Genomic DNA, 55041 nt, shown 5'->3' on the forward strand with positions numbered 1-55041 from the left:
GTACCGATGTAGATCCAGGAACCGGCGGTCATCTGCCCGTACATGGTCAGGCCCAGGGCCTCCAGACGGCGGAACTCCTCCCAGTTCGCCCAGTCTCCGACCAGGTTGGAGTTGGCGATCAGCACACGCGGCGCCCACTCGTGGGTCTGCATGACACCGACGGGGCGGCCCGACTGCACCAGCATCGTCTCGTCCTGCTTCAGCGTCCGCAGGGTGCGGACCATGGCGTCGAAGGAGCGCCAGTCACGGGCGGCCTTGCCGGTGCCGCCGTAGACGACGAGCTTGTCGGGGTGCTCGGCGACTTCCGGATCCAGGTTGTTCTGCAGCATCCGCAGGGCGGCTTCCTGCTGCCATCCCAGGGCACTCAGTTCCGTACCGCGCGGCGCTCGTACGGGGCGGGGTCCAGAAATTCCAGTCATCGTTCGTTGCTCCGGCGCTTGTCGAGGAAGGCCCGCAGGCCCTGGGTGTGGTCGTCGGTGGAGGAGTTGAGGGCGGCCAGGCGGCGTTCGGTGCGGATGCCGACGGAGAGGGGCGTCTCGAAGGCCGTCAGCACCGCCTCCTTCGCCAGCCGGACCGCGGTCGCGGGGTGGGCGGCGATGGTGCGGGCCGTGTCGTGGGCTGTGCGGTCGAGCTGGTCGGGGGGTACGACGCGGCTGACGAGGCCGGCGGCGAGGGCTTCGGGGGCGGTGATGGTGCGGCCGGTGAGGATCATGTCCATCGCGAGGGCCTTGCCGACCGCGCGGACGAGGCGTTGGGTGCCGCCCGCACCGGGGATCGCACCGAGACGCAGCTCGGGCTGGCCGAAGCGGGCGGTGTCCGAGGCGATGACGAGGTCGCAGATCATGGCGAGTTCGCAGCCGCCGCCCAGGACATGGCCGTTGACCGCCGCGACGAGAGGGATGCGGGTGGCGTACAGGGCCTCCCACAGGTCGCTGAAGTCGTCGAGGTACGTTCCGACCGGGCCGGACTCCGAGAGTTCCGCCAGGTCGGCGATGTCGGCGCCGGCCGCGAAGAGGCGTTCCGTGCCGCTGATGACGACGCAGCGGACGTCGGGGTCGGCGTCCCAGGCGCGTACGGCGTCCAGCAGAGCCGTCATCATGGCGCGGCTCAACGCGTTGGCCGCTTCGGGGCGGTGGAGGCGGACGTGGCCGACCGCGTCCTCGGTACGGGTCAGAATGGTGCCGGTGCCGTCAGCCATCGTGGGTCAACTGCCTGACGACGGCGTCCCGGTGGGCCTTGACCCGGTCGGCCCGTTCGCCGGGCCACTCGTAGAAGCCGTGTCCCGACTTGGCGCCCAGAGCGCCTTCGGCCACCAGTTTCCTCACGGACTCCGGCACTTCGGCCGAGCGGCTCAGCTCGGGCATCAGGATCGCCGACACCTGCTCGACCACGTCCAGCCCGGCCAGGTCCATCAGCTCCAGTGGGCCGCAGGCCGCCCAGCGTGGGGCGAGCGTCGTACGGACCGCCAGGTCGGCGTCCGCCACGGAGGTCACGCCCGACTCCACCAGGTGCAGCACCTCCCGCAGCACCGCGTACTGGATACGGTTGACGACGAAGCCGGGGACATCCGCCCGTACGACGACGGGCAGCTTGCCGAGCCGCCGGGTCAGCGACTCGGCGCGCTCCATCGCCGTCGCGGTGGTGGCCTCGCCGGCGACGAGTTCGACGAGCGGCATGACCGGCGCGGGATTGAACCAGTGCATGCCGAGGAACCGGCCGGGATCGTCAAGGGCCTTGCCCAGCAGGGTGATCGGCACGCTGGAGGTGTTGGTGGTGAGCAGGCAGTCCGGTGTCACCGCGGCCTCGATCGAGGCGAGGACGTCCTGCTTGAGGGCGACCACTTCGGCGACGTTCTCGCTCACCACGTCCGCGCCGTCCAGCGCCTCCGGCAGCGAACGCGTGCGGAGGACCTCGTCCGGGACGAGAGCGCGCGCGGCGTCCAGGGTGGCTTGGCTGCGGGACCACAAGGCGACCCGGCAGCCCGCTCGGGCGAAGACCTGGGCGATGCCCGCGCCCATGGTCCCGGCGCCGATCACCGCCACGGTGGGCAGTTTCTTCTCCGGCATCTCTTTCTCCATTCAGGGGCTCAGATCGCGCCACGGGCGCGCAGGCCCGCGATCTCGTCGGGGCTCAGCCCGAGCGCGGCGGCCAGCACCTCGTCCGTGTGCTGCCCGAGGACCGGCGCGGGTGCGGGGGCGGCGGGCTGCGCTCCGGAGAAGCGGACGGGCTGTCGCATCACGGCGACCTCGCCGGCCACCGGGTGCCGTGCGGTGCCCAGCAGCTGTCGCTGCCGCGCGTGGTCGCTGTCCAGGGCCTCCTTGAGGCTCCAGATGGGACCTGCCGGTACGCCCGCCGCCTCCAGTCGGTTCACGGCCTGGTCGACCGTCAGGTCACGCGTCCAGTTCTCGATCAGTACCCGGAGTTCGGCGTGGTGGCGGGCGCGCTGGGCGTCCGTGGCGAAGCGGGGGTCGTCGAGGAGTTCGGGCATGCCGGTCTCCTTGCACAGACGGGCGAAGAGGGCGTCGTTGGCGACCGCGAGGACGACCTGTCCGTCGCGGGCGGGAAAGCTGTCCATGGGGGCGGAGACCGGATGACGGTTGCCGATCCGCTCGGGTTCGGTGCCGTCGGCGGTGAACTGGGACAGCGACACGACCAGCAGGGACAGCACGGAGTCGAGCATGGCGACATCCACGTGCTGCCCGTGCCCGGTGACGTCGCGTTGCCGGAGCGCGGCCAGGGCACCGTACGAGCCGTACATCCCGGCGACGACGTCGCCGATGGACTCGCCGACGCGGGTCGGGCCGGTGCCGGGCCAGCCGGTGAGGCTCATGATGCCGCCCATGGCCTGGATGATGTGGTCGTAGGCGGGGCGGTGGGCGAGTGGTCCGGTCTGGCCGAAGCCGGAGATGCTGACGTACACCAGACGCGGGTTGACGGCGGCCAGGGTGTCGTAGTCGATGCCGAGGCGGGCGGTGACGCCGGGCCGGTAGTTCTCGATCAGGATGTCCGTGTCGCGCACCAGGCGGTGCAGCAGGTCGCGGCCCTCGTCGGACTTCAGGTTGAGGGTGATGCCGCGTTTGCCCCGGTTGAGCATCATGAAGTACGAGCTCTCGCCGTTGATGTGCGGGGCGAAGTGCCGGGAGTCGTCGCCGGCGCCGGGCATCTCGACCTTGGTGACCTCGGCTCCGAGGTCACCGAGCAGCGCTCCGCAGAGCGGACCGGCCAGGACCCGGGAGAGGTCGAGGACCTTGACGCCGGACAGCGGGCCTTTCTGATCTGTGTTGTTCTCGCTCGTCACCGTGCTCTTCATCGGGCCAGTCCTCCCACTACTGCTTCCACGGCCGCCACGAGGCTGCCGTCCGCGACCAGCTCCCGGGCCGCCGCGAGGTCGGGGTACATCTCGCGGTCCTCCTCCAGGGCGGCCACCCGCTCCCGGACCGCTCGGTACGCGGCCCCCGTCCCGGCTCCCGGGCGCAGGGTGCCGTGGTGCTCCAGCCCCTGCGCCGCCGCCAGGATCTCGATGCCGAGGCCCTGCTGTGCGTACTCGACCGCCTGCCGGGCCTGCCAGCCGGCGGGGACGCCCATGCTGACGTGGTCCTCCTGCATCGCCGAGGTCGGGATGTTGTGCACGGAGGCGGGCTGGGCGAGTGCGCGGGCCTCGGCGGCCAGCGCGGCGGCGACGTACTGCGGGATCATGAAGCCGGAGTCCTCGCCGCCGGGGGCCGCGAGGAAGGCCGGCAGTTCGCTGAAGTGGGCGTTGGTGAGGCGGTCGGTGCGGCGCTCGGAGATGTTGAGCAGGTGGGTGACGGCGATGGCGAGGACATCCAGCGCCATGGCGACCGGGGCGCCGTGGCCGTTGCCGCCGGTGTGGGCGGTGAGCTCGTCGCCGGCGACGGAGAACAGCGGGTTGTCGGTGACCGAGTTGGCCTCGATGGTGACCGTGCGCTCGGCGTAGTCCAGCGCGTCGCGCACGCTGCCGTGGACCTGGGGCGCGCAGCGCAGGCTCAGCGGGTCCTGGAGGCGGTGGTGACGGTGCGCCGCCACGATCGCGCTGCCGTCGAGCAGGGCGCGCAGGTTCGCGGCGGTGGCCGCCTGGCCGGGGTGCGGGCGGGCCTGCTGGACGCGGGGGTCGAAGGCGCGGTCGTTGCCGCGCAGGGCCTCCAGGCTCATCGCCGCCGCTATGTCGGCGGCGGCCGTCAGCAGCCGGGCGTCGTGGACGGCGAGCGCCGCCATCGCGGTCACCTCGTACGTGCCGCTGATCAGGGCGTGGCCCTCGCGGGGGCCTAGTTCGAGAACGGGCAGACCGGCGCGGCGCATCGCCTCGGCGCCGGGCAGCAGCTCGCCCTCGAAGTACGCCCGGCCGAGACCGGCCGTGACCAGGCCGATGTGTGCGGTGCCGATCAGATAGCCGACCGAGCCGCGGCCGGGGGACCAGGGGGTGACGCCTCGGTTGAGCATCGCGACGAGGGTCTCGACCAGACCGAGGCCCACTCCGCTGCGGCCCTGGGCCATCGCCCGCACGATCAGGAGGATCATGGCGCGCATGACTTCGGGCGGGTAGGGCTCGCCCACCCCGCAGGCATGGCTCTTGAGCATCTTCAGCTGGGCCGACGACACGTGCTCCGGGGCGACCGACACGTCGTAGAGGTCGCCGACGCCCGTGGTGAGCCCGTAGACGGGCGGTCCGTCCGCGTCGAGGCCCGCGAGCATCCGGACGCGCATGCCCTTGACCGCCAGGGCGGCTTCCTCGGTGAGCAGCACCGGGGCGCCGTGCCGTGCCACCGCCACGATGTCGTCAATGGACAGCGGCGTGGATCCGATGGCCACCGGCTCCCGAGAATCACTCACGGCATTCCTTCCCAGCGGTGCGTGTGTATGGAAACGGACGCTAAGGACGCCCGGTTTCGCGTCTCACTCGCCGAGGTTTCTGCCCGATGAAACCCGATTGCCACCAGGCGGCAGAGCGGCCTGCTCAGGATGTTCTTTCGGGCTCCGCGCATATCTGTGGCAGTGCAATCCTGCCCTTCCGGGAGCATTTCCCCTGCCGAGTGGTGACTCTTCGTGTGCAAATAGCCACCATGCGTTTCGCGTATTCCGTCTGGTGGCAATCGGGATTCACTCAACAGAAACCGAACTGAATACATCCGAAAAGAACCGTCCCTAGTGTTGCCACCTATTCAGGAGGTGGGGCATGGGCGAAACGTCGACACGGACGGCGGAGCGGGCGATGGCTCTGCTCGGCGTGGTCTGCGAGCACGGGGCCATCACCCTGGCGGAGAGCGCCCGGGAGACCGGGCTGGCGGCCAGCACCGCGCTGCGCCTCTTGCGCGCGCTGGAGAACGGCGGCTTCGTACGACGCGAGGCCGACGGATCGTTCCGCCCCGGCACCCGGATCGTGCAGTTCGGGGCACGGGCCCTGAGTCACGAGTCCCTGGTGCCCTACTGCCGCGAGGCGATGGAACGGATCGTCGCAGTGACCCGGGAGTCGGTGTACCTGAGCATCCCCTCGCACGAGGACACCGCCCTGTACATCGCGATCACCGAGGGCACTCACTCGGTCCGGCACACCAGTTGGGTGGGCCGGACGATCCCCCGGCGCGCCAGCGCGGTCGGGGCGGTGTTCGCGGGGGAGACGCCGGCCCGGGGTTACGTCGTCGTGGAGGACGGCGTCGAGAACGACGTCACCGCGATCGCGGCACCACTGCTCACCGGATCCAGGGTGATCGCCGCCCTGAGCGTGGTGGTCCCCGACTACCGGCTGCGCGGCGACAAGGTCGTACGGATCGGAGCCCGGCTCGCCGGTGAGGCCCACGACCTGTCGCGTTCGCTCGGCGGACAGCTACCGCCGCCGGCACAGCCGGCACAGCCGACATACGGCACCGTAACGGAGAGAATGTCATGATCCGATTCGACAACGTCACCAAGGCATATCCGGACGGTACGGTCGCCGTCGACCGGCTCAGTCTGGAGGCACCGACCGGGAAGATCACCGTTCTGGTGGGGCCGTCCGGCTGCGGCAAGACCACCTCCATGCGCATGGTCAACCGCCTGATCGAGCCCACCTCCGGCACCATCACACTGGGCGGACAGCCGGTCTCCGGGACCGACGCCACCGAGCTGCGACGGAAAATCGGTTACGTCATCCAGCACGCCGGCCTCTTCCCGCACAAGAACGTCGCCGACAACGTCATGGCGCTCCCCCGGCTCCTCGGGCTCGGCCGCCGCGAGGCCCGGACCCGGGCCCTGGAACTGCTGGAACGGGTCGGCCTCGGCCCGCAGTTCGCCGACCGCTACCCCTGGCAGTTGTCCGGCGGCCAGCAGCAGCGCGTCGGTGTCGCCCGCGCACTGGCCGCCGACCCGCCCTACCTGCTGATGGACGAGCCGTTCAGCGCCGTCGACCCGGTCGTACGCGCCCAGTTGCAGGAGGAGTTCCTCCGCCTCCAGCGCGAGATCGGCAAGACGATCGTGCTGGTCACCCATGACATCGACGAGGCGCTCAAGCTCGGCGACCAGGTCGCGGTGCTCCGCGAGGGCGGGCGGCTCGCACAGGCCGCGGCCCCGGCCGAGCTGCTGGCCCGGCCCGCCGACGCCTTCGTCGCGGGCTTCGTCGGCCGTGACCGGGGCTACCGGGCGCTGGGCTTCGCCGGTACGGGAGACGGCGTCATTCCCGCCGCCGAGCCTGCCGTCGTGCTCGGCGCGACGCGCGCCGAGGCCGAGGCGGCGGCGCTGGACGGCTGGATCCTGGTCACCGCCCCCGGCGGTGAGCCGGTCGGCTGGGCCGCGCTCAACCGGCTCGACGGCGACCGGGTCACCGAGCAGGACCTCAACCTCAGCGCCACCACGGCCCGCACGGACGGCACCCTCCGCGAACTGCTGGACGCGGCACTGTCCTCTCCCAGCGGTCGCGGTGTCCTGGTCGACGCCGAAGGACACCTGGCCGGGACCGTGTCGCCGACAGCCGTGGCCCGCGCGATCGAAGAGGCCGCAGCCGCCTCGGCGACCGCCCCTGCGGGGGCCATCGCTGGGTCCGTCGAGTCCGCCGCCGAGGCCCCCGCCGGGAGCCACCTGTGACCGCCGCGGAATGGCTCCGCCACAACGCCGGAGAGATCGCCGACCTCACCGCATGGCACCTCTGGCTGTCCATACTGCCGCTGCTCATCGGCCTGCTGGTCGCGCTGCCGCTGGGCCGGCTGGCCCACCGCAGCCGCCGGCTCTACCCGCTGCTGGTGGCGCTGGCCGGGCTGGTCTACACCGTGCCCTCCCTCGCTCTGTTCATCCTGCTGCCGAAGTTGCTCGGCACCCGGATCCTCGACCCGGTCAACGTGGTCATCGCGCTGAGCGTCTACACAACGGCGCTCCTGGTGCGGGTCGTGGCCGACGGACTCGCTGCCGTACCCGCCGACGTCATCCAGTCCGCCCACGCCATGGGCTACCGGTCGCACCAGCGGCTGATACGGATCGAACTGCCCATCGCCGTACCGGTCATCGCCGCCGGGCTGCGGGTCGCGGCGGTCTCCAACGTCAGCATCGTGTCCATGGCTGCGCTGCTCGGTGTGCCGCAGCTCGGCTCGCTGTTCACGCAGGGCTTCCAGCTGCACTTCTTCACCCCGATCGTCACCGGCGTCGTACTGAGCCTGGTCATCGCGCTGGTGCTGGACGGGCTGATCCTGCTCGCCGGCCACTCGCTCACCCCTTGGCAGCCCAGGAGGTCCGCCCGATGAGCACGAGCATCACCGGCTGGCTCACCGATCCCGTCAACTGGAGCGGTCCCGACGGCATCCCCGCCCAGACCCTGGTCCACCTCGAACTGTCCGGCATGGCGCTGGGCATCGCCCTCGTCATCGGCGTACCCGTCGGCCTCCTGATCGGTCACACCGGGCGCGGCGCCTTCCTGGTGGGCGGCCTCGCCAACGCGCTGCGTGCCCTGCCGACGCTGGGTGTGCTGATGATCGCGGTGCTGCTGATCACCCCGCACATCGCCTCCGACCTGGCGTTCACCATTCCGAGCCTGATCGTGCTCGTCCTGCTCGCGGTGCCGCCGATCCTGACCAACACCTACGCGGGTGTCTTCGCGGTGGACGCCGCCGCCGTCGACGCCGCGCGCGGCATGGGCTGGCGTCGCCGGGACATCCTGCTGCGCGTTCAACTGCCGTGCGCGCTGCCGCTGATCCTGTCCGGGATCCGGGCCGCGGCGCTGCAGATCATCGCGACCGCGACCGTGGCCGCTTACGTCTCGCTCGGCGGTCTCGGCCGGTTCCTCATCGACGGCCTCGCCCAGAGCGACTACGCGCAGATGGCGGGCGGAGCGATCCTCGTCGCCGCGCTCGCCCTGGCCGTCGAACTCCTCCTGCTCGGGCTGGCCAGGCTCCTCGTCTCGCCCGGCCTCACCCGCAGGGTCTCCCGCCGCACTTCCCCTCCCCCAGTACCGGCATCCGCCACCGCCACCGCACAGTGAAGAGAGTCCCATGAACAGCACGTCCACAAGAAGCAAGAAGCTCCTCGGCCTCGCGGCCTTGACCGCCACCGGCGCCCTCGTCCTCACCGCGTGCGGCAGCGGCGGTGACCCGATGAGCACCAGCGCCACGGCCGGCGCCTCGTCCGCCGCCGACACCATCACCGTCGGGTCGGCGAACTTCACGGAGAGCCAACTCCTCGCCACCATCTACGCGGAGGCGCTGAAGGCCAAGGGCGTCAAGGTCAAGACCCGGCTGAACATCGGCAGCCGGGAGACGTACATCCCCGCGCTCAAGGACGGCTCGATCGATCTCCTCCCGGAGTACACGGGCGCGCTGCTCCAGTACTTCGACCCGAAGACGAAGGCCAGCAGCCCGGCCGAGGTCTCCGCCGCGCTGACCAAGGCGCTGCCCTCCGGCATCTCCGCGCTCAAGCAGTCCACGGCGGAGGACAAGGACGTGCTGGCCGTCACCCAGAAGACGGCGACCGCCCACGACCTCACCACCATCTCCGACCTCGCCCCGGTGGCCGGCACGATGGCACTGGGCGCACCGCCGGAGTGGAAGACCCGGGTCAACGGCGTAGTCGGGCTGAAGAACGTCTACGGGTTGTCCTTCAAGAAGTTCGTCTCGCTGGACGCCGGAGGCCCGCTGACCCTCGCCGCCATCACCAACAACCAGGTGCAGGTCGGTGACCTGACCAGCACGGACCCCGCCATCGCCAAGAACAAGCTCGTCACCCTCAAGGACGACAAGAACCTCTTCCTGGCCGAGAACATCCTGCCCGTCATCAACAAGGACAAGGTCACCCCCACCGTCACCAGCACCCTCAACGCCGTGTCCGCGGCGCTGACCACCGAGGGACTCATGGAGCTGAACAGCAAGGTCGCCAAGCTCGACGACATGAGCGACGTCGCCAAGGCCTGGCTCACGTCCGCCGGTCTGAGCTGATCTCCATCGCCTTCTCAGCCTCGTCTCACGTTCTCTCGCTGATCTGGGTCTTCGAACTTGAGCGGTGTGCCCTTCGTGTGCGCTGACTGACAGTCACTGCACGGTGGTGGGTGGGCTGTTGGTGGCCCTGGACGCAGGACGCCCGTGGTCCTGGGTGATCATTTCTGTTGTCTAGGCAGAATGATCGTCTGGGAGCCACGGGCTTGGTCAACGATACGACGTTGCTGCTGGACCTCGACGGGGTGTCCGTCATGCGGGTCGAGCGGCTTCAGTGCGGTGGGCGCCGGGTCCATCTGGCCGCGGCGGATGCCTCGGCCAGGGCCCGCCCGGCCTGCGGGGTCTTCGCCTCCCGCGTGAAGGGCTGGCCGGCCCCCGGCCACGTGATCTGCCCTACGGGGAGGGCAGGCTGGAGTTCGTCTGGCACAAGCGGCGCTGGTGGTGCCGTGAGACGGCCTGTCCACGGCGGTCGTTCACCGAGCGGATCGAGCAGATACCGGCCGGGGCCCGGATCACCGGGCGGCTGCGGGCCGCGTCCGGGCGGCGCGTGCGGGATGCCGGCTCCACGGTCATCCAGGCGGCCCGTGATCTCCACCTGTCCTGGCCGACCCTGATGGGCTCCTTCCGCGCCGCCGCCCGCGAGGACGTCGAGGCTCCGCCGCCCGAGGTCGAGGTGCTGGGCATGGATGAGACCAGGCGCGGCAAGCCCCGCTGGGAAGAGGCCTGAAGGCCGATGCACTACGAATGAATTCCGGTAGCGGCCCGCCTCGCGCCTTTGCTCCTGTTGGTGCCCGCACTGCCGCGGCGCGTTGGCTTGGCGGGCACGCTCTTCTGCGTTGTGGCCTTCTTTGTGCCGGCCACCGCCCGCGATGGCGCTGTCCGGGGCGATGCGATCGGCCACTTGAACTCGATCTCCAGCTCAATCTCCCCATCATCGATCTCGACCTCTAGCTCGCTGTCGAGGTCGTCGGGGATCCGCAGGCTCAGCGTTCCGGAGCTGAGTTCCAGTTCGGCATCCGTACCTTCCCTCAGCGCGGTTGCGAGTGCCGTGAGCTGGTCGGCTGCCTCAAGACGGGACAGCGAGCGCTTCTGTTCAAACTTGAGGTCTTTCATGGGTGTCTCCGATCCGGGACGGCCTGGGCCCGGGGTCGCAAACCCGAGGCCTCCCCTGTTTCAGTGTTCTGACGGCTGGGAGCGGTGCACGGTGCCCAGATCACGAAGCCGTTGATCGCGATCAGGACGATGGCCCAGAACGGGGCGTAGGGGATCCAGAGGAAGTTCGCGAGCATGGCCAGGCCGACCAGCCCCACGCCGACGCGCCCCTCGCCCAGGTGGCACCCTGGAACAGGGCAGCTCCAGCGAGAGTAATGACCACGCCCATGAGCAGATGGACGCAGCCCCATCCGGTGATATCGAACTCGTACACGTAGTTGCGGGCGGCGACGAACACGTCGTCGTTGGCAATGGCGGCGATGCCCGCGAAAAGCGTCATCAGACCACCGAAGATCATCATGACGCCCGCGAAGACCACCCACCCGCTGCCGATACTGGACCTCCCCGGACTTCGCACGGCCGCACCCGAGCGGCTCCCACTCACATGACTGGTCATCGCAGAATCCTTCGTGTCGTACGGCCTCGCAACGGCGCGTCGCGCTCTGCCCGTCGGCCTGGTTCCCTTCGCAGGGATCGCGGGGAATTACGCACCCGGTCGTTTCGCATGTCGATCCCGGCGCCGACGCACGGTAAAGGCACTGGCGAGCATGCCGAGGCCCCAGGCGATGAGAAGGGCACCCCCATGGCGGCATGGTCGCCTCTGGGATGAGAAGGCAGATCTCGACATCCCCGCGGTTCTCGAAAATGAGGTCCAGATCGATCGTGGTGATCAGAACGAACGGTGCGGTGCGCCGGACACCGGGGCGGGACAGGAATGGTGTCTGCGGCTGCTGCTGTCGGCGTGTGGTGGTTCGAGCCATGAGATGTCTCCATCACATTGCCCCTCCATCCAGCCTCCTCCCCCAGCACACGGCTCGCTACCGGAATTCATTCGCAGTGCATCGGCCTTCAGGCCGGTGGTGAAGCGAATGTGACGGTGGCGGCGCGGAGCGTCGCAGACTCAGGTCCGTCGGCGCCGACCACTGCGTTCCTTGCCGACGGCGCGGAGCGTCGTGAGGGCTTCGCCAGGCGGAGCCCGGGCGGGAGCCGGGCGGTTCTCGCACCGGCCGGATCTGCTGCTCAGCAGCACGTTGCCCACCGGCGCCTGCTGACGCCCGGCCAAGGCGCCGTCCACCAGCAACTCCAGCATCCCGGTCGGGCGAGGGTGGAGGTCGGAGTCGAGCTGGCCGGTGGAGGTGAGTACCTCGACCTCCCATGTGTGTGCATCGGTGCGGAACACCAGCCGCGCCCCCGAAGGCATCACGGTCACCCCGTAGACCGACGGATCCTGGTACTGCTCCTTGGTCCACGCGGGCAACCGGCGCTGTATCACCCCTGCCTGTGTGGTCTCCAGGTCCAGGGCGCCCCGTAGCTCCACCGGCCCGCCCACCAGCGGAACCGCCCGCATCGCCACCGTCACCGCTCCTGCCCCAGGTCAATGGGGTCCGAAGACGACATCGACCCGGCGCCTTCGTGGCTCATCGGCGCCCGCCGAACTCCCAGTCGTGGACCTCGATGTCCGCGTACCGCTCCGCGGTCAGGACGGCTCGTGCCGTCTCCGGATCCGGTGCCCTGAGCAGCACCGCCGTACCCAGCCAGGTGTCGCCGTCGTCGGACAGGAGCGGCCCGTACGCGACCAGATCATCCCGGTCCGACGGCAGGGCAGAATCGGCGGCCGGGCCCTCGCCGAGACCGAGCACCAGGTACCGGTTGCCACCGCTCCGGCCACCGGGGAAATCCCACATGGTGCGCCCCAGCATGTTGCGCCAGCGGCGCAGCAGCACGTCCCGGTACGCGCCGGCCTGGTAGTTGGGCTCGTCGAAGGCGAACGCGCGGGCAGCGGCGGGATCGGGCAGGTCGACGATGTGCACGCTGCCGGTGAGTGTCTCACCGTCATCAGCGAAGGTCGGGCCGCGAGCGATCAGCTCCTTCGCGTACCGGTCCATGTAGGACCAGTGCTCCTCCCCCAACTCCTCGCGCAACGCGAGGGAGCCGGGCCGGTCACGGTGGTAGCAGAAGAACTCCATGACCACAGACCCTTCCCCGTCAAAGGCACCATCTCAACTGGCTTTTGGCGACGATGACCCCGCGCTCCGGACGAGGCAGCATGGGCGGGCAAGACAAGTCCGGGCACATCCCGTGCATACAGCTGGACTACCGGGACCATCGCGACCGGCTCCGGCCCTACAGAGCGTCGAGCGGCTTGTAGTGGTCCGGTTCGGCGCACATCGGCCAGGGCTCGTCGGACGGCCACAGCAACGGGCCCGCCGATGGAACTGTCCCCCGGGCCCGGCTGCCCGGCCCGGGAGTAGCGGAATGGTGACCTCGCGCGCCGTACCGATCAGCTCTGGAAAGACGGCCTCAACATCGAAGGAAAGCGGAGCCAGCGGCCGGGTCCCGGGCGGTGTCCTGCTGCGCGTGCTCTGACGGCATGGCGTCTCTGCTGCTTGTGGTCGTAACGCCGCCGGCGCCAGCCCCCGCCCCGCCTCCCGTTGCTCCCCGTTCAGCCCGTCGGCGACAGGCCCGCCACATGCCGACGCTATCCGGGAGTTCGTACCCGTGCTCTGCGGGGCGGGGACCCTGGATTCGTCCTGCTGCTGAAGCACTTCGTCACGGCAGCCGATGGACCCGCCCTGATAGCCCTGCACAACGACCTGATGGATGCCGCCCGGGACGTGCTACCGGAGCTCAACTGAGCGACTCCAAGGTCGGCCCGGTCAGCTCGTTGATACAAGGTCCAGCGCAGGTGGCTGCGATCCGCCGCCTGGCGGCCGATGGCCAGGTGGGGGTCCGACGGCACCTTCAAGGCGATGTTCTGAAGTTCTCCGGTGGCGGCCTGCAGACCTGAGTGAGATGCAGTGATCACAAAGGGTGCGATCGGTTCCGTGTGCCGGTAGACGCCGGGCAGGCGTCCACCAGGCGATGGACAGCCGGCCCCGGATGGGCATGGCCCGCGGGGTCCTGATCGCTCAACTCGGCTGCTCGGCCGAGGAGTCGTGGGAAATCCTGGTCGAGGTGTCCCAGCACAGCAACACCCGGATACGTGTCCTGGCCGAGTAGATGATCGCGGCCGTGACGGGCAAGGAACCCTTTCCCGACAGCCTGCGGGATCACCTGGTCACCGCGATGGCACGAAGGTCAGTGCCTGAGCATGAGCCCGGCTTGACGGGGTAGACGCGCAGCGCCGGCCGGGGAAGGACCGTGTCCTGGGGAGGTCAAACGGTCCTTCCCCGTTCTCGAGACCGTCAGGACGACGTCCCGGCCCGGGCCAGCCGGCATCGTGCCCGCGGGACACCCCTTCCCGACGAACGAGCCCGTGCCGGTCAGCTGACCCCCGGCAGCACTTCCAAGGCGACATCCGCCAGTTCGTCTCGCAGAGCTATCAGAGCCGGGGCGTCCGCAGCCGCGACGAAGTGAGTCAGCAGCGGGACGAACACAGCGCCTCCCCTCAACACCGCTCACAGGGACTCCCCCAGCCTGTCCGGAACGAGCCCCCGGCAACACAGGAAGGCCAGCCGCCAGCGCGCGCCGTCCCGCAGCGCGGAACGCGCCGAGACCATCCGCCGGGCATTCCCCGCTCCTCGCCGGCCAGCCCCCGGCGCCGCCTGGAGTCGTAAATCGTTGCGGCGTGAAGCAGAAGCGGGGCGGGCGGCCGCCCTGACAGGTGGCCGCCCACGCGCGCTGTCACAAGCTGAGGTAGAAGCGCACGGTCGTGCCGTCGTCGCCGGTGTGCATGCGCACCAGGTCGGCCACGTAGTGGACCAGCATCAGGCCCCGGCCGCCCAGTTGGCCTTGCTCCGGCGGGCGGCGGCCGGCCAGCGGATCGGTCAGCCGGCCCGCATCGCGGACCTCGCACACCAGCTGTCCCTGCTCGGCCCAGACGGCGAGTGTGCCGCGGCCTCCGCCGTGGACCACGCTGTTGGTCGTCAGCTCCGCGACCGCCAGCTCCACGTCCATGAGCCGCTTCCCGGCCAGGCCCAACCGCATCGCCTGAGCGAGAGCGAACTGGCGGATCGCCGGAAGGTCCTCAGCACCGTAGGAGAAGGCTGCGGCGTCCGGTGCAGGCGCAAGCGTCTGGTTGTACCGGTCTACGACTGCCTGCCAGTCGTAGACGTCGCTGACCGACTCATGGCCTTCCCCGCTGATGAGGGTCGGGTGGGTAACCCGCGCATCGGCGATCACCTGCGGATCCAGCCGCACCTCGTCGTAGGGGCACAGGATCGTCACCGCCCGGCCCTCGAACGCGGCGTTGATCAGCGCTTCGTGCTGGGCGCACGCCGGGTACTCCACCGCGCTGCGCCCGGCCCAGATCGGCTCGCCGATGATCCGCACCCGCCCGTTCGGGTGGGCGTCGGCGAATCCGCGCAGCACCTTGGGAATGATGCGCCCCGGGTTGCGGCCGGCCTCGGTCATGTCCAGGAACAGGATGCCCTCGGCGTCCCCGCCCAGACCTGCCTGGATCAGCTCCAGGTTGGGGCCGGGCACCGCCACGGCCATCGGCTCGCCGTTGGTCAGGCCCTCGCGCAGGAAGGCCACCGTCTGCTGCGTGTACTCCTGCTCGGTGCGGTAGAAGAGGGCAGGGTGCACGAACGCCTCGTGGGTGGTCACCGTGCTCATCACAGAGCCACCTCGATCCGGTCCAGGCCCGGCCAGAACATCTCCAGGACCCGCGGCAGCTGCGGTGGGGGATTCTCGACCACGACCCTCCCGTCGGGCAGGTTCATGGCGGTGACCGCCAGCGCGGTTACCCCGGCCACGTCGACGAACGCCACATCCGACAGCTCCAGGTACGACACATCCGCGTGCCGCCGGGCCAGCTCGGACAGTGCCTGCTCCCACGACGGGCGAGTGAGGGCGCTGATCTCACCGCGGGCGCGTATCCCGGAACGACCGGGCAACGGGCTCACCTCCAACGCGGCCCTCCCGGGCAGTGCCGGGGCGGTCCTGCCCGCCACATGTGGGGCATCCACGCTCGGACTCCTTCGCATCAAGCCGCCTGCCGGCCCTCCCGGCACGGGAGAGGAAGAGTTCCTCCCGACGGGGCAGTGTATCCAGGCGGCAGAACGCCGGGTTCTGTGAGCGGGAGCGAGCGACGTCCATCGACGGTTTGGGACAGCGCTCGGGGATCGCGGAGCCCGAAAATGTCGATGGGGGCCGGACGTTGACGTCAGCCGCAACGGCCCCGGGTGCGAGCGTCATGGGTGCGGGGACGCGCGGTCGATCACTTCTTCAGGCACGTGCCGGTTGATGCTTCGCTGGTGGGGTGCTGGCAGGCCGGCACGGTTCGTGGTGGCCCGCGGGGGTGACAGGTTCTCGAACACGGTCAGGGCGCGGCGCTGCCCGATGTCCTTCTCAGGGAATTGCACGCAGCGCTGGCCCGTCACGCCGCCTCACGCCCCGTCAGACGGGGGCTGCGGTGTCGTCCACAGTGGCCGGGGCGGTTTCCGCTGGAAGCCGACCTGGCCATCTACAGGGAGCTGCGGCCGGTGATGGCGCTGCCGGGGTCGTCCAGGAGGGCGATGCGGGCGGTGATGCGCTTGCCGACCGGCTCCCGCTGCGCTTCCAAGCCCTGAACGACAGCCAAGACGACCTCCAGACCGTGTTGACCCACCCGGCCCGCGTCGGTGACCCGGGCCACCGGCAGCACCGGATCGCAGTCCCACACCACCACCTCGACCACGTCGCCGACGACGCGCAAGTCCAGCAGCACCGGGCCCGGCGCGTACTTGCGGGCATTGGTGACCAGCTCGCTGACCACCAACTGGGTCAGGTCCACGGCACGCTGCGAGACCGGCAGGCCATGCTCGGCCTGAACGCGCATGAGGAAGCCGGCGGCGATGTGGCGGGCCCGTGCGATGCACGCGCCGTCGCCCTCCAAGGCCACCGTCGTCTGTATCGCCTGCTCATCCGGTACCGCGCTGTCCTCACCCACCGGGGCTGGTTCCATCGCGGCTCGCTTCTCCTACCCCGTTCACACCCCGCGCGTACCCACGCCTGCTTGGTACACGCTTTACGCCCTGGTCGCGATGGCATTACCCGATCGGTGCAGGGCACCGCTGCAGGTGAAGGTCTTGGTGTGCCAGTATCACCGACATGGCCGATGGAGAGATGGCGGACACCGGACAAGCCGCGCAGCCGGGCCGGCTGACGGTGGTCTCCACCGCCACCGACGGCATCCGTGTGCTGACCCTGGCCGGAGAGATCGATTACGACACCGGCCAGTCGCTCCGCCAGGCCCTGGACGCCGCCGAAACCCCTCGCCCCCGCATCGTGGTCGATCTGAGCCGTGTCACCTTCATGGATTCCACCGGCATCAACCTCTTCATCGCCGCCCACCGCGACCTCATCGAGGCCGGCGGCTGGATGCGTCTGGCGGCACCGACCCAGGCGGTGATGCGCACCCTGCAGATCGTCGGCGTCGACGCCGTCATCGACTGCCGCGAAACCCTCCGACAAGCCCTCAGCAACTGACCTCTCCCCCGTACCGCCGTGGGCTGCCCCGACCAGCTCGGTGTGGTCCAAGCCGAGCAAATACCTGCCGAGGGACGCGCGATTCGCTCAGCGGGTAGGACTCGCGCACTTCGGTCGCGGGAGGGCGGTACCCGCGCACGGGGTACCGCCCTGCTGCGTACTGACCAATGCTGCGTACTCCCCCAACGCCGCGTACCCTCTCCGCCTCGCGGCCCGCGACGACCGTATGCTGACCTGGATTTACGGGGCCGGGGCCGGGTGGGGGTTGGCGTGATGGGACGTCCTTGGGCGAGGGTCGCTGCGGCGGCTGTCGCCGTGATCGCTTCAGCCGCGCTCGCTTCGTGTGCGGGAGGTGCGCGCTCCGCCGAGCCTCGCGACAGCATGTCCGCATCGCCGCAGCGGCAGGCTCCCGCCTCGCCGTCGCAGAAGTCGTGGCAGGCGCAAGTCGAGCGGCACCGTCAGAGTGTGCTCAGCGAGATCGCCAAGGGTGACGCCCCCGACCGTGCGGGCTTGAGTCTGGTGAGCGTGGGGGCCAAGGGCACGGTGTTTTTCTGGATGACGACCGACGCGCGCCACTGCTCCGTGTTCTACTCCGGAACGGCCAGCGCGTCATCGTGTTCGACGAAGCCCGACGACGTCATCAGCCCCGCGCCGGCGCTGAACCGTCTCCGCGAAGGGGATGTGTACAGCGCCCGGAGTGCGTACGGGCTCATCATCGCGGCCGACAGAGAGACCGTTCGGTCCCTCTCCTGTGGTGACGAGCGCCTCGTCGTGAGAAGGGTTCGGGTCCTCAAGACCGGTGACGCGACCCGCACGATCTATGGGGTGGAGCTCGACGGACGCACTGCCGGCACTTTGCGGGCCGAGGTCGTGCGAGCCGACGGCCGACACAAGGAGACGCTGCCTCTCGGAAACACGGCCGACGAGGTCACGGCCGGGCACGGCTGGAAGGTCTGCGCCTAGAGCGCATCTCTTTGATCGATTGGTCCGTTGACCGGGTGTGTCCGTCCGGTTAGTGATCACTGATGCGATGTGGGACCGTATCGAGCCGTTGATGCCGGCCGATCCGGTCCGCGGTCGGCGGTGGGCCGATCACCGCCGAACCCTGGAGGCCATCGCGTGGAAGTACCGCACCTGCTCGCCGTGGCGGGACCTGCCCGACGAGCTCGGCTCGTTCCAGACCGCCCACAAACGGCTGATCAGGTGGGCCATGGACGGCACCTCAGGTAGGCCATGGACGGCACCTGGGAACGCATCCTTACCGCGGTCCTGGCAACGGCCGACGACACTGACGACATCGGCTGGACCGTGTCGGTGGACTCCACCGTCTGCCGGGCTCACCAGCATGCCGCCGGAGCCAGGAAAAAGGGGCGCCAGTCCGGGCCGAACCTGGCGACCACGCGCTCGGACGCTCCCGCGGCGGCCTGAGCACGAAGGCCCATCTCGCCAGTGACGCCCGTGCACGGCCCCTGGCCCTTCGTGTCACCGCAGGCCAGGCAGGCGACGCACCAGCCTTCGAGACCGTCATGGCCGCCAACCGCGTCCCGCGAAGCGGCCCCGGACGACCAAGGACCCGCCCCGATGCCGTCCTCGCGGACCGCGCGTACTCATCCCGCGCGATCCGAAGTCACCTCCGCCGACGCGGAATCCGCACTGTCATCCCCAGCCCTCCGACCAGATCGGCCACCGGCTGCGGCGAGGCAGTGCCGGAGGTCGATCGCCCGCCTTCGACGCCGAGGCATACAAGCAGCGCAACTCAGTCGGACGCTGCATCAACCGGCTCAAGCAATGGCGCGGCCTGGCCATGCGGACCGACAAACTCGCCATCGCCTACCAGGCCGCACTCCACCTCGCCGCGATCCTCATCTGGGCACGGCGATAGCCCGTTCAGCGATCGACCACCCAACGCGCGTCCGCAGGCCAAGAGCCCGTGCCAACGATGTGCTCCACGAGCCTGAATGCCTCACGGATGGGGACGGTGTCCTCATCCGGATACTCGTCGCCCTGCCCGTTGGAGAGGACGAACCCGTCGCTCGACCCCCCAGTTCCGGGGTCCACGGCATGCTCGCCGGGATCACCCTCGCCTTCGAGCAGCACCACCATCGCTCGCTCGGCATTCGTCACAAAGGCCAGCAACCGTCCAGACGAACTGGTCAGCCACGTCTCAAGCTGCCCGCTGTCGATACCTCGACCGAAGAGCCTCCACCACCCCCGCCGACGACACAGGGACAGGGCTGTTGTCATTGATCACCCAAGACTCGATCACGAGCACGACGATCTCACGGACGGATCCAAGAGACAGGCCCTAGCTCGGTGCGACTGGGCCAGCCGGAAGGCGACGTGGGGAGTGCCTGCGAGGTGACAGTGGACATGTCCGGCAGGCCGTTTAGTCACGTCTCGGCAAACCTGGCAAAAGGAAGTGATGACGGTGTCGGGCACCTCTTGCTCCGTGCCGCGTCCGCCGAGCACGCACCTGGTCACCGGGAATGCCTCGACGCGCGGTGAACTCCAGCCTCTGGCGGGCCGCGGACCGGGTCCGCTCCGCTCGGGGCGTGCGCCGCTGCTACGGGGCGGTGGGACGCGGGGCGGGTGAGGGCGAAGAAGTAGCCGCGTTCGTCGTCGAGACGCGGGGCGTGGGGGACGGAGGCCAGGACGGCTTCGGAGAGGTGCGGGTGGTGGCTCTGCTCCAGGCGGGTGTAGTCGGCGGTGACACCCGCCAGGGGCACGACCTCCTCACCGCTTGGGCACCCGGCGCGCCCCGCGCCCGGAGGCAGTCCGGCCGTGTCTGGGGTGAGGAAGGCGCGACGGGAGCGGAGAAAGTCGCCGAGTTCGCCGTTGTGCCCCAATCCTCAGGTATTGGAGGCGCGTGGGACTGTGTGGGGTGCGAGGTTGGCCCAGACGACGCTCAGGTGGCCGGTGCGGTGGAGGGCGGGGCCGTCGTCCCCCGGACCACGAGGTGTGGAGCGACCACCTGTTCCCCGGCACCGGTGTCGCGACCGTCCAGGCGCGCGATGGCCCGGTCCACGGCGAGGTGGGCGAGGCGGGGGATGTCCTGCCCGACGGTGGTGAGATTGATATGGGCCAGGCGGGCCAGATGGCTGTCGTCGAAGCCGACGACGGAGATGGCGCCGGGGACGGGAATGCCGCTGCGGAGGAAGACATCGAGGACACCGGTCGCGCAGCGGTCGTTGAAGGCGAGCACCGCAGTGGGGCGCGGGTGGGAAGCGGCGAGAACCTGGGCGGCCTCGGCGCCCTCTGCCTCGGTGAGGCCCCCGGGCACGACGCGGATGTGCTCGGTGAGACCGTGGCGGCTCATGGCGGTGCGGTAGCCGCGTCGCCGGTCGGCTGCGCCGGGTGCCTTGCCGCCGTCGATGTGGGCGATGGCGCGGTGGCCCAGCGCCACGAGGTGGTCGACCGCCTGGCGGGCGCCCTTGTCGTCGGCGGTCCGTACGACCTCCAGGCCGGGGACGGATGGCCGCAGGTGGCGGGCCACGGAGACGACCGGCAATTGCCCGGCGAGCTCCGTCAGCCGTGAGGCGGGGGCCTGTGGGCCTAGCAGGATCAGCGCCTCGCAGCGGTCGTCGAGCAGGGTGTCGACGGCACGCTGCTCACCCCGTCCGGCGCTCACGGCGCTCAGCGCGATCTGGTATCCGGCTGGTTCGGCGGTGGCGTAGATGCCCTCCACCAGGTCGGCGTGGAAGGGATGCTGGAGGCCGAACTGCACGCCGAGCAGGTGGGAGCGGTGGCTGCGCAGCAGTCTCGCCCGGGCGTCCGGGCGGTAGCCGATCTCCCGCGCGGCCTCCAGGACACGCTCGCGGGTGGCGGCGCTGGCCCCCTTCGCCCCGCGCATCACGATGGAGGCCAGCGCGGTGGACACACCTGCCCGCGTCGCCAGGTCGGCGAGCGTCGGCCGCCTGCCGTCCGGGACCGCCGGGGTCGCAGGCATCCTGTCCTCTCCTGGTCGGTCTCGTCTGCTGGGGACCGATTGTAGAACGTTCCATGTGGGCGTTGCTTCAGGAGGGGGCTCGGCAACGGCATGGTGACGTGAGAGGTACGACCCTGGCGGCGGCCGCTTGGGCCGGAGAAGGCGCCGCCGAGGCGGCGTGCGTGTGCTCGGTGCTACGGCCGCACTGTCACCGGGCTCTCCCTGACGTCACCCACGCTGACCGCACCGCCCGTGGCGATCGAACCGATCGCGGCGAGGGCGATGCCCAGCGCGGCCCGAGCGTCCTCGCCGGTCACCGACGGAGCACGCTTGTCCCGGACGCTGTCAGTGAACTCGGCCAGTTCGGCCACGTAGGCCGCGTGGAAGAGATCCTGGTCGTAGCTGACGCACTCGGCGGCAGCGCCGGCCGCACCGTAGGACGTGAGGTGGCTGCTGCGCAGGTCACCCAGGGTGAGCATGCCGGTCGAGCCCTTGACCTCACCGCGGACGTCATAGCCGTACACCGCCTGGAAGTTGGCCTCCGCCGTGGCGATGGCGCCGTTGTCGAAGCGGATCGTCACCACGGCCGTGTCGAGCAGTCCGTGGTCCTTGAAGTCGGGCCGGACCAGGGCGTCGGCCATGGCGAAGACCTCGACGGGCTCTGAGCCGGGGTTGAGGTAGCGCAGGACGTCGAAGTCGTGGATGAGCGTCTCCAGGAAGATCGTCCATGGCGGGATGCGCGACGGGTCGTGCAGTTCGGGGTCCCGGGTGAGGGAACGCAGCAGCTGCGGGGTACCGATGTCACCAGCGGTGATCTTCTCGTGGGCGGCGCGGAAGCCGACGTCGAAGCGGCGGTTGAAGCCCACCTGGAGCGCAACGCCCGCCTCATGTGCGGCGGTGATGGCGCGGTCGGCTTCGTCGAGGGTGACGGCCATCGGCTTCTCGCAGAAGACCGACTTGCCGGCGCGTGCTGCGGCCTCGATGAGTCCGGCGTGGGTGCGGGCGGGCGTGACGATCACGACCGCCTCGATCTCGGGGTCGTCGAGCAGGTCACCGATCTCCGTGTACGTCTTGGGGCAGCCGAGACGATCGGCCAGAGCCTTCGCGGCCCCGGGTGCGGGATCGGCCATGGCGGCCAGCCGTACACCGGGGAGGCGGCGGGCCAGGGTCTCGGCGTGAAAGGAGCCCATGCGTCCGGCGCCGATGAGGCCGACCGCGAGGGACTGGGGGGAGGTCATGGCACATACTCCGTGATCTACGTCGTGGCTTCGGTGGTGGCGGCTGCCGTGGTGCGCGGAGGCGAGGGCGGGGCAGATGTCCCGCGGCCGCTCCTGTCAGACGGTGAAGGCGGCCCGGAAGCGTTCCAGGGCGGCCTCGCTGTCGCTGGAGGCCCATGCCTCCATGGCGACGGTGCCGTCGTAGCCGATGTCTGCGAGGGTGCGGGCGATGGCCGGGTAGTTGATCTCTCCCGTGCCGGGTTCGCAGCGGCCCGGCACGTCCGCCACCTGGATCTCACCGATGAGTCCCGCGCCGTGGGCGCGGCGCACCAGCTCGATCAGATTCCCCTCGCCGATCTGGGCGTGGTACAGGTCCAGGTTCATGCGCAGACCGGGCCGGTTCACGGCGGCAACCAGCGCCAGGGTGTCGGCAGCCTTCGCGAAGGGCACCCCGGGGTGATCGACGGCGGTGTTGAGATTCTCCAGGGTGAAGGTGACCCCGGCGTTCTCGCCGAGCTCGGCGATCCGGGTGAGTGTGCGGTGCGCGGCCATCCACATCGCGCCGGTGGGCTCCCCGGGCACCGGCACCACGGGCAGCCCCTGGCCGTCCAGACCGGTTCCGTGGAGGTTCAGGCGGGTGCAGCCCAGGTGCTCGGCCGCCTTGAGTGACTCCTCGGCCGTGCGCAACAGTTCGGCGGCGCCGTCGTCATCGGTGAGGCTGCCGCTCACGTACCCCGTCATCGAGACGATCTCGGCGGACGAGCGGGCGAGGGCATCGAGATCGTGCCTCGTCCAGTCCCAGATCTCGACCTGGAAGCCGGCCTCGTGGATACGCCGCGCCCGCTCCTCGATCGGAAGGTCGCGGAAGACCATCTCCGCACAGACCGCCAGTGCGTACATCGTGGTTCTCCTCATCTCCGGACGACCGGAAACTAGAACGTTCTATATCCTGTGACCAGTACGCCAGTCACCATCAGCGGCTGTCAAGTGTCCGGTGGCCATGAAGCCTGTAACGTTCTAGAAATCTCGCGTGGAAGCCGTCAGCACCGCATAGAACCCCGCCACGGCGCGTCAACTGCGCCGGGGTCTCCATGCTCCGGCCACCGCGCGAGCCGGTCGCTCGGTCACTTGTTGGCTCTGCTCGGCTGCTCGTCGGCAGGGAGCGTCAGCCTCGGGCGTCGGGCGCCGGTCAGGCCGCAGCCGGCCAGGTGCTCGCGCGTGCTGACGGCGATGGGCAGCGGCACCTCGGGGGCGCAGGGGTAGAGGTCTTGTTCGACGATGACGAACAACTCGGCGTCGAGGGTGGCGAGTGCGGTGACGTTGTCGGCGGGGTTGGGCACGCCGGCGGGCGGGGAGACGCACACCCCGCGCTTGACGGCCTCGCCGAAGGAGAGGTTTTCGGCGGCGACCTGGGCGAGGATCTCGGGGTCCATCTGCTTGATGTGGACGTAGCCGACGCGTTCGCCGAAGCGGCGGATGAGGTCGAGGTTGTCGCCGCCGCCGTAGGCGACGTGGCCGGTGTCCAGGCAGAGGTTGGTGTAGCGGGAGTCGGACTCGTTCAGCAGCCGTTCGATCTCGGGCTGGGTCTGGATGTGGCTGTCGGCGTGCGGATGGAGGACGAGGCGTACGTCGTACTCGTCGAGCAGCAGCCTGCCGAGCCGGTCGGCGGCCCGCCCGAAGCCCGCCCACTGTTCGGCGGTCAGCTCGGGCGACTCGGTGAACGCACCGGTCTTCTCGTCCCGGTACATGGGCGGGATGAAGACGAGGTGGTGGGCGCCGGCGGCGGCGGTCAGGCCGGCGACCTTGGGGCGCGTGTAGAAGCGGATGCCCTCGGATCCGTGGATGGGGTTGTCGCCGATGAGGGAGTCCTTCCAGCCGCCGAAGGAGTAGTACGACATCGGCACGGGCACGGGGACGTTGATGCCGATCATGCCGACGTGGATGGTGCGCTGGAAGCGGCGGGCGGCTTCGCCGGAGGCGGTGAACAGGGCGGTGCCGTTGCCGTAGGGGTTGGCGTTGATGACGCTGATCGCCTCGTCCAGGGTGTCGACCCGGAGGATCGCGAGGACGGGGCCGAAGAGTTCCTCCTGGTAGCCGCCACCCTCACACGGGGCCGCCCGTGCCCGGCCGTACCGCACGCGTCAGCCGGCGGTCATCGCCGTCACCGCGTACGTCAAGGAGATCAGGGCCAGTACGGCGGCCGGGACGGCCCGGGGCGGCGGGTCGCCGTGGCGCAGGTGGACCACCGCCGCCGCGGCCATCAGCAGGGCGAGGCCTGTCGCGGCGGCCACGCCCAGCGGCATCCAGGTCAGCCCCGTCAGCAGACCGGCGACCCCGGCCACCTCCAGCGCGCCGACGACGCGATAGAGCTGGACCGACATGCCGAGATGGGCCGCCGCCTGGCGCATGACCGGCGCCGCGGCGAGCTTCGCCAGCCCCAGCGGAAGGAAGACCAGGGACAGGACGACGGCGAGCACGGTGGTCATGAGGCGGACCTGCCCTTGCGGCGCTCCTCACCCAGCCGGGCGTAGTGGTCGATGAGTTCGGGGCTGTCCACCGTGGCCGGATTGACGACCTCCTCCACCGCGGCGCCCTGGAGCAGTCGCTTGATCGGGACCTCCAGCTTCTTGCCGGTGCGGGTGTGCGGGATGCCCGGCACCTCGAGGATCTCGTCGGGGACGTGGCGGGGTGAGGCACCGGTGCGGATCACGTCGCGGATACGGTCGCGCAGGGCGTCGTCCACCTCGACACCGGCTGCCGGGACCACGAACAGCGGCATCCAATAGCCGCCGTCCGGCTCCTCCGCGCCGATGACCAGCGCTTCGGCGATCTCGGGGAGGCGTTCGACGGCGTCATGGATGTCGGCGCTGCCGAGCCGTACGCCGTTGCGGTTGAGGGTGGAGTCGGAGCGGCCGTGGATGATCACCGAGCTGTGCCCCGTGACCGTGATCCAGTCGCCGTGTCGCCACACCCCGGGGTACGCCGAGAAGTAGGCGTCGCGGTAACGGGTGCCCTCCGGGTCGTTCCAGAAGTACAGCGGCATCGAGGGCATGGGGCGCGTGACGACCAGCTCGCCGACCTGGTCGATGACGGGGAAGCCCTCGGCGTCGTACGCGGCCAGCGCCACACCCAAGTGCGGCGCGGACAACTCGCCCGCCCAGACAGGGGTGTTGGGGGCGCTGCCGGCGAACCCGGAGACGATATCGGTGCCGCCGCTGATGGAGGCCAGCAGGACGTGTTCGCCGACGTGCTCGCGGACCCAGGGGTAGGCGGAGGCGGGCAGGGCCGAGCCCGTGCAGCCGACGACGCGGATCGACGACAGGTCGTGGACGGACGGATCGATGCCGAACTTGGCCATGCCCAGCAGGTACTGGGGGCTGGTGCCGAAGACGGTGACCCGGTGGCGGGCGGCCAGTTCCCAGAGGCGGTCGAGCTTGGCGAAGGGGGCCGGACTGCCGTCGTACGTACAGGTCGTCGCGCCGGTCAGGAGGGTGGAGGCGACCAAGTTCCACATCATCCAGTGGGTGGTGGTGTACCAGAGGAGGCGGTCGCCGGGGCCCAGGTCCGAGTGGAGTCCCAGGGTTTTGAGGTGCTCCAGCAGCACGCCGCCGTGGCCGTGGACGATGCCCTTGGGCAGGCCGGTGGTGCCGGAGGAGAACACGACCCACAGCGGATGGTCGAACGGGACCGGCACGCAGGCGAGTTCCTCGGTACGGGTGGAGGCGTCCTCCCAGGGGATCACCAGCGACGGGTACGCCTGCGCCGGCCAGGGCAGACCCATGTGGTCCACCAGCACGGTGGCCTTCAACGTGGGGAGGGCGTGGGCGAGTTCGAGGACGGCCTCGCGGCGGTCGTGGGTGGTGCCGTTGAAGAGGTAGCCGTCGGCGGCGATCAGCACGGTGGGTTCGAGCTGGGCGAAGCGGTCGGCGGCGGCCTTGGGGGCATAGTCCTGCCCGCACACCGACCACACGGCGCCCAGGCTCGCGGCGGCGAGGAATGTGGCGATGGCGTGCGGGGTGTTGGGCAGATAGCCGACGACCCGGTCGCCCTTGCCGACGCCGAGGTCGCGCAGGGTGGCGGCCACGGACGCCACGAGGGCGCGCAACCGGGCGCCGGTCACCTCGTACCCGGAGCCGGTCTCGTCGAGGGCGATGATCGCCACGTCGTCGTCGGCCAGGTTGCGCAGGGCATGATGGGCGTAGTTGAGGGTGGCGCCGGGGAACCAGCGGGCGCCAGGCATCCGCTCCTCGGCCAGCACCTGCTCGTAGGGGGTGTCGGCGTCGATGTCGAAGTACTCCCACACCGCGCCCCAGAAGCCTTCCAGGTCGGTGACCGACCACTGATGCAGGGCGGCGTAGTCGTCGGGGGCGATGCCCTGACGCCGGGCGAAGTCCGCGATGCGACTGGCGGCCGCCGTCTCCGGATCGGGGGTGAAGAAGGGCGTGCTCATCGCGTCGTACTCCTCAACAGGCTTTTCGGGGCCGTCTGTTCGGAAGGGGCAGGGCTTCGGGTGGTGTGCAGCAGGGAGGCCCAGGCGGTGGTCGACGTGAAGTCGTGACTGCCCGAGGGGACGACGTCCATCACGAGGCGGTCGGGCCGCAGCAGGACCGAGTCCGCGCGTCCGCCGCGCAGCCAGGCTGCGAGGGTGCCGTCGTCGCCGAGGTCGGCCACGGAGAGCGCGCGTATGCCGAGGCTGTGGGCAAGCGCGGTCAGTGAGGGGCCGGGTTCGGTGGCGGTCAGCATGGTGAAGGAGTCGCCGAGCAGCTGGTCGAGACGGGTACGCCGTCCGTCGACGCTCACCCACGGTTGGGGGCAGTGCGTGCCTGCCAGGCGACGGCGGACCCCGCGCCACACCAGGGGCCCAGCGGTGAGGGGCGGGCTGAGGTCGCGGCCGGCCAGCTCGGTCAGGCCGGGTATGCGGCAGGCGGCGGCCAGCGCCCGGCGGCGGAGCGCGGCGGCGCCGTCCTGGCCGCCGGTCATGGCCCAGCCCATGGCGACCGCGAGACGGACCACATGCCGTGCGTGCGGCTTGCGTTCGCTCTCGTAGGTGTCCAAGAGCCTTTCGTCGGCGCCCTGTTGGAGCACTCGGGCGAGCTTCCAGGTGAGGTTGTAGGCGTCCCGCAGCCCCGAGCACAGGCCCTGTCCGACGAACGGCGGAGTGAGGTGGGCGGCGTCGCCGAGCAGGAAGACCCGGCCGCTGCGCCAGCGGTCGGCGACGCGGGCCCGGAAGGTGTACTCCGTCTCACGGATGACCTCGAAGTCTCCGTCGTACGAGGCCGGCAGCCACGGGGCGATCAGCTCACGGGCCGTCTCTTGTCCTTCCCCGAGCCGGAACTCCCAGCGGTAGCGGTTCTCGCTCACGCGCATGAATGTGGCGGGCCGGGCCGCGTCGCAGATCTGGTCGACGCCCTCCCAGCTGCGGACGGGGCCCGTCGTGTCGACGTCGATGACCTTCCAGCGCTCCTCGAAGCGCAGGTCCTCCCAGGCGCCGCCGATGGCTTCGCGAGTGAGGCTGTTGGCGCCGTCGCAGCCCAGGACCGCGTCGGCCCACAGTTCATGCTCGCCACCGTCCTCGTCACGGTAGGTCACCCGGACCGGGCCGGTGGACTCCGGGCCGACGCCGGTGACCTCCACGCCACCACGCAGTTCGCACTCGGGGCGCCGGGCCAGGGCGTCGCGCAGCACGCGTTCCAGTTCGGGTTGGTCGAACATGCTGGTCTGCGGATAGCCGTGGTGGCCGTGCTCGGTGCGCCGGAACTCGGCCATCACCCGGTGCCGGGCGTCCAGCAGCCGCAGCCCCTTCGCCGGTCGGGAGATCGCGGCGAACTCCTCACCGACGCCCGCGGCCTGGAGGATCCGGCACACCTCGTCGTCGGTGGCGACGGCGCGCGGGAGCGGGTAGACGTCCTGGTGGCGCTCGAGGACGACACTGCGGACTCCGCGCCGGGCCAGGAGAAGGGCGGCGGTCACGCCCACCGGCCCGGCCCCGACGATCACGACGGGCACACGTGCGGTTTCATCGACGGTCATGTGCGGCTCACCTCGGGTATTAGTTCGCGGCCGCGACGGGCGTGCGCTGCTCGCCGAGGTCGATGCGGCCGTCGGGGGTCGCGATCGTCGCCGTGATCACGTCACCCGGGCTCAGGTAGTGCGGGTTCTTCGCCTGGCTCTTGAAGAACGCCTTCCACTTCACTGCGGGCGGCAGCAGCGCGCCGATCTTCTCGACGGCCTTCGGCGGCGCCTTCAGGGCCGTGCCGCCGGGAGTACCGGTGAGCAGCAGGTCGCCGGCGTCCAGGGTCTGGAAGCGGGCCAGCAGGGTCAGCGCCTGTGCCGGGCGGACGATCATGTCGGCCAGGGTGCGGTCCTGGCGCAGCTCGCCGTTGACGCTCAACTTCAGCCGCAGGTCGAGGAGATGGGCGAAGTCCTCCGGCTCCAGCAGCGACAGGTACGGGCCGGTCGGCGTGAAGGTCGGGTACGACTTGCTCTCGTAGAACTGCGTCTTGGTCAGCTGTACCTCACGGGCGCTGACGTCGTTGGTGATCACCAGTCCTGCGACGTACGACGGCAGGTCCCGCTCCTCGACCACGGTGCCGACGGGCAGCGCAGCGCCCATGACGAGCCCGAGTTCGATCTCGTAGTCGAGGAATTTCACGTGCGACGGCCGGACGACGGCGTCGCCGGGGCCGCTGACCGAGCCGGACGCCTTGCGGAAGAAGGCGGGCGGGATGTCGCCCTTGAAGCCCGAATCGCGGGCATGGCTGCGGTAGTTGACCATCTGGGCGACCACCCGGCAGGGCGTGGTGACCGGCGAGATCGCGACCAGGTCGGCGACGGCCGTGCCCGGTTCGGCGGAGGCAGCGGCCTCGCGGACAGCCGGTCGGTCGGCCAGCAACTCGGCGGTGGTCACGGCCTTGGTGTCGACCGGGACGGCTCGGTCGCCTCGGACGACCCACCAGCCGTCGGCGGTGCGCAGGACATTGGTGCTCATGTCAGTGCCTTTGTGAGGAGGATTCGCGTGCGGGGGTCAGGAGTTGGCGGCCTTGAGCAGGCCGAACAGTCGGGCCGGGTCCATCTCGTTGTCGCCGCGCAGGGCCTCGATGACATCGCGGACCCGCTGCGGGGAGGGGCTGGCGCCGAGGAAGTCGCGGGTGGCGGGCGGGCCCCACTGGGCCAGGCCGCTGGTCGACATGGGCGCCCAGCCGGGCTCGACGTCGCAGGAGAACAGGTCGCCGTCGGCGAAGTGCTCCAGCATGAAGTGGTCGGGGTCGCGCCAGTAGTCGAAGAGCTGGCTGCCCTGGATGTGCCGGCCGATGCCCCAACTGCGCTTGTAACCGCGCTCCTTGAGGTATTCGCCGCCGGCGGCGATCGAGTCGAGGTCGGTGACCTGGTAAGCGGAGTGGACGTAACCGGTGCCCGGACCGAGGTGCATGGCCAGGGTGTGGTGGTCGGCCGGCACGCCGCCCAGGTCGCAGCGGATGAACGCCATCGTGGGACCACGTCCGCGCTGCCCGTCAAGGAACAGGAAGTCGGACACGATCATGCCGAGGGTGTCCAGGTACCAGTCCAGGGCCCGGCCGAACACCCGCGTCTCCAGCACCACATGGCCCAGGCGCTGGATGCGGGACGGCTCCCGCGGCGGCCGCTGGGTGGCGTTGGTACGCCGGTGATGCGTGCCGAAGTTGAGCAGCAGCGGCTGCTGTTCCGGCAGTGCGGGGAGCTGTTCGCCGCAGTGCACGACCCGGACCGGGAAGCCCGACGGGTCGAGCAGGTCGACCACCTCGCCGCCGCCGGGCACGTCGGAGTCCCGTACGGACGATCCGGTGGCGCGAGCCAGCCGGTCCAGGTCGCCCCGCTCGGCGGCGCGGAACGCCGGACCGATGAAGCGGGACGTACGACCGCGCCGGATCACCATGCAGGGCGAGCCTGCGAAGGTACCCCGCAGCCACAGTTCGCTGTCGGTGCGGGCGGCGACTCCGAAGCCGAAGTCGCGGGCGAAGACCTCCGCCCGGTCCAGGTCGGGCTTCTCGAACTCCAGCCAGGCGAGGTCCGCCACCTTGATCACGGGATTCCGGGAGCGGCCGGGATGTTCGCCGCGCAGGGCGCCCTGCTCGCTGTGGAGGTCCTGGTGGGCCGTGATGACGTCCCCGTTGACGCGTGTTTCAGACATGGCGCCCTCCGAGCAACATTGCCGTAATGAGGAAATAATCAACTGTGACAGTTCTGTCGTCAAGGCGTTCGCCGCAGGAAATGATGAATTCATCAGGACTGCGATCTGCATCGGGTAACCGTTAGACTTCTGCGCATGTCTACGTCAGCCCCGCCCAGCAACCGTTTCGAGCGGCGTCGCGCAGAGACCCGTGGGGCTCTCGTGCGAGCGGCCCGGCAGATACTCGCCGAGAGCGGCGACACCAGCGCGAGCATCCAGGCGATCGCCGAGCGAGCGGATGTGGGCTTCGGCTCCTTCTACAACCACTTCGACTCCAAGGCGGAGTTGTTCGAGACGGCAGTGATCGACGCCTTCGAGGAGTTCGGGCAGGCCTTCGACGAGCGTCTGACGGGGATCGACGACCCGGCCGAGCTGCTCGCGGCCGGCTTCCGGCTCAGTGCCCGCATGGCCGACTCCCACCCGGAGCTGATGCAGGTCCTGCGCCGCCGTGGCCTCGGGCACATCCACTCGGGCAACGGACTGTCCCGACGCGCCCTGCGTGATCTCCAGGCCGGCATCGCCTCCGGCCGCTTCACCACCACTCTCGACCCCGTGGTCGCCCTGACCGCGCTGGGCGGCACCCTGCTGTCCCTGGTGGAACTGCGCTTCGCCCGCCCCGAGGTGGACGGCGACGAGGCCGCGGTCAACCTCGCCGAGATGGTCCTGCGGATGCTGGGCCTGCCCGCGGACGACGCCCACGAGGTCGCCCGACGCCCCTTGCCTGACGCCCCCTGACCTCACGCGGACGACGAGTCCGGGTGGAACGTGACCGAGCGGCCTGTGAAGTGGGCATCGATTCCGTCCTCGCCGGTGGTGACCGACCGCAGCCGGAGTCCTTCAGGCACGTTCTGCAGCGGAATGGGCTCGTCCAGGGCCTTGTCGAGCAGTGATTTCAGCGGAGGGAGCAGTTCACCCTGCTCCGCGCGTACGTCCGTGAAGGCGATGCGGTTGCCGTCGGCCGCCGAGACGGCCGCGCTCACGGTCACGTCGCCGACGAGCGGCAGACTCACGGTCGCGTTGACCCGGCCCGACTCGTCCCCCTGTGACACCTGCACGCCGAGCGCGCTCGACACGTCCGCGTACGACAAGAACGCGGTCGCTGTGACGCTGTCCGCGTGAGCCTCGTCGGCGCTCCCCGACGTCTTCAGCCCGTCCATCCCGACCGTCAGCTTCGTCACCGGCAGCGGCCGGCTGGTGCCGTCGGCCGGAATGTCGTGGGCGGTCAGGTCGACATGGTCCAGGCTGCCCGCAGCCAGTTGGTTCAGTACGGGAAAGCCCCTGACGTGCACCGACGGCCGATCGGCGGTTCCCATACCGTCCTGGAACGCCTTGGCCACACGGCTCTCCGCGCGAACAGCGGCGATCCGGTCGACCGCGACTCCGCCGGCCAGCAGGGCCACCAGGGACGCGGCGGCGATGATCATGCGCCGCCTGGTCCGGGTCGGAGGGCTCACGTACACGGAGCCGTCGCCGTAGTAGGGCTCGCCGACGTAATCCTCGTCGCGCTGGGACTGATACATGGTTCTCCTCTTCGAGTGGTGCTTGGGAGGTGCGCCTACGCGGCGCCGCCCGCGGGCCGGACGAGCCCGTCGACGCACGCCGCAGCGCTGTCGCCTGCCACGCCCATTGCGATCAGGGCGGCGGTGGCGGTGCCGGTGCCGTCATCGCTCCAGATCCCGCTGTTCACGCAGTCGAGAAGCCCTAGCAGGTGCCCCTCCAGCGCCCGGGTCAGGACGACCGGAGGGACGCCGGTCTGGAAGGCGCCCTGCCGTTGCCCCCGGCCGATGATCGTCTCCGTCATGTCCCGCGCGGGGGCCAGGACTTCAACGAGCCGATCGGTCCCGAGGTCCTGCGGGGCGAGGCGGAGCAGGATGCGGTATCGATCTCCGACGGGCCACACCGCGAGGACGAAGCGCGCCAACTCCGTGACGGCGTCCGCCGCCGGTGCGCGCGGGACCGCGAGCGCCTGCCGCAAGGCCCACGTGGCCTCCTCCACCAGCCCCTCCATCAGTGCGGCCCGGCCGTTGAAGTGGCCGTAGACCGTACGGCGAACCACTCCCGCCGCCTCGGCGATGTCACCGAGGCTGCTGTCGGGGTCACGGGCGAGTTCCTGCCGGGCCGCCTCCAGGATGCGGGCCCGCGTGAGCAAGGTGCGGCTGCGTTCCGGGGCGGCTGTCAGGTGTGCGTGGATCATGTCGAACCTCCGGTCGTCGGGGGAGGGCGACTCGATAGTTGCACATCGACGAGCAATAAACTAGTCTGCACATCAACGGGCAATTAGCTGCCGCTGGTGCCGGGCCTCTCTTGGTCCCGCGTGCACCGATCCCATTGATTCCGCACCCCGAAGCCTCCGCTTCACCTCCTGCCGAGGAGCCTGACCATGCCGCTCTTTCCGAACACACCCGTCGAGAAGATGACGGAGCCCTACCACCGGCGCTGGTGGGCTCTGCTGGTCCTGTGTCTGAGCCTGCTGATCGTCGTCATGGCGAACACGTCACTGATCGTGGCCGCCCCCGACATGACAAAGGACCTGGGGCTGAGCAGCAGTGACCTGCAGTGGGTCATCGACGGCTACACCGTCCCCTACGCCGCGCTGATGCTGGTGCTGGGCGCGATCGGTGACAAGTACAGCCGCCGTGGCGCCCTCGTCCTCGGCCTGCTGATCTTCGCCGGAGGTTCGGTGATGGGCGGCCTGGTCGATGAGACGAGTCTCGTCATCACAGCCCGCGCGATCATGGGCGTCGGTGCCGCCGTCGTCATGCCGGCCACACTGTCGCTGCTGGTCGCGATCTTCCCGCGCGCCGAACGCGCCAAGGCGATCACCGCCTGGTCCGCGACCTCCGGCCTCGCCATCGCCGCCGGCCCACTGGCCGCCGGCTGGCTGCTGGAGAACCACGCCTGGGGCTCGACCTTCCTGATGAACGTCCCCATCGCCGTCCTCGGCGTTGTCGGTGCGCTGCTCCTGGTACCGCCGTCGAAGGCGGAGGGCATGGGCCGCATCGACTACGTCGGCGGTCTGCTGTCGATCGTGTCGGTGGGTTCCCTGGTATACGCGACCATCGAGGGCCCGCACTTCGGCTGGGGCGCCGGCCCCATCACCGCGGCCGTCGTCGCCGGCGTGGGCCTGCTGGCCTTCGTGGCCTGGGAGTTGAAGCACCCCAACCCCATGCTGAACGTGCGCAAGTTCACCGAGCGTCCCTTCAGCGGCTCGATGCTCGCGGTGCTGTTCTTCTTCTTCGGCACCTTCGGCTCGATCTACTACTCCACCCAGTTCCTGCAGTTCGTCCTCGGCTACGACGCCCTGGAGACCGGCATCCGCCTGCTGCCGCTGGCCGGAGCCGTGTTCGTCGGCTCCGCCGTCACCGGCAAACTCGCCCCGAAGCTGGGCGTGAAGATCGCGGTCGGCACCGGCATGGTCATCGGCACCGCGGGCGTCTTCCTGCTCACCCAGATCGAGACAGGCTCGACCTACACCGACTTCCTGACGCCCCTGCTGCTGCTCGGCTTCGCCATCGGCCTCAGCCTCGCCCCGGCCACCGACACCATCATGGGCTCCTTCCCCGAGGACGAACTGGGCGTCGGCGGCGGCGCCAACGACACCGCCCTCGAACTCGGCTGCGCCCTGGGCATCGCCATCCTCGGCTCGCTGCTGGCCACGTCCTACAAGGACAAGCTCACCGACATGGTCGGCGGCCACCTCCCGACCGAGGCCATGGACGTCGCCAAGGACTCCGTCGGCGGCGGCATCGCGGTCGCCGAGCAGGTCGCCAAGAACCCCCAGGGCGGCGCCGAGCAGGCCCAGACCCTGCTGGGAGCGGTGCACGAGTCCTTCGCCCACGCCATCGCCCACACCAGCCTCATCGGCGGGATCATCATGGCCGCCGGAACCCTGATCGTCATCGCCGTCCTGCCCGGCCGGGGGCACACCACCAAGCACGGTGAGGAAGAAGCGGCACCGGCGACCGAGGAACAGACGGAGACCGTGGGCGCCTGAGCCCCGTACACCGGAGGCCGGAACCGTGATTCCGGCCTCCTCCACCCCCATGACGGGCTGTGCCTGAGCGGCGCACGGCCCCGGGACGGTGCCGGGAGGGGACACCCGGCACCGTCCCCCCTTTTTTTGTCGTACGCACAGTCCACCCAGACCGGCCGACGATCTACGATCTTCGTCGACCGTTGTCGGGCAGAGGGATCCCCCGAACCGTGCCACCAGCGGCTTCCCGTTCTCCCGCAGCTGACGGCCCGAAAAATGGGGTGCGGTCGCTGAACTGGGGTGCAAGGTAAGCGATGTGACAGAGAGTCTTGAGTATTCCGCCCTGCTGCGACTGATCGACGAGCGGTCGGCCGCGTTCAGGAGTGCGGTTGCCGCCGCGCCCGGCCTTGACGCGCCGGTGCCGTCCTGCCCCGAGTGGACGGTGTTCGATCTGGTGCAGCACCTGGGTACGGGCCAGCGCTGGTGGGCCGCGATCGTCGCCGCGGGCCCGGCCGGGGCTCCGCCGGCCAAGGATGCCGCGGAGGCGCCGCGCGCGCTCGACGCGCTGCTGGCCTGGTACACGGAGTCGAACGAACTGCTGCTGAGTGCGCTGCGCGAGGCGGGCCCGGAGCGCGAGTGCTGGACATGGTGGAGCGCCGGTGTGTCGCCGGCGAACGCCTGGGGCGTTGCCCGGCGCCGGGTGCACGAGGTGCTGGTGCACACCTACGACGCCCAGCTCGCCGCAGGCGCCGTGCAGCCGATGCCGGTGGACGTCGCGATCGACGGTGTGGCCGAGTTTCTCGACACCTGCAACTCCACCCCTGCGGCGTGGCCGCACGAGGCCGCCACCATCCACTACCACGCCACCGAGGGCCGCTCCTGGCTCCTCGCGCTGGACGGCACCGGCGCCTGGCCCGCACCCCTCACCGAGGACGCCGCACCTGCCTCCGCTTCGGCCACGGGGACGGCCGAGCAACTGCTCCTCTTCGTCTGGGGCCGCCTCACGCTGGACGACCTGAAGATCGAGGGCGACCGGCAGGTGTTCGAGCAGCTCATCGCCTGGGAGCCCGAGGAGTAGGCAGGTCAATCCCGTCGGCGGACGGTCGCGATGACGTCCGCCGGCGGTCAACGACGTATCACTGGCTGCCGTTCGTCGCCCCCGGCGTCGTCGCCGTGTCGTCGTCCGGTGTCCCGTCGTCCGACGACGTGTCCTGGGCTTCCTCGGTGACGACGACCACCGTGCTGCCCGCCTCGACCTCGCTCCCGGCCGCCGGGGTGCTGGAGGTGACCACGGCGTCGGAGGCCTGGGAGTACCCGGAGGCGACGGTCGCCTGGAGGCCGAGGTCACCCAGTTCGCTCTGGACCTCGGCAAGGGTCTTGCCGATGATGTCCGCCGGAATCTGCACGGTCTGCACCGACTTGGCGATCTGGACGCCGACCGACGAGCCGGGCTCGACCTCATCTCCCGCGGTGATGCTCTGTCCGACGACGGTCCCGGCCTCCGCACTGCTCTCCACCTCGGTGGTGTCGCCCAGTTCGAGGTCATGCTCGGCGAGCAGCTTGCGGGCCTCGCTCAGGGTGCTGCCGGTGAGGTCGGGAACCGTGGCCTTCTCGGCCTCCTTGGCCACCGTGAGCGTGATCTCGGTGCCCTTCTCGACGCTCTCGCCTCCGGCCGGATCCTGCTCAAGGACGGTCCCGGCGTCCTCGGTGGACACTTTGTGCCGGACCTTCACCTTGAAGCCCTTGTCCTCCAGGATGCGGGACGCGTCGTCCTCGTCCTTGTCCGTGACGTCCGGCACCTCGACCTTCGGGGCACCGGTGGAGACCGTGACCGACACGGCGTCGCCCTTGTCGAGCCGACCGTCCAGCGGGGTCTGCTCGCAGATGTGGTCCTTGGGCTGGTCCGCGCAGGGCTCCTTCTTGGTGACGGTGAGCGTGAGTCCGACGTTGTCCGCCGTGCGCCGGGCCTCCTCCAGGGTCTGGCCGACGAGATCGGGTACGTCCGTCTTGCCGTCGTCGGCTGCACCGCGCCCGAACATGAACCAGCCGAGCACGAGTGCCGCGACGACGACCGCTACACCCATCCCGATCAGCGCGGCACTGCTGCCTCTTCGGCGACCGTTCTCCGCCGCGTCATCGCCGTCCGGCTCCTCGTCGACGCCGTCGAACGCCCGGTCCAGGACGGTCTGCGCCCCGAGGTACGCCTCGACGTCGGCGAGCATCTCCTGCGCGGACTGGTAGCGATACGCGGGGTCCTTCGCCAGTGCCCGCAGGACGATCGCGTCGACCTGCGGTCCGACCTCGGGGTTGTAGAGACTCGGCGGTCGCGGTTCCTCCTGGACCTGCTGATACATCACCGCCATCGGCGAATCGCCGGTGAACGGGGCGCGCAAGGTGAGGAGTTCGTACAGGAGACAGCCCACCGAGTACAGGTCGGAGCGGGCGTCGATGGCGTGTCCCATCGCCTGCTCCGGGGAGAGGTACTGCGCGGTGCCGATCACCATGGAGGTCTGCGTCATGCCGACGTCCCGTGCGTCACGGGCGATGCCGAAGTCCATGACCTTGACCTGGCCGGACCCGGTGACCATGACGTTGGCCGGCTTGATGTCCCGGTGCACTATGCCGTGCTGGTGGGAATGGGCGAGGGCCTCCAGAACGCCGGCCGTCACCTCCAAGGCGCGTTCGACGGTCAGCGGCGGTCCGGAGTACAGGGCCTCGCGCAAGGTCGTGCCGTCGACGTACTCCATCACGAGGTACGGCAACTGCGCCCCGTAGGAGAAGTATTCGCCCGTGTCGTAGACCGCGGCGATGGCCGGGTGGTTGAGCGAGGCGGTGGACTGGGCCTCCCGCCGGAACCGCTCCTGCAGTGCCGGATCGTGGGCGAGGTCGGTGCGCAGCGTCTTCACCGCGACGCCGCGGTCGAGCCGGAGATCGTGCGCGAGATGCACCTCGGCCATGCCTCCGGAGCCGAGGAGCAGCCGCAGTTGGTACCTGTCGCCGAGGACCGCCACCGGCGCAGGGTGGGAGAAGGCCAGATCGTCTGGTCCACCGAAGTTCATGCACCAGATAATTGCACATCCGAGGGTAACTAAAGAAGCGGGGGCGGACGCGGAAAGACCCCGGCGCTTCGCACCGGGGTCACGTCGTACTGCGGTGGGATCTCACCCCTCGGCGGCGGCCACCTCGTCGACGATGATCTGCGCCCGCTTCTCCGGCACTCCGGCCGCGATCAGCGTGGTGACGGCCACCCGGGTCCCATCGTCCTCCAGCGCCCCGGTGTTGACCTCTTCCAGCAGGGCGACCGTCATCGCCTCCAGACCGGCGCTCAGTACCGGGGCCGGCAGGTGGGAGTGGAAGACGCCGTCCCGCTGTCCCTGCTCCACGATGGCCGTGACTCTGACCCGGGCGGGCTCCAGGATGCCGGCGACACGGTCCATGCCGAGGTCCCGTCGGGCCAGCGCCAGGAGCATCCGGTACTGGTCCCCCACGGGCCAGAGCGCGAACGTGAAGTGAGCGAGCGCCCGGTCGGCCGGTTCCGTCGCCCCCGCTCCGATCGTCACGGCGGCCTGGAGCGCCTCGGCGGCCTCCTCGGCCAGCGCGTCCAGCAGCGCTGCCCGGCCGGGGAAGTGGCCGAACAGCGTGCGCCGTACGACACCGGCGGCGCGGGCGAGTTCCTCCAGGGTGATGTCGGGATTCCGGCCGAGCTCCTGACGGGCGGTGGCGAGGATGCGCGCCCGGTTGGAGCGTGCGTTGCGTCGCTGGGGCACGCGGCCGACGGGCTGGGACACGAAAGGAACCTCGAAGAAGCCAGAGCGGAGGATGGACGTCTCCATTCTGGCACGCGCGTCCCGACCGACCCCGGACGCATCCGGGGTCGGTCGGGACCTGGTCAGGCGGGCAGCTCCTTGATGTCGGACGGCTCCTGCGGCTCGATGCCGTTGAAGCGGTGCCGGAAGTCGCTGGAGGCGGGGTACGCGGCGCGGCGGGAGCGCATGATCGAGCCCAGCGGGCGGTGGGCCTCCGTTGCGTGCCAGGGGCTGAAGGAAAGAACGTCGTCGGCGTAGCGGCGGCGGGCGTCGCTGTAGGCGTCCTGGGCGGGCAGATGCAGCACGGCCACGGTCTGGTGCGGCGACAGTTCCTCGGGCCACAGGACCGAGGCGTCCTCCACCGGCATCCGCTCGATGTCCGTGCACAACTGGGCGCGGATGTCGTACTCGGCGCTGTTGTCTGCGAAGAAGTCGACGACGAGGTCGCGCAGGGCCGACTCGCCGGCCTTCTTGTCGACGTGGCTGCCGGTGAGGGCCCTGACGTTCGCCGAGCGGGGCGCGGCGGACATCTTCGCCACGTGGTCGCCGTAGCGCAGCGCGGCCATGGAGTGGAAGGTCTCGCCGAGGATGTGGTCGTTTACGGCGGCCAGGGTCTCCACGGCGGGCGGAAGCGGACGTCCCACGCGCGTGAGGGCCTTGGCGGCCACGCGGGCGGCCGCGCCGGTGAGCTGGAGCTGCTGGTCGCTCTGGCCGGGCTGTTTCTCCAACAGGTCCTGGAGTTTGGCGTATTCGGCGATGTTGCCGAAGGGCAGGGTGGGGTGGTTGACGAGCAGGAAGTCCTGGGTGGAGAAGCCGTCGTCGAGGGCACGGGGCCCGGGGGCGCCGATCACCTTCATCGCGAGGCCGCGCTGGACGGGCACCTGGTCGGAGCGCAGGTCTCCGGGGGCGGAGGAGAAGCGGACGATCACCGGGTAGGTGGCCGGTGCGGCGAAGAGGCCCTGGGCGAGGTGGGCGGGCAGGTCGGGCTGGATGCGCAGCTCGCCGGCGAGGACGCCGTGGCTCTTGGCGTGGGCGTCGCGCAGGCCGTGGCGGTGTTTGTCGGCGACCTGCTGGTTGGCCTTGCCCATGGCCGCGACGACTTGGCGGACGAGTTCGTCCTCGTTCGGAAAGGGCTGTTCGAGGGCGGGGCTGTAGCGGACGTACGAGGTCATGGGGAGTGTCTCCGCGCGAGGTGGGGGGTCAGTTGCCGGCGAGCCGGCGGATGGCGGACAGGCTGGGCATGAAGAAGTACTCGCCGCCGAGGAGGGTGTTGAAGGACTGGATGTTCTGCACCCGGCGCGGCGGAGTCCCGGGCACGGTGAAGTAGGCGCCCTTGTCCTGGAGCGAGATCATCGGGTCCTTCTCCTTGCCCAGGCCCATGAGGTTGCCGGAGCCGACCCATTCGCTCTGGAGGAACTCGACGTTGTCGATGGCTCGGGCGCCGAGGGCGATGAAGTCCAGGCCGCGCGGTGTGCCGTCGTCCTTGAGGCGGTCCGGGGGCAGCGGGGTGCCGTAGGAGGTGCCGCGCCGGATGATCCGCCGGATGTTGACGTCGCTGAGGACCGTCAGCTTGGTGTCGCGCGGGTTCATCCGGCGGATGTGGGAGCCGAGCGGGGTGCGCAGTCCGCGCGGGTCGGCGGAGTAGTCGAAGTCGTTGATCCGGTTCGGGTCCTCGCCGATGGCGGGGGTGTCGCGCTCCGGGGTGAGGGCGAGAGGTGCTCCGCTGCGCCAGCGGCCAACCAACTTGGCTGCCAGCAGCTCGCGTTCGGCCCCGGTGGAGGCGTTGTCGTGCAGCCACTTGTTGAAGGCGGCGACGTGGGAGTGGTACTTGCGGAAGACGACGTACGTGCCATTGCGGCCCAGGACGTCCGGAGCCGGCACGGGCAGTGGTACGCCGGTCTCGCTCGGGTAGCCGAGGACGAACTCACCGGCCTTGATGGGCCGTCCGTCGCCAGGCAGCGGTTCGGCGCCACTGCCCTCCACCACCGGCTGGCTGAAGCCGTCCCGGTAGCCGAAGACGTTGAACCCGTCGGCCGCGAAGTCCTGGTGCGACAGCAGCTTTACGCCAGGGACCTCGCCCAGTTCCTTTTCGTACGCGGCGACTTCGGTCCGCCAGTCGTCCTCGCTCGCGGCATACACCGTCACGGCCATGTGCACGCGCGGGGTGCCGAAGGGGAACTCCCAGCGGTCCGGCGCGTTCGCGCCGGTGTCCCGCAGCCGCTCGGCGCGGGCTGCCATCCCGGCACGGAAGTTGGCCGGGAAGGAGGCCAGTGAGGTCTCCGGCAGCCCTAGTGCCACCAGCCCCTGGTAGCTGATGGCGAGGGCCAGCCAGGACGGCTGCGGTTCGTCCCAGCGCGCCGCCGAGGTCACCCTCGGCGCCAGTCGGCGCAGCAGTTCCTTGCCCGCGGCCGGTTCGGTGATCTCCAGGATCGTGTGGGTGCCGAAGTAGGGCTCGGGCCAGGCCCGCAACAGGGTCGCCTGGATGTCGTCGAGGTCCAGGGTGGGCGGGCGGCGCAGCCGCCGGAACAGCGGGGAAGTGATGGTGCGCCTGCCTTCAGTTGAGGTCCGACAGGAAACGCTGCACGGCGGCCTCCTGCCGCTTGAGCCGGTGGCCCTCCGCGACGGTGAGGTTGGGGTGGGCGACGAACCAGGCCTCCGCCGGGATCTGGTACTTGACGATGAACTCCTTCACGTCCGGCGAGGTAATGCCGGGCCAGCCCTCGACGTTGCTGAACAGGTAGTCCATGAACTCGGGGATCTTGGTGGCGAAGTCATCGATGTAGGGGTCCCACTCGCCGCGGCACCGGGACGGGTGCACCGCCTGTCGGGAGGACACGCTGACACGGGATGTGGAGGCGGACGGCACTGACCGCGTACCAGCGGTTGCACCGGCGCGTGCGGGTGACCCTCGGCCGCTCGCGAGCGGCTGCGGTCGAGGGGCGCCAAGCATTGGCGGCGCCGGTCATGGCAGCGATGGGGGCACCGGCAGCGGATGATCAGGCGGATCCCGGCCGGCCCGCGGAGCGGGTATGTGCGGCGCTGATGTGTCCTCAGACGCCCGCTTCCACCAGGTCGTCGGTATGGAAGGTGCGGCGGTAGGAGGCGGGTGAGACACCGAAGGCGGTGCGCATGTGGGCGCGCAGGGAGTTGGCGGAGCCGAAGCCGCAGCGGTGGGCGACCAGGTCGATGGACAGGTCGGTGGTCTCCAGCAACTGCTTGGCCAGTTCCAGGCGTTGCGCGGTGAGCCACTGCACGGGGGTCATGCCGACCTCGTCGCGGAAGCGGCGGGTGAAGGAGCGCAGGCTCATCCGGGCGTGTTCGGCCAGGCGGTTCAGGGAGAGGGGTTCGCCGAGGTGTTCCAGGGCCCAGGCGCGGGTGGCGGTGGTGGTGGCGACGGTGGGTTCGGGCACCGGGCGGTCGATGTACTGGGCCTGGCCGCCGTCCCGCCAGGGCGGTACGACGCACATGCGGGCGGCGCGGTTGGCGGCGGCGGCGCCGTGGTCGCGGCGGATCATGTGCAGGCACAGGTCGATGCCGGCGGCGACGCCCGCGGAGGTCAGGACGTCGCCGTCGTCGACGAAGAGGACCTCCTCGTCGACCTTGACGCGGGGGTAGGCGCGGCGGAACTCGGGGGCGAGGCCCCAGTGGGTGGTGGCGGGCCGGCCGTCGAGGAGGCCCGCGGCGGCCAGGACGTAGGAGCCGGCGCAGATGGACACCAGGCGGGTGCCGGGCCGGATGCCGGCGATGGCCGCGGTGACCTCGGGCGGCAGCGGGCCGCCGCGGCCCAGCTCGGGCATGGCGTGCGTGGGCGGGACGATCACGGTGTCCGCGGCGGCCAGGGCCTCGGGACCGGCCGCGGGCTGCACGGTGAACCCGGCGTCGCTGAGGACCGGGGCGCCGTCGGCGGTGCAGACGGTGATCTCGTACAGCGGGCGTGAGTCGGCGTCCAGGACGCTGCCGAAGACGCGGGAGGGGATGCCGAGTTCGAAGGGCGGGACGCCGGGCAGGGCGAGGACGGCGATGCGGTGCCGCCCGGCCGGCTCGGCGCTCGGGTCGGGGAGGGGGTCGGTACACGGCCACTGCGTCTCACTCATGGCCAGATCCTGTCACATAGTGGCCAGACGGCCAACACCACGCTCGGGGCGGGTGCCGGATCGTGGACTGCGTCGCTCCGGGAAGGGCCCGGGCGGCCGGTATCCGATCAAGACGGAAAAGAGTGAGGCGAACAGCATGCGTGCGGTGGTCGTGGAGCAGTGGGGCGGACCGGAGGTGCTCGTGGAGCGTGAGGTCGCCCGGCCCGAGCCGGGAGTGAACGAGGTCCTGGTGCGGGTCCACGCGGCCGGTGTGAACCCGGTGGACTTCAAGACCCGGGCCAGCGGGGCCCTGATCGAGTGGGGCGAGGTCCCGGCGGTCGGCTGGGACGTCTCCGGCACCGTGGAGGCCGTCGGACCGGGCGTGGGGATGTTCCGCCCCGGGGACGAGGTGTACGGCATGCCGCTGTTCCCGCGGCAGGCCGGCGCCTACGCCGAGTACGTCGTCGCCCCGGCCCGCCACCTCGCGCCCAAGCCGGCGAACCTCACCCACGTGCAGGCGGCGGCGCTGCCGCTGGCCGCGCTGACCGCCTGGCAGGCCCTGGTGGACACCGCCGGGGTGCGCGCCGGTGAGCGGGTGCTGGTGCACGCGGCGGCCGGCGGGGTCGGCCACCTGGCCGTGCAGATCGCCAAGGCCCGCGGCGCGTACGTCATCGGCACGGCCAGCGCCGCCAAGCACGACCTGCTGCGGCAGCTGGGCGCGGACGAGGTGATCGACTACCGCACGGTCCGCTTCGAGGACGCCGTCGGGGACGTGGACGTGGTGCTGGACGGGCTCGGCGGCCAGAACGCCGAGCGGTCCCTGACGGTGCTGCGCCCGGGCGGCCGGCTCATCACCCTGCCCGGCCCCGACGACGTCCCCGCCGACGTCCCCGGCCACGTGCGGGCGGTGTGGATTCTGGTCGAGCCCGACCACCTGGGTCTGCGCGAGATCGCCGCCCTGGCCGAGCGGGGCGCGCTCACGCCCGTGGTCGAGACCGTAGTCCCGCTGGCCGAGGCCGCGAAGGCGCACGAGATCGGCGAGCAGGGCCGCACCACCGGGAAGATCGTCCTGAGCGTCGCCTGACGCCGCCCTCCGGCCGGGTCGGCCGCGGGCAGGCGGATCGGGACTGGAGCCCCGGGACCGACCGGTCCCGGGGCTCCGGACGCGGCCGAACGGGACGGGACCTGCTGCTGCCGGCGAGTACTCGCGGCCGGTATGTGGCACCGGGGAGGGCGCGTTGCGGGCCCAGGACGCCCTCGGTTTGACAATAATCCTGAGTCGACTCATAATTGAGTGCACTCGGGTTGAGTGAGTGAGGCGAGGCCCCATGCCACGCCGAATTGGCCGATCTGGCCTCACGCCTGGATAAGCAGGATGAAGACAAGGAGTAGCGCCCCATGCGAGCGTTCGTCATCACCAAGTACAAGGAGCCGCTGCAGGAGGCGGACGTCCCCGAGCCCACCGTCGGGGAGCACGACGTGCTCGTCCGGGTGGAGGCTGCCGGGCTGAATCAGCTGGACGAGAAGATCCGCGCCGGTGAGTTGAAGCAGATCCTGCCCTACAAGCTGCCGCTGATCCTGGGCAACGATGTCGCGGGCACTGTCATCCGCGTCGGGACGGCGGTTCGCGGCTTCAAGCCCGGAGACGAGGTCTACGGTCGGCCCGACCAGGACCGCATCGGCACGTTCGCCGAACGCATCGCCGTCGCGGAGGGCGACCTGGCGCTCAAGCCCGCCTCGATCAGCATGAATGAGGCCGGCTCGCTGCCGCTGGTGGCGCTCACGGCGTGGCAGGCGCTGGTGGAGCGCGGAAAGGTGCGGCCCGGGCAGAAGGTTCTCATCCACGCCGGGGCCGGCGGGGTCGGTTCGATCGCGATCCAGCTCGCCGCGCACCTCGGTGCGCACGTCGCCACGACCGCCAGCGCTTCCAACGCGGACTTCGTGCGCGCGCTCGGCGCGGACACGGTGATCGATTACCGCACCCAGGACTTCGAGCAGCTCCTGACCGGCTACGACCTGGTGCTGGACAGCCTCGGTGGGGAGACTCTCGAGAAGTCCCTGCGGGTGCTCAAGCCCGGCGGCAAGGCCATCGAGATCGCCGGTCCCCCGGAGCCCACTTTCGCGCGCGAGGCCGGCCTCAACCCGGTGCTGCGCCTGGGGGTCGCCGTCCTGAGCCGCAAGATCCGCAAGCAGGCGAAGAAGCTCGGCGTGACGTACGAGTTCATGCTCATGCGCGCCAGCGGCGACCAGCTCCGCCAGATCACCACCCTCATCGACCAGGGCGTGGTGCGCCCGGTCGTGGGAAAGGTGGCCGGCTTCGACCAGACCCCGCAGGCGCTGCAGGCCCTGTCCCAGGGCGGCATCCGCGGCAAGGCCGTCATCGCCAACAGCTGACCCGCCGCAACCGCGACGGGCGACACAGAACGCACGAGGACACCGCCATGTCTGTCGCCCCCCGACCGGTCGGACGGCGCGAGCGGAACAAGCAGGAGAAATTCGACCGCATCGTCGCGGCCGCCACGGAGCTGTTCGCCGAACACGGCGTCGACGACGTCACGACCCAGCAGATCGCCGACAAGGCCGACATCGGCACCGGAACCCTGTTCCTCTACGCCAAGACCAAGGGCGAACTCCTCCTCCTTGTCCAGAACGCCAAGTACGCCGAAGCGCTTGAGCAGGGCCGGGCGGACGCCGAGACCGTCCCCGGCGTGCTGGACGCGCTGATGGCGATCGTCCGGCCGATCGTCGAGTGCAACCGCATCCAGATCGACAACGGACGCACCTACCTGCGCGAGATGGTCTTCGGCGACCCCGAGGAGCCCCGGCACGGCGCGGCACTCGCCATCGTCGCGCAGACCGAGGAGGCCGTCGCCGCCGTACTGCGCCGAGACGAACGGGTCACGGAGGGCGACGCCGCGACGCTGGCACACATCGTGTCCGCCGTGATGTTCCTCAGCATGGCGGTGAGCGTGAACATCGCCCTGAGCGTCGAGGAGATCCTGCAGGACATCCGGGGTCAGGTCGACGTCCTGCTGCCTCACTGACGCGCGTCCCCGGGCCCAGGCGACCATCCGGGTGGTCCTCGGCTGCTGCATGGCCCGCATCTCCAAATGGCAGGTCATCCGGCCTTTGCTGCCCATACCGGCATGACTGGACGGGTGGGGCGGCCGGCCGGAGGGCTGTCGCCACCGCGTGCTGCTGGGATTCCGGAGATTGCCCACCTTCGTGGCGTCGAGTCCCCGTCGCGCAGTCCCTGTCCCCAGGATTCCGGGTCGAGGCAGGGCGCGGTAGCCGGCCGGTGGGCCGACGGCCGTATCGCCCTACGGAGCCGTAACGGCAGCGACTTGAGCCGGGCGTTCCCGGAGATCGAGGAGGCCGTGCGACGGCTGCCGGACGATACGACGGTCGACTGCGAGCCCATCGTGCGGGAGGCGGGCCGGCTCGCGTTCGAGCGTCTCCAGCAGCACATGCACCGCCGCGGTGCGAGCGCGGCCCGCGCGGCCGTCGAGTTCCCGGCGCAGCTTGTCGCGTTCGACCTGCTGCGCGTGCGCGGCCGGGACCTGACCGGGCGCCCTTCAGTGAACGGTACTGCGCGCTGGAGACGTTGTTCCTCGAGGAGGGTCTGGCGGCGCCGTGGCCGCCGTGCCCGAGCACGACCGATGCGGAGCCGGCGGCCCGCTGGCTGGCCGACTACACGGCCCTCGGCATCGTGGGGCTGGTGTTCCGGCCCCTGGCGGGCAGGATGTACCGGGCGGCCGCGGGTGGACCAAGTACAAGGCGCGGCAGGCCACGGAGGCGATCGTGGGTGCGGTCACGGGCAGTCTGCGGGCGCCCACGACGGCGTTGTTGGGCCGCTACGACGAGGGCGGTGTGGAACTTCACGTAAATCCCCAGCAGCAGCGTCAACTTCCCCACGCAGTCGTTCGAGCCAGGTGCCCTCGTTGTGCATCGGGCTCTGTGTGGTAGTGGTCAGTCCCACCAGCCGTCGCCGGCGTGCCAGCGTTGCACCCATTCCAGGAATCCGACCGCCTCCGGCATCGGATACGGGTAGGCGCCGACTTCGGTGACCACCCAGACCTTGCCTCGCTGGGGACCGGTCACGACCAGGACCCAGTAGGAGGGGCCGTCGTCAGTGCCGAGCACGATGGAGCCGTGGTTGTAGACCTCGGCGACGCGCTCATGATGGTCGTCGGCGAGGGGTTCACCTTCCCACGCCCAGGCCTCCTGGAGCGGGAACGGGGCGGCGGGATTGCGGTCCCTGTCGTACGGCCAGTCTGGCGGGAGCCAGCCCAGAGGGAGGAGGCCACCATCTTCCGGCGGTCCGAGGGACGACCCGTTGGTGATCTCGGCGATCAGACTCCGGTACGGCTCCGGAAGCACGACCCCGTGCTCGGATTCCCACGCCAAGACGCCATCGTGTCCCAGTGCCGGCTCGCGCCACTCCGTCTCAATTGCGGAGCGCAGGAATTCCAGGGTGTCCTCGGCAGGGCGCTGATCAGGTGATGTGGTTGTCACGGCAACATGCTTGCAGAAGAGACTGACAGAGCCGCTGCGGGGCCATCGCCCTCGAACATTTGGGCGGGAAGTTGACCCTGCCGCTGAGGAATTACGTGAACGTCGACAGCCCGAGGTCGTCGCCGAAGTCGCCGTCGAAGTCGCCCGGGGCAGCGCCGGACGCTGACGCCACCTGACCCGGCTCACCCGCATCCGCACCGACATGGGAACCGGCGAGGTGCCGCTGTTCGGGGCGGCCCTCTAGTGGCTCAGTCGGCAGGTGTTCCAGTTGCGTCCGTCGCGGACCAGGGCGCCGCTGCGTATGAGGTTCTGCAGGTGGTAGACCCCCGATGCCGGGCTGCGCAGCCCCAGCGCCGCTCCCAACTCACGCACCGACAGTGCTTCGCCGCGGTCAAGGATCGAGCGGCGGATCTGGGACAGGACCCGCTCCTCGCGCACCGTGAAGTGCTCCGGGCGACGGCTCACCGGGCACCTTCCAGCGCCCCAAGCTGTCGCCCCTGACGGCCCAGTTCCGCGCGGGCCGCCAGCACTGCCACCGCCGTGCGCGTCCCGTACGGGTGCCTACCGGGCTGCGCCTCCGGCCACTCTGCCGCCCACCGGCCCCAGGTGGGCACCGTGGAGAGACTGGGTTCAGTGCCCGCAAGAGCAGTGGAGAAACCAGGGAAATCGACCGTATGCTCTTGCATTCGCCGGGCACGAGGAGCGATGGAGGTTGATAACTATGGTTCCCCTGCTTCTCGTTCTTCTGCTGGCTCTGATCCTCTTCGGCGCGGGTTTCGCGCTGAAGGCACTGTGGTGGATCGCCGTCATCGTGCTGGTCGTCTGGTTGCTCGGCTTCGTCATGCGCTCCGCGGACACGGGCGGCCGCAAGGGCCGCTGGTATCGCTGGTAACCCCGCAATCAGCAGCATGCCTGTGGGCTCCGGAGACATCCGGAGCCCACAGGCATGTCCCGGGACCTCTCTCCGGGCAAACGGTGTAACTACCGCCTTCCCGTGGCACCGGACCCCGTAGCTGGGGCCCGGTGAAGCAGTGGAACCTGCGCCTCCAAGCCACCGGACCCCAGCCTCCCCGGCATCCCGCGCCGCGCGCGCTCGCCAGACAGCAGATCACCCGCGCGTCGTTCACAGCCGTCAGGACCCAGACCCAACTACGGTCCCTCTCCCTGTACCCGGGACGGAACTGCGCGGGAACCTGAAGGTCGGCGCGCGGGCCTCCCAGCGCCGACCGTCCGGGACGGGGCAACGGGTTGCGGTCAGGAGCCGACGATGCGGCGTACGTTGTCGACGGCACCGCAGCCTTCCTTCAGCTGACGCGCGCGCTCTTCCACGAACGCCTCGCCCAGTTCCTCACGGCGCTCCATGGCCACGTTCTCGCGTGCTCCGTTGAGGATGGTGCGCTCCTCCTCATCGGCGTGGTGGGTGACGGCCTGGACGAGTTCTTCCAGCTTCTCGTCCCACTCCTGGGAGCCGACCTCGTCGACTTTCAGGAGTTCCAGGAGCGCCTTGTTGCCCTCCTCGTGCTCCTCCTCGCCGTGTTCCACCTCTTCATCGTCGATCTTCTTGTAGCGCTTGAGGGCGGGATAGACCTTCGCCTCTTCCGCGAGCGCGTGCGCGATCAGCAGATCGGAGAATTCCCGCAGAGCGGCAGCCCGGTCGGCTTCGACGCTGCGCATCAGACGAAAGAGATCCTCCATCTTCCGGTGGTCCTGGAGAATGAGTTCAACGACGTCTCGTGTCTCTGCCATGGGACTCGCATCACTTTCGTGCGGGGGGGACCTTGCCTGAGTCCTGCTACCCCATCCAGTGGCGTTCAGCAGGACGGCCCGAATCAACGACGCGCGGAACCCCCGGACCGGCCTGCACCATCTCACCGAGAGCAGCCCGCCGAGCGCCGGCATGACCGGACACGACCTGTGCCTCAAATCATCGCCGACACCCTCGGCCTGGTGCTGACGGTGCTGGTCATCGCGGCCGGCGTCCAGGACTCCACCGCCGGACGCACCCTGCTCGACCAGGCCGCCGCCGACCACCCCGGCCGGCGCAAGATCTGGGTCGACGGCGGCTACCGCAAACACTTCGTCGAGCACGCCGCCACCCTCGATATCGACCTCGAAATCGTCCAACAGCCGTCTCGTACTCTCGCGGCCTCAGGAGCGGCCCTGGCCGACGTTTTCCCAGGAGACGGCTAGGGTGACCGGCCTCGTGCTGCGCGAGGTCAGATCGCGGCGACGCCGGGGCGGTCGCGTCGGGCAAGACGGTGTCATCGGGGTTTCGCGGACGGCGGGTTCAAGTCGGTGTCGGTGTCGGGCGTCCGCTCTGGCTGCGGCGTGCGAAGGCTTCGTTCAATTGCGTCGCTGGCTCGCATGATGGTGGTCTCTGCCGGGGGCGCAGGCCACGTGATGATGAGGTAGTCCTCCACCGGTTCCATGCTCACCTGATCGGGGTGAAGTGCACGACCGCGCGCGTGGACACGGACCCGATACCAGGCGGGTCCTGCGGGACTGAGTATCGCGGAATCGTCCGCGAGGGGGCCGGACAGAGGCGAGTCCACCGCGAGCTTGCCGGCGGGGGCATGCACACTGGCCTCGACGATCTCCTCCCAGTCGTCTGCGGGTTGATCTGGTGTGCTGCTGTACGGTCCCTGGATCGTCACCCTGACAAGGCCCGTGTTGATACCAGTGACGATCAGGACACCCTCGCTCATGGGAGCCACGAAGCCGTTGGACCAGTCCGCCGAGTGAGCGGGAATCTCCCCACTGTCCAGAAGGCCGAACTGACCCTCGATGACGAACACCTCGTGCGTGACCGTGGCCAAGATGTCTCCTTCCAATGAAGTGTCCTGAGACCAGGACGGCATCCCGCAGCAGGGGAATGCTCGCACGCAGGTCTCGGGGCGTGCCGATACGCCTGGTCACGCACCGAGGCAAGAACGTCGGGCCGCTGTCAGGACACCGAAAACAGCTCCAGGAACACATCACGAGAGCACGCGATGCATGATCGCGAACAGGCGGAGCAACGGGCTCAGCCATCCGGATCACAAGATCGTCGACAGAACCAAGATCCGTGACGGCGCGGTCGCCAACCGGCCCATCTGTGTCGCCCTGGCCGTCACCGCCGAGGGCCGGCGCGAGATCCTGGGGCTGTGGGCCAGCGATGGCGGCGAGGACGCCAAGCACTGGCTGCACATCCTCACCGAGATCCGAAGCGGTCGAGACCGTCTGGCTCAGGACGATCGTGCAGACCTGCGTCGTCCATCGAAGCCGTAAGGATTCAACTTGGCGTTTCGCTGTTTCCTGTGATGGATGCGAGTAAGTCGGTGGCGGTGGCGAAGCGTCGTTCCGCAGGCGTCGGGACGTGCGGATCTTGCTCGAGGAGGGGACGGACGTCGTCGATGGCGTTGCGGATGGTGCCGCGGCTGACTCCGAACAAGTCGGCCAGGGTCTGTTGGTTGCATAGATCTCGCTGGGCAAGGACCGTCGCCAGGATCCGGTCAGCATCAGTGATCTTTTGACGGAAGACGCCGCCACGGGTTCCCGGGCGTCGATCACCGCCGCGCTGGTGATGCCGACGTTGTTCGAGTGCGGCCTGGTAGGGCACCGTGATCCGGTCGATCAGCGCCTGGAAGTCCAGACGGGACATGCCGGTGAGCGCGGGGTGAGACAGAGTCTGGGAGAGATCCATTTTGCTGGTGGTGGCGCCGTCCTGCGCCCAGTCGCGCAGTTCCTGGGCGCAGGCGAAGTAGTGCGCGGTCTGCGAGACGGTGATCTTCTGCGCGTCCATGAGGGTGCGGGTCTCGCCGATTGCCTTGCCGATCGTGACCGGGTTGATGGCGAGCAGGTCGACCAGGACTTTCTGGGAGCAGATGCGGCGCAGGTAGATCACGGTGATCAGGACGCGGTCGGCGTTCGAGAGTAGGGGTTTGCCGTGTGCTCCGGGGCTCTGCAGGCGTCGGCCGCCGCGCTGCTGGAACTTGCGCTGTTCGGCCTGGGCGGCCTGCGCAGGGGCCAACTGGGCGCACAGTGCGCCCAGTTCGGCTGAGGTCATGCCGCTCAGGCGCGGGTCGGCGAGCATCGCCAGGACCTGTGACCTGGTGTGGTCGCGGTCGCTGGTGTTGATCACGCCGTCGCCGGTGGCACCGGCCGGGGCGATCGTGTAGTTCCAGGCTCCGTGCCGGTCATGGTGCGTGATCGGCAGTGAGCGCACGTGCTCGCGGCTGACGGAGATTCCCACCGGGTAGGTCCCGGTGTCCAACTCGGCGTGAACGCGCAGGCCGGTGCGGGTCCGGGTCGCGGCGATGCTGTTGACCACGACTTCGTGGCTGGTCAGGGGCCTGCCACGCCAGTTCATGGAGATGTGGGAGAACAGCCGGTGCTCGATCTTGTTCCATTTCGAGGTGCCCGGCGGAAAGTGACAGACGCTCACCGTGAGACCCGTCTGGGCGGCGAACGCGGCGAGTTCAGCCTTCCAGAGCCGGTAGCGGTAGCTGTTGGACCCTCCGCAGTCCGCGGTGATCAGCAACCTGTCGGCATCCGGGTAGTCCATCCGGCCACGGGCCCGCCACCAGCGGCGGATCGACTCGACGGCGAACACCGAGGTGTCGTGATCGGTACCGACGTTCACCCAGCCGCTGTCGCGGGCCAGATCGTAGATGCCGAAGGGTATCGCCACCTCGACGTCGGGGCCGATGAAGTAGAAGCTGTGGTCCTCCACCTGCACCGGATCGCCTGCGGGGCGCCATTGCCGCCCGGGGTTCGGCAGCTGCCCTATCTGCTCCTTCTTCTTGGCGTCGATACTGATCACCGGCTGACCGCCGGACTGACGCTCCTTGACCTGCTCGTTGATATAGCGGAACTGCGCGTCCCGGTCAGGGTGTTGCTTGCCCTCCAGCGTCTTGGCGCTGACCTGCAGACTGAAACCCTGCTCCCTCAGCAGCCGGCCGACGGTCGGAGCGGAGACCGGGTGGCCTTGCCCGGTCAGCTCCACGGCGAGGTTGCGCAAGGACTTCGTGGTCCAGCGCAGCGGCGACATCGGATCACCCCGCTCGTCCGGCTCCACCAGCTGCAACAACGCCGGAACCAGGCAGGGATCCCTTTCCTCAGCGGGCTTGCGGCCACCCCCGGGACGCCGAACGCACCCGTCCTGCAACGGATCCTCGCCTGACTCCAGCTCGAACACGCCGTTGCGGACCGTCGTCTCGCTCACCCCGGCAACCCGCGCCACGGCCCGTACCCCACCGTGTCCGAGTAGTCGCGCCTCCTGCCCCAGCGTCAGACGCCGCTGGCGCTCGTTCAGATGCGGCAACACGACCTGGAACCGCAGCGCGAGCTGATCCAGAACGTTGTCGGCGAAGCTCATACCAGAGCAACGGGTTTGTCCTATGAAAGCAACGGGTTGTTCCTTGACGGCTTCATCTGCTGCGCAACTCCTTCCGCTATGCCGCCCGCCAGGACTGGGGCAAGATCGCCAAACTTCTCAAGCCCGTCTACACCGCCCCGACCGAGGAGGCGGCCCTGGTGCGGTTCGCTGAGTTCACCGATGCCTGGGGCCGGAAGTATCCAGCAATCGTGAAACTGTGGGAGAACGCCTGGGAGGAGTTCACCCCGTTCCTGCGGTTCGACACCGAGATCCGCCGCATCGTCTGCACGACCAATGCGATCGAGTCGGTGAACGCGCGGATCCGCCGGGCGGTGAGCACTCCCGGCCGGGCCGGGGGCATTGTTGTCCAGGGCAAGGATCCCAAGGTGCGGATCGCCGGGCAGACCGCCGGATTGGACACGCTGGCGCCAGCGCAGCACTACCTCCTGGAAAGCCTCGGCATCGACCCCGCGCGCGAGCCAGAGCTCCGGCCCCGCCGGTCCCAGGAGGCACTGTGGGAACGCAACATGACCGCCGCGCGACAGTTCCACGCCCGCCAGCAGCTCCTGCGCGTGCCGCGACAGCATCGCGAGGACGTCGACGGCGAACTCCTCGGGCTCGGATCGTTCATCGCCAATGCCCGCAGGAGGGCCAAGCGCCAAAGGGGCGGCTCCGGGCCGATGAGTTCCGGAGCCCGGCGTGGTCTACCTCTGGACGAGCGAAAGCTGTACACGAGTTCTGTGAGGGACCATGACCACCCACGCACTACCACCCGTCGTCGACGCCGCATCCTGGGAGCGCCAACTCGAGGCGCTGCGTGCCCGGGAGAAGGCCGCGACGCGGGAGCTCGACGCCATCGCCGCCGAGCGTCGTCGCCTGCCGATGGTCGAGATGCCCGACTACACCCTGGAGGGCGAAGACGGCCCCGTTCGGCCGGCGGACGTCTTCGAAGGCAAGAGGCAACTGATCGTCTACAACCACATGTGGTTCGCCGGAAAGGAATGGCAGTGCCCGGGCTGCACGGGGTTCACCTCGCAGTACACCCGCCTGGAGTTCCTGGACAACTACGATGCGCGATTCGTCATCGTCACCCAGGGCCCGATCAAAGAGGCACTCGCCTACCGGCAGCGGGTCGGCAACCAGATGACGTGGTACTCGACTGCCAACAGCTCGTTCGGGGCCGACGTCGGTGCACCGCCCGACGCAGGATTCGCGGTCAACGTGTTCCTGCGCGCCGGCGACACCGTCTATCGCACCTGGCACACCAACGGCCGGGGCACCGAACAGCTCAGCCACACCTTCCCGCTGATCGACCTCCTGCCGTACGGACGGCAGGAAGAGTGGCAGGACTCCCCCGAGGGCTGGCCTCAGTCGCCCACCTACAGCCGCTGGGCGACGTCCAAAGACATCGCTGCCCTCTATGGCCCGGGCTCCGGCGGCTGAACGACCTGCATCGCGGCCGGGTGAGCGGGTGAACTCGGTGATGCTGCCGGTGCGCGACGGGTTGACCATCGCTCGGCGTCCCCGTGACTGCCGGCCGAGTTGCTTACACGCTGCTCGGTCGGGCCCCCCTCGGGGCCTCGTCACGTGCCACGCACACTCCCAGCGGGTGTCGCGCACCCGCCACCCTGTGATCGACATGGCGCTGGACGATAGTTCGTGGACAGCTCAACAGCGCATAACCAAAGTGGGACGGCTACCGTGCACTGACCGGCCCGTGGGCCGACGACGGTGTCACCGTCAGCAGCCGCAACGGCAGCGATCTGGCCGAGCGTTCCCGGCGATCGAGGAGGCAGTCCGCCGACTGCCGGACAATACGGCGGTCGACTGCGTTATGTGACCTGCACGGGTGTCTCAGGTGCTCGGTGTCTCACCGATGTCCCGGCGCAGCGCCGGCACGTAGGAGTTACGGTGCAGCGACTGGATACGCTCGGCCTCGGCAGCGGGATCGACGCCTGCCGGGCCGCAGGCAGGTTCAGTCCGGGTCTGTGCTGAGATCAAGTGCCGGGGTGATCATCGCGAAAGCCTGGTCGACCAGCTCGTCCATGGCCTTGGCGCCGTCGCTGTCCACCCAGCGGCGCAGCGCGGTCTGGAACGCGGTGAGGGCGACGCCGGCGGCGAGGGCGGGGCGCAGGTCGGCGTCAGGATCCACTCCGGCGCGTCCGGCGAGGATGCCTGCCATCTCGGCCTGGCACTGCGACTGCCGCTCCAGGAACCGGGCCAGCAGGGCCGGCGTGCAGCCCGGCAGACACAAGCGGCCCCGGGATGATCAGCCATGACGTCCGGGGCCGCTCATCACCGGCCGGTCCAACCAGGTGAGGAGGCGCGGCCCGGTCCCCTGCCGGGCAGACAGAGCCCGGACCGCCGACACGCCCACGCTGACGCCTCACCCGGTCAACGCACACACCCCAGGCCACGTCACGGCCGTGCTGACCCACGGCCCACGCAAGCACTTCGATCTCGGACATGGAGAACAGGCACGAATGGCCGGACTGGCTTTGTACACAAGAAGGGAAGTCGTTCGTCGACGGCTTCGGGAGTCACCGCGTGGGCCGGTTCCTTGATCAATGTCGATGAGTTCGGGAGTCACTCACGGCCCGGCGGGTGGTTTGTGCGACATCCCGTGAGTAGTTGAGGTACAGGAGCTCCTGGCGAGATTGATCTTGGTCGGAACGGCTGGCCAGGGAAACGCGGCCGGGCGTCCCGGGCGAACGGCTACGACTCCGCGGTCAGAGTTCGCCGCGGCGTGCGAGCTGCTTCAGCGCGTTCTCACGGATGATCTCGTTCTCGTCGTCGCGCAAGCCCTCGAGGGCTTCCCGGGCCTCCGGGCCGGGAATGGCGCCGAGAGCCCAGATCGCCTTCACCGCGAGGGCCCGGTTCTCGTCCCAGTCCAGGTACTCGGGAACCCAGCGAGTCGCCAAGACCAGCGTCGGCAGGGTTTGGGGC

Annotated in this window: 55 protein-coding genes and 6 pseudogenes (1 of these 61 only partly in view); 23 read left to right on the forward strand and 38 right to left on the reverse strand. The window is 69.7% G+C overall.

Annotation, left to right across the window (positions count from 1 at the left end; genetic code table 11):
* From ACFY0U_RS43995 to hutH, 5 genes and pseudogenes are all read right to left on the reverse strand, one after another.
* Window positions 1-410, reverse strand: a pseudogene (locus ACFY0U_RS43995) (urocanate hydratase); the annotation flags it as partial.
* Between the two features lie 5 nt (window positions 411-415).
* Entirely contained in the window at window positions 416-1198 is a 783-nt protein-coding gene (locus ACFY0U_RS44000; protein WP_055634697.1) for an enoyl-CoA hydratase-related protein, read from the reverse strand.
* The gene (locus ACFY0U_RS44005; protein ID WP_388645904.1) at window positions 1191-2066 is read right to left on the reverse strand and encodes a 3-hydroxyacyl-CoA dehydrogenase family protein; all 876 of its coding nucleotides are present in this window, start codon (window positions 2064-2066) and stop codon (window positions 1191-1193) included. The genes ACFY0U_RS44000 and ACFY0U_RS44005 overlap by 8 nt, the downstream gene beginning before the upstream one ends.
* 20 nt (window positions 2067-2086) lie before the next feature.
* Window positions 2087-3310 (reverse strand): CaiB/BaiF CoA transferase family protein, encoded by a 1224-nt coding sequence (locus tag ACFY0U_RS44010; RefSeq protein WP_388645905.1) that lies wholly within the window; start codon window positions 3308-3310, stop codon window positions 2087-2089.
* Complete coding sequence (hutH, locus tag ACFY0U_RS44015; protein WP_388645907.1) at window positions 3307-4848, reverse strand: histidine ammonia-lyase; 1542 nt, start codon at window positions 4846-4848, stop codon at window positions 3307-3309. The genes ACFY0U_RS44010 and hutH overlap by 4 nt, the downstream gene beginning before the upstream one ends.
* A 343-nt stretch (window positions 4849-5191) precedes the next feature.
* On the opposite strand from hutH, the gene ACFY0U_RS44020 reads away from it, so the two are divergent.
* From ACFY0U_RS44020 to ACFY0U_RS44045, 6 genes are all read left to right on the forward strand, one after another.
* On the forward strand, window positions 5192-5902 hold the full coding sequence (locus ACFY0U_RS44020) for an IclR family transcriptional regulator (protein ID WP_388645909.1): 711 nt from the start codon (window positions 5192-5194) through the stop codon (window positions 5900-5902).
* Window positions 5899-7071 carry an ABC transporter ATP-binding protein gene (locus ACFY0U_RS44025; RefSeq protein WP_388645911.1) on the forward strand — a complete coding sequence of 391 codons (1173 nt, stop codon included), beginning with the start codon at window positions 5899-5901 and terminating at the stop codon, window positions 7069-7071. Before ACFY0U_RS44020 ends, ACFY0U_RS44025 begins: the two co-directional genes overlap by 4 nt.
* A complete protein-coding gene (locus tag ACFY0U_RS44030; protein WP_351694112.1) occupies window positions 7068-7721 on the forward strand; it encodes an ABC transporter permease in 654 nt (217 codons plus the stop codon). Before ACFY0U_RS44025 ends, ACFY0U_RS44030 begins: the two co-directional genes overlap by 4 nt.
* On the forward strand, window positions 7718-8455 hold the full coding sequence (locus ACFY0U_RS44035; protein WP_388645914.1) for an ABC transporter permease: 738 nt from the start codon (window positions 7718-7720) through the stop codon (window positions 8453-8455). The genes ACFY0U_RS44030 and ACFY0U_RS44035 overlap by 4 nt, the downstream gene beginning before the upstream one ends.
* A gap of 10 nt (window positions 8456-8465) precedes the next feature.
* Window positions 8466-9404, forward strand: a complete 939-nt coding sequence (locus ACFY0U_RS44040; protein WP_388645915.1) for a glycine betaine ABC transporter substrate-binding protein — start codon at window positions 8466-8468, stop codon at window positions 9402-9404.
* 271 nt (window positions 9405-9675) lie between these two features.
* Window positions 9676-10128 (forward strand): helix-turn-helix domain-containing protein, encoded by a 453-nt coding sequence (locus ACFY0U_RS44045; RefSeq protein WP_388645917.1) that lies wholly within the window; start codon window positions 9676-9678, stop codon window positions 10126-10128.
* A gap of 11 nt (window positions 10129-10139) precedes the next feature.
* On the opposite strand, the gene ACFY0U_RS44050 is transcribed toward ACFY0U_RS44045, so the two are convergent.
* The 4 genes from ACFY0U_RS44050 to ACFY0U_RS44065 all read right to left on the reverse strand — a co-directional run bounded on the left by ACFY0U_RS44050 (window position 10140) and on the right by ACFY0U_RS44065 (window position 12580).
* Window positions 10140-10514 carry an amphi-Trp domain-containing protein gene (locus ACFY0U_RS44050; protein ID WP_388645919.1) on the reverse strand — a complete coding sequence of 125 codons (375 nt, stop codon included), beginning with the start codon at window positions 10512-10514 and terminating at the stop codon, window positions 10140-10142.
* Window positions 10515-10635: 121 nt separating this feature from the next.
* A complete protein-coding gene (locus tag ACFY0U_RS44055; protein ID WP_388645920.1) occupies window positions 10636-11010 on the reverse strand; it encodes a hypothetical protein in 375 nt (124 codons plus the stop codon).
* Between the two features lie 504 nt (window positions 11011-11514).
* Entirely contained in the window at window positions 11515-11961 is a 447-nt protein-coding gene (locus ACFY0U_RS44060) for a hypothetical protein (RefSeq protein WP_388645986.1), read from the reverse strand.
* A gap of 70 nt (window positions 11962-12031) precedes the next feature.
* Complete coding sequence (locus tag ACFY0U_RS44065) at window positions 12032-12580, reverse strand: YciI family protein (protein WP_388645922.1); 549 nt, start codon at window positions 12578-12580, stop codon at window positions 12032-12034.
* 895 nt (window positions 12581-13475) lie between these two features.
* Between ACFY0U_RS44065 and ACFY0U_RS44070 the strand changes: the two genes are divergently transcribed.
* Entirely contained in the window at window positions 13476-13613 is a 138-nt protein-coding gene (locus tag ACFY0U_RS44070; protein ID WP_388645923.1) for an ANTAR domain-containing protein, read from the forward strand.
* Between the two features lie 624 nt (window positions 13614-14237).
* Here ACFY0U_RS44070 and ACFY0U_RS44075 read toward each other — a convergent pair.
* The 3 genes from ACFY0U_RS44075 to ACFY0U_RS44085 all read right to left on the reverse strand — a co-directional run bounded on the left by ACFY0U_RS44075 (window position 14238) and on the right by ACFY0U_RS44085 (window position 16500).
* Window positions 14238-15170 carry an anti-sigma factor RsbA family regulatory protein gene (locus ACFY0U_RS44075; RefSeq protein ID WP_388645925.1) on the reverse strand — a complete coding sequence of 311 codons (933 nt, stop codon included), beginning with the start codon at window positions 15168-15170 and terminating at the stop codon, window positions 14238-14240.
* Window positions 15170-15523, reverse strand: a complete 354-nt coding sequence (locus ACFY0U_RS44080) for an STAS domain-containing protein (protein ID WP_388645926.1) — start codon at window positions 15521-15523, stop codon at window positions 15170-15172. The genes ACFY0U_RS44075 and ACFY0U_RS44080 overlap by 1 nt, the downstream gene beginning before the upstream one ends.
* Before the next feature lie 497 nt (window positions 15524-16020).
* Entirely contained in the window at window positions 16021-16500 is a 480-nt protein-coding gene (locus ACFY0U_RS44085) for an ATP-binding protein (protein ID WP_388645928.1), read from the reverse strand.
* 146 nt (window positions 16501-16646) lie between these two features.
* Between ACFY0U_RS44085 and ACFY0U_RS44090 the strand changes: the two genes are divergently transcribed.
* The 3 genes and pseudogenes from ACFY0U_RS44090 to ACFY0U_RS44100 all read left to right on the forward strand — a co-directional run bounded on the left by ACFY0U_RS44090 (window position 16647) and on the right by ACFY0U_RS44100 (window position 18906).
* The gene (locus ACFY0U_RS44090; RefSeq protein WP_388645930.1) at window positions 16647-17024 is read left to right on the forward strand and encodes an STAS domain-containing protein; all 378 of its coding nucleotides are present in this window, start codon (window positions 16647-16649) and stop codon (window positions 17022-17024) included.
* A 465-nt stretch (window positions 17025-17489) separates the two neighbouring features.
* Window positions 17490-17987 carry a hypothetical protein gene (locus ACFY0U_RS44095; protein WP_388645931.1) on the forward strand — a complete coding sequence of 166 codons (498 nt, stop codon included), beginning with the start codon at window positions 17490-17492 and terminating at the stop codon, window positions 17985-17987.
* A 37-nt stretch (window positions 17988-18024) separates the two neighbouring features.
* Window positions 18025-18906: pseudogene (locus ACFY0U_RS44100) on the forward strand (IS5 family transposase).
* 5 nt (window positions 18907-18911) lie between these two features.
* Here the strand turns inward: ACFY0U_RS44100 and ACFY0U_RS44105 are convergent.
* From ACFY0U_RS44105 to ACFY0U_RS44155, 11 genes are all read right to left on the reverse strand, one after another.
* Window positions 18912-19268: a hypothetical protein gene (locus tag ACFY0U_RS44105; RefSeq protein ID WP_388645933.1), complete on the reverse strand. Its 357-nt coding sequence runs from the start codon at window positions 19266-19268 to the stop codon at window positions 18912-18914.
* A 233-nt stretch (window positions 19269-19501) separates the two neighbouring features.
* Window positions 19502-19750: a hypothetical protein gene (locus tag ACFY0U_RS44110; RefSeq protein WP_388645935.1), complete on the reverse strand. Its 249-nt coding sequence runs from the start codon at window positions 19748-19750 to the stop codon at window positions 19502-19504.
* A 179-nt stretch (window positions 19751-19929) separates the two neighbouring features.
* Window positions 19930-20970, reverse strand: coding sequence for a LacI family DNA-binding transcriptional regulator (locus tag ACFY0U_RS44115; protein ID WP_388645937.1), 1041 nt, complete (start codon window positions 20968-20970; stop codon window positions 19930-19932).
* A 173-nt stretch (window positions 20971-21143) separates the two neighbouring features.
* The gene (locus ACFY0U_RS44120) at window positions 21144-22187 is read right to left on the reverse strand and encodes a Gfo/Idh/MocA family oxidoreductase (RefSeq protein ID WP_388645939.1); all 1044 of its coding nucleotides are present in this window, start codon (window positions 22185-22187) and stop codon (window positions 21144-21146) included.
* 96 nt (window positions 22188-22283) lie between these two features.
* Window positions 22284-23066 carry a TIM barrel protein gene (locus tag ACFY0U_RS44125; RefSeq protein WP_385983372.1) on the reverse strand — a complete coding sequence of 261 codons (783 nt, stop codon included), beginning with the start codon at window positions 23064-23066 and terminating at the stop codon, window positions 22284-22286.
* 224 nt (window positions 23067-23290) lie between these two features.
* A complete protein-coding gene (locus ACFY0U_RS44130) occupies window positions 23291-24304 on the reverse strand; it encodes an aldehyde dehydrogenase family protein (protein WP_388645940.1) in 1014 nt (337 codons plus the stop codon).
* A 3-nt stretch (window positions 24305-24307) separates the two neighbouring features.
* Window positions 24308-24652 carry a DoxX family protein gene (locus tag ACFY0U_RS44135; RefSeq protein WP_388645942.1) on the reverse strand — a complete coding sequence of 115 codons (345 nt, stop codon included), beginning with the start codon at window positions 24650-24652 and terminating at the stop codon, window positions 24308-24310.
* On the reverse strand, window positions 24649-26616 hold the full coding sequence (locus ACFY0U_RS44140; RefSeq protein ID WP_388645944.1) for an acetoacetate--CoA ligase: 1968 nt from the start codon (window positions 26614-26616) through the stop codon (window positions 24649-24651). Before ACFY0U_RS44140 ends, ACFY0U_RS44135 begins: the two co-directional genes overlap by 4 nt.
* Complete coding sequence (locus ACFY0U_RS44145) at window positions 26613-28196, reverse strand: bifunctional 3-(3-hydroxy-phenyl)propionate/3-hydroxycinnamic acid hydroxylase (RefSeq protein WP_388645946.1); 1584 nt, start codon at window positions 28194-28196, stop codon at window positions 26613-26615. The genes ACFY0U_RS44140 and ACFY0U_RS44145 overlap by 4 nt, the downstream gene beginning before the upstream one ends.
* Window positions 28197-28215: 19 nt before the next feature.
* Window positions 28216-29154: a fumarylacetoacetate hydrolase family protein gene (locus tag ACFY0U_RS44150; RefSeq protein WP_388645948.1), complete on the reverse strand. Its 939-nt coding sequence runs from the start codon at window positions 29152-29154 to the stop codon at window positions 28216-28218.
* Between the two features lie 36 nt (window positions 29155-29190).
* Window positions 29191-30333: a VOC family protein gene (locus tag ACFY0U_RS44155; RefSeq protein WP_388645950.1), complete on the reverse strand. Its 1143-nt coding sequence runs from the start codon at window positions 30331-30333 to the stop codon at window positions 29191-29193.
* Window positions 30334-30468: 135 nt separating this feature from the next.
* Between ACFY0U_RS44155 and ACFY0U_RS44160 the strand changes: the two genes are divergently transcribed.
* A complete protein-coding gene (locus ACFY0U_RS44160) occupies window positions 30469-31107 on the forward strand; it encodes a TetR/AcrR family transcriptional regulator (protein ID WP_388645952.1) in 639 nt (212 codons plus the stop codon).
* Between the two features lie 2 nt (window positions 31108-31109).
* Here the strand turns inward: ACFY0U_RS44160 and ACFY0U_RS44165 are convergent, their stop codons facing one another.
* Window positions 31110-31892, reverse strand: coding sequence for a DUF2993 domain-containing protein (locus ACFY0U_RS44165; RefSeq protein ID WP_388645954.1), 783 nt, complete (start codon window positions 31890-31892; stop codon window positions 31110-31112).
* Window positions 31893-31927: 35 nt separating this feature from the next.
* Window positions 31928-32566 carry a TetR/AcrR family transcriptional regulator gene (locus ACFY0U_RS44170; protein ID WP_388645956.1) on the reverse strand — a complete coding sequence of 213 codons (639 nt, stop codon included), beginning with the start codon at window positions 32564-32566 and terminating at the stop codon, window positions 31928-31930.
* A 186-nt stretch (window positions 32567-32752) separates the two neighbouring features.
* Between ACFY0U_RS44170 and ACFY0U_RS44175 the strand changes: the two genes are divergently transcribed.
* Entirely contained in the window at window positions 32753-34366 is a 1614-nt protein-coding gene (locus ACFY0U_RS44175) for an MFS transporter (protein ID WP_388645957.1), read from the forward strand.
* 295 nt (window positions 34367-34661) lie between these two features.
* Window positions 34662-35423, forward strand: coding sequence for a maleylpyruvate isomerase family mycothiol-dependent enzyme (locus ACFY0U_RS44180; RefSeq protein WP_388645959.1), 762 nt, complete (start codon window positions 34662-34664; stop codon window positions 35421-35423).
* Window positions 35424-35481: 58 nt separating this feature from the next.
* Here the strand turns inward: ACFY0U_RS44180 and ACFY0U_RS44185 are convergent, their stop codons facing one another.
* From ACFY0U_RS44185 to ACFY0U_RS44210, 6 genes are all read right to left on the reverse strand, one after another.
* A complete protein-coding gene (locus ACFY0U_RS44185; protein WP_388645961.1) occupies window positions 35482-37404 on the reverse strand; it encodes a PASTA domain-containing protein in 1923 nt (640 codons plus the stop codon).
* Window positions 37405-37506: 102 nt separating this feature from the next.
* Window positions 37507-38133: a TetR family transcriptional regulator gene (locus ACFY0U_RS44190; RefSeq protein ID WP_388645962.1), complete on the reverse strand. Its 627-nt coding sequence runs from the start codon at window positions 38131-38133 to the stop codon at window positions 37507-37509.
* 101 nt (window positions 38134-38234) lie between these two features.
* Window positions 38235-39323 (reverse strand): catalase family protein, encoded by a 1089-nt coding sequence (locus ACFY0U_RS44195; protein ID WP_388645964.1) that lies wholly within the window; start codon window positions 39321-39323, stop codon window positions 38235-38237.
* Between the two features lie 28 nt (window positions 39324-39351).
* On the reverse strand, window positions 39352-40620 hold the full coding sequence (locus tag ACFY0U_RS44200) for a Dyp-type peroxidase (protein ID WP_388645966.1): 1269 nt from the start codon (window positions 40618-40620) through the stop codon (window positions 39352-39354).
* An 85-nt stretch (window positions 40621-40705) separates the two neighbouring features.
* Complete coding sequence (locus tag ACFY0U_RS44205) at window positions 40706-40987, reverse strand: hypothetical protein (RefSeq protein WP_388645967.1); 282 nt, start codon at window positions 40985-40987, stop codon at window positions 40706-40708.
* Window positions 40988-41201: 214 nt separating this feature from the next.
* Complete coding sequence (locus ACFY0U_RS44210; RefSeq protein ID WP_388645968.1) at window positions 41202-42245, reverse strand: GlxA family transcriptional regulator; 1044 nt, start codon at window positions 42243-42245, stop codon at window positions 41202-41204.
* 136 nt (window positions 42246-42381) lie between these two features.
* On the opposite strand from ACFY0U_RS44210, the gene ACFY0U_RS44215 reads away from it, so the two are divergent.
* From ACFY0U_RS44215 to ACFY0U_RS44230, 4 genes are all read left to right on the forward strand, one after another.
* On the forward strand, window positions 42382-43308 hold the full coding sequence (locus ACFY0U_RS44215; protein ID WP_388645970.1) for an NADP-dependent oxidoreductase: 927 nt from the start codon (window positions 42382-42384) through the stop codon (window positions 43306-43308).
* Between the two features lie 314 nt (window positions 43309-43622).
* The gene (locus tag ACFY0U_RS44220) at window positions 43623-44618 is read left to right on the forward strand and encodes an NADP-dependent oxidoreductase (protein WP_388645972.1); all 996 of its coding nucleotides are present in this window, start codon (window positions 43623-43625) and stop codon (window positions 44616-44618) included.
* A gap of 47 nt (window positions 44619-44665) precedes the next feature.
* Window positions 44666-45268: a TetR/AcrR family transcriptional regulator gene (locus tag ACFY0U_RS44225; RefSeq protein ID WP_388645973.1), complete on the forward strand. Its 603-nt coding sequence runs from the start codon at window positions 44666-44668 to the stop codon at window positions 45266-45268.
* 102 nt (window positions 45269-45370) lie between these two features.
* Window positions 45371-46291, forward strand: coding sequence for a hypothetical protein (locus tag ACFY0U_RS44230; protein WP_388645987.1), 921 nt, complete (start codon window positions 45371-45373; stop codon window positions 46289-46291).
* On the opposite strand, the gene ACFY0U_RS44235 is transcribed toward ACFY0U_RS44230, so the two are convergent.
* Both ACFY0U_RS44235 and ACFY0U_RS44240 read right to left on the reverse strand, forming a co-directional pair.
* Window positions 46194-46631: an SMI1/KNR4 family protein gene (locus ACFY0U_RS44235; protein ID WP_388645974.1), complete on the reverse strand. Its 438-nt coding sequence runs from the start codon at window positions 46629-46631 to the stop codon at window positions 46194-46196. The genes ACFY0U_RS44230 and ACFY0U_RS44235 overlap by 98 nt on opposite strands.
* Before the next feature lie 348 nt (window positions 46632-46979).
* Window positions 46980-47204, reverse strand: coding sequence for a hypothetical protein (locus ACFY0U_RS44240; RefSeq protein ID WP_388645976.1), 225 nt, complete (start codon window positions 47202-47204; stop codon window positions 46980-46982).
* 256 nt (window positions 47205-47460) lie between these two features.
* Between ACFY0U_RS44240 and ACFY0U_RS44245 the strand changes: the two genes are divergently transcribed.
* Window positions 47461-47631, forward strand: coding sequence for a DUF5670 family protein (locus tag ACFY0U_RS44245; RefSeq protein WP_030933194.1), 171 nt, complete (start codon window positions 47461-47463; stop codon window positions 47629-47631).
* A gap of 362 nt (window positions 47632-47993) precedes the next feature.
* On the opposite strand, the gene ACFY0U_RS44250 is transcribed toward ACFY0U_RS44245, so the two are convergent.
* On the reverse strand, window positions 47994-48485 hold the full coding sequence (locus ACFY0U_RS44250) for a hemerythrin domain-containing protein (protein ID WP_388645978.1): 492 nt from the start codon (window positions 48483-48485) through the stop codon (window positions 47994-47996).
* Between the two features lie 177 nt (window positions 48486-48662).
* On the opposite strand from ACFY0U_RS44250, the pseudogene ACFY0U_RS44255 reads away from it, so the two are divergent.
* Window positions 48663-48878: pseudogene (locus ACFY0U_RS44255) on the forward strand (transposase); the annotation flags it as partial.
* Between the two features lie 122 nt (window positions 48879-49000).
* Here ACFY0U_RS44255 and ACFY0U_RS44260 read toward each other — a convergent pair.
* Window positions 49001-49555, reverse strand: a complete 555-nt coding sequence (locus ACFY0U_RS44260) for a hypothetical protein (RefSeq protein ID WP_388645979.1) — start codon at window positions 49553-49555, stop codon at window positions 49001-49003.
* A gap of 241 nt (window positions 49556-49796) precedes the next feature.
* On the opposite strand from ACFY0U_RS44260, the pseudogene ACFY0U_RS44265 reads away from it, so the two are divergent.
* Window positions 49797-50022, forward strand: a pseudogene (locus ACFY0U_RS44265) (transposase); the annotation flags it as partial.
* Here ACFY0U_RS44265 and ACFY0U_RS44270 read toward each other — a convergent pair.
* On the reverse strand, window positions 50011-52095 hold the full coding sequence (locus ACFY0U_RS44270; RefSeq protein WP_388645981.1) for an ISAzo13 family transposase: 2085 nt from the start codon (window positions 52093-52095) through the stop codon (window positions 50011-50013). The pseudogene ACFY0U_RS44265 and the gene ACFY0U_RS44270 sit on opposite strands and share 12 nt — an antisense overlap.
* 50 nt (window positions 52096-52145) lie before the next feature.
* Here ACFY0U_RS44270 and ACFY0U_RS44275 point away from each other — a divergent pair.
* The 3 genes and pseudogenes from ACFY0U_RS44275 to ACFY0U_RS44285 all read left to right on the forward strand — a co-directional run.
* Window positions 52146-52442, forward strand: a pseudogene (locus tag ACFY0U_RS44275) (transposase); the annotation flags it as partial.
* 180 nt (window positions 52443-52622) lie between these two features.
* Window positions 52623-52718: pseudogene (locus ACFY0U_RS44280) on the forward strand (hypothetical protein); the annotation flags it as partial.
* A 127-nt stretch (window positions 52719-52845) separates the two neighbouring features.
* Entirely contained in the window at window positions 52846-53538 is a 693-nt protein-coding gene (locus ACFY0U_RS44285) for a DUF899 domain-containing protein (RefSeq protein WP_388645982.1), read from the forward strand.
* A gap of 532 nt (window positions 53539-54070) precedes the next feature.
* Here the strand turns inward: ACFY0U_RS44285 and ACFY0U_RS44290 are convergent.
* Window positions 54071-54349 (reverse strand): hypothetical protein, encoded by a 279-nt coding sequence (locus tag ACFY0U_RS44290; RefSeq protein WP_388645984.1) that lies wholly within the window; start codon window positions 54347-54349, stop codon window positions 54071-54073.
* A 475-nt stretch (window positions 54350-54824) separates the two neighbouring features.
* On the reverse strand, window positions 54825-55041 hold the final stretch of the coding sequence (locus ACFY0U_RS44295; protein WP_388645985.1) for a HEAT repeat domain-containing protein. 302 nt of this gene lie beyond the right edge of the window; the window shows 217 of its 519 coding nt (coding positions 303-519); its start codon lies beyond the right edge, outside the window — the gene reads right to left on this strand; the stop codon is at window positions 54825-54827.

The organism is Streptomyces sp. NPDC001536, from assembly GCF_042894505.1.
Taxonomy (GTDB): Bacteria; Actinomycetota; Actinomycetes; order Streptomycetales; family Streptomycetaceae; genus Streptomyces.

What these genes read in the sequence shown, in the direction of transcription:
- ACFY0U_RS44160 (WP_388645952.1), top strand. Translation starts at nt 30,469, where the DNA reads ATGTCTACGTCAGCCCCGCCCAGCAACCGTTTCGAGCGGCGTCGCGCA.
- ACFY0U_RS44155 (WP_388645950.1), bottom strand. Translation starts at nt 30,333, where the DNA reads ATGTCTGAAACACGCGTCAACGGGGACGTCATCACGGCCCACCAGGAC.
- ACFY0U_RS44065 (WP_388645922.1), bottom strand. Translation starts at nt 12,580, where the DNA reads ATGGAGTTCTTCTGCTACCACCGTGACCGGCCCGGCTCCCTCGCGTTG.
- ACFY0U_RS44105 (WP_388645933.1), bottom strand. Translation starts at nt 19,268, where the DNA reads ATGACAACAGCCCTGTCCCTGTGTCGTCGGCGGGGGTGGTGGAGGCTC.
- ACFY0U_RS44145 (WP_388645946.1), bottom strand. Translation starts at nt 28,196, where the DNA reads ATGACCGTCGATGAAACCGCACGTGTGCCCGTCGTGATCGTCGGGGCC.
- ACFY0U_RS44175 (WP_388645957.1), top strand. Translation starts at nt 32,753, where the DNA reads ATGCCGCTCTTTCCGAACACACCCGTCGAGAAGATGACGGAGCCCTAC.
- ACFY0U_RS44225 (WP_388645973.1), top strand. Translation starts at nt 44,666, where the DNA reads ATGTCTGTCGCCCCCCGACCGGTCGGACGGCGCGAGCGGAACAAGCAG.
- ACFY0U_RS44025 (WP_388645911.1), top strand. Translation starts at nt 5,899, where the DNA reads ATGATCCGATTCGACAACGTCACCAAGGCATATCCGGACGGTACGGTC.
- ACFY0U_RS44210 (WP_388645968.1), bottom strand. Translation starts at nt 42,245, where the DNA reads ATGAGTGAGACGCAGTGGCCGTGTACCGACCCCCTCCCCGACCCGAGC.
- ACFY0U_RS44035 (WP_388645914.1), top strand. Translation starts at nt 7,718, where the DNA reads ATGAGCACGAGCATCACCGGCTGGCTCACCGATCCCGTCAACTGGAGC.
- ACFY0U_RS44135 (WP_388645942.1), bottom strand. Translation starts at nt 24,652, where the DNA reads ATGACCACCGTGCTCGCCGTCGTCCTGTCCCTGGTCTTCCTTCCGCTG.
- ACFY0U_RS44000 (WP_055634697.1), bottom strand. Translation starts at nt 1,198, where the DNA reads ATGGCTGACGGCACCGGCACCATTCTGACCCGTACCGAGGACGCGGTC.
- ACFY0U_RS44005 (WP_388645904.1), bottom strand. Translation starts at nt 2,066, where the DNA reads ATGCCGGAGAAGAAACTGCCCACCGTGGCGGTGATCGGCGCCGGGACC.
- ACFY0U_RS44250 (WP_388645978.1), bottom strand. Translation starts at nt 48,485, where the DNA reads ATGGCAGAGACACGAGACGTCGTTGAACTCATTCTCCAGGACCACCGG.
- ACFY0U_RS44230 (WP_388645987.1), top strand. Translation starts at nt 45,371, where the DNA reads ATGACTGGACGGGTGGGGCGGCCGGCCGGAGGGCTGTCGCCACCGCGT.
- ACFY0U_RS44150 (WP_388645948.1), bottom strand. Translation starts at nt 29,154, where the DNA reads ATGAGCACCAATGTCCTGCGCACCGCCGACGGCTGGTGGGTCGTCCGA.
- ACFY0U_RS44085 (WP_388645928.1), bottom strand. Translation starts at nt 16,500, where the DNA reads ATGGAACCAGCCCCGGTGGGTGAGGACAGCGCGGTACCGGATGAGCAG.
- ACFY0U_RS44020 (WP_388645909.1), top strand. Translation starts at nt 5,192, where the DNA reads ATGGGCGAAACGTCGACACGGACGGCGGAGCGGGCGATGGCTCTGCTC.
- ACFY0U_RS44195 (WP_388645964.1), bottom strand. Translation starts at nt 39,323, where the DNA reads ATGACCTCGTACGTCCGCTACAGCCCCGCCCTCGAACAGCCCTTTCCG.
- ACFY0U_RS44115 (WP_388645937.1), bottom strand. Translation starts at nt 20,970, where the DNA reads ATGCCTGCGACCCCGGCGGTCCCGGACGGCAGGCGGCCGACGCTCGCC.
- ACFY0U_RS44170 (WP_388645956.1), bottom strand. Translation starts at nt 32,566, where the DNA reads ATGATCCACGCACACCTGACAGCCGCCCCGGAACGCAGCCGCACCTTG.
- ACFY0U_RS44140 (WP_388645944.1), bottom strand. Translation starts at nt 26,616, where the DNA reads ATGAGCACGCCCTTCTTCACCCCCGATCCGGAGACGGCGGCCGCCAGT.
- ACFY0U_RS44215 (WP_388645970.1), top strand. Translation starts at nt 42,382, where the DNA reads ATGCGTGCGGTGGTCGTGGAGCAGTGGGGCGGACCGGAGGTGCTCGTG.
- ACFY0U_RS44185 (WP_388645961.1), bottom strand. Translation starts at nt 37,404, where the DNA reads ATGAACTTCGGTGGACCAGACGATCTGGCCTTCTCCCACCCTGCGCCG.
- ACFY0U_RS44060 (WP_388645986.1), bottom strand. Translation starts at nt 11,961, where the DNA reads ATGCGGGCGGTTCCGCTGGTGGGCGGGCCGGTGGAGCTACGGGGCGCC.
- ACFY0U_RS44220 (WP_388645972.1), top strand. Translation starts at nt 43,623, where the DNA reads ATGCGAGCGTTCGTCATCACCAAGTACAAGGAGCCGCTGCAGGAGGCG.
- ACFY0U_RS44040 (WP_388645915.1), top strand. Translation starts at nt 8,466, where the DNA reads ATGAACAGCACGTCCACAAGAAGCAAGAAGCTCCTCGGCCTCGCGGCC.
- ACFY0U_RS44165 (WP_388645954.1), bottom strand. Translation starts at nt 31,892, where the DNA reads ATGTATCAGTCCCAGCGCGACGAGGATTACGTCGGCGAGCCCTACTAC.
- ACFY0U_RS44090 (WP_388645930.1), top strand. Translation starts at nt 16,647, where the DNA reads ATGGCCGATGGAGAGATGGCGGACACCGGACAAGCCGCGCAGCCGGGC.
- ACFY0U_RS44285 (WP_388645982.1), top strand. Translation starts at nt 52,846, where the DNA reads ATGACCACCCACGCACTACCACCCGTCGTCGACGCCGCATCCTGGGAG.
- ACFY0U_RS44075 (WP_388645925.1), bottom strand. Translation starts at nt 15,170, where the DNA reads ATGAGCACGGTGACCACCCACGAGGCGTTCGTGCACCCTGCCCTCTTC.
- ACFY0U_RS44010 (WP_388645905.1), bottom strand. Translation starts at nt 3,310, where the DNA reads ATGAAGAGCACGGTGACGAGCGAGAACAACACAGATCAGAAAGGCCCG.
- ACFY0U_RS44245 (WP_030933194.1), top strand. Translation starts at nt 47,461, where the DNA reads ATGGTTCCCCTGCTTCTCGTTCTTCTGCTGGCTCTGATCCTCTTCGGC.
- ACFY0U_RS44125 (WP_385983372.1), bottom strand. Translation starts at nt 23,066, where the DNA reads ATGTACGCACTGGCGGTCTGTGCGGAGATGGTCTTCCGCGACCTTCCG.
- ACFY0U_RS44050 (WP_388645919.1), bottom strand. Translation starts at nt 10,514, where the DNA reads ATGAAAGACCTCAAGTTTGAACAGAAGCGCTCGCTGTCCCGTCTTGAG.
- ACFY0U_RS44055 (WP_388645920.1), bottom strand. Translation starts at nt 11,010, where the DNA reads ATGACCAGTCATGTGAGTGGGAGCCGCTCGGGTGCGGCCGTGCGAAGT.
- ACFY0U_RS44270 (WP_388645981.1), bottom strand. Translation starts at nt 52,095, where the DNA reads ATGAGCTTCGCCGACAACGTTCTGGATCAGCTCGCGCTGCGGTTCCAG.
- ACFY0U_RS44120 (WP_388645939.1), bottom strand. Translation starts at nt 22,187, where the DNA reads ATGACCTCCCCCCAGTCCCTCGCGGTCGGCCTCATCGGCGCCGGACGC.
- ACFY0U_RS44070 (WP_388645923.1), top strand. Translation starts at nt 13,476, where the DNA reads ATGGACAGCCGGCCCCGGATGGGCATGGCCCGCGGGGTCCTGATCGCT.